At 70.2% G+C, this 53703-nt stretch carries 60 protein-coding genes (2 of these 60 cut by a window edge); 16 read left to right on the top strand and 44 right to left on the bottom strand.

Annotated features, from left to right (window positions below; genetic code table 11):
- On the top strand, nucleotides 1-1028 hold the 3' portion of the coding sequence (locus ACGFI7_RS32485; protein WP_393411278.1) for a cytochrome P450. 190 nt of this gene lie to the left of the window's left edge; the window shows 1028 of its 1218 coding nt (coding positions 191-1218); its start codon lies beyond the left edge, outside the window; it ends in the stop codon at nucleotides 1026-1028.
- Nucleotides 1029-1183: 155 nt separating this feature from the next.
- On the opposite strand, the gene ACGFI7_RS32480 is transcribed toward ACGFI7_RS32485, so the two are convergent.
- Nucleotides 1184-1573, bottom strand: coding sequence for a hypothetical protein (locus ACGFI7_RS32480; protein ID WP_393411276.1), 390 nt, complete (start codon nucleotides 1571-1573; stop codon nucleotides 1184-1186).
- A gap of 148 nt (nucleotides 1574-1721) precedes the next feature.
- Between ACGFI7_RS32480 and ACGFI7_RS32475 the strand changes: the two genes are divergently transcribed.
- Complete coding sequence (locus tag ACGFI7_RS32475) at nucleotides 1722-2852, top strand: sensor histidine kinase (RefSeq protein WP_393411274.1); 1131 nt, start codon at nucleotides 1722-1724, stop codon at nucleotides 2850-2852.
- Nucleotides 2849-3505: a response regulator gene (locus ACGFI7_RS32470; protein WP_393411272.1), complete on the top strand. Its 657-nt coding sequence runs from the start codon at nucleotides 2849-2851 to the stop codon at nucleotides 3503-3505. Before ACGFI7_RS32475 ends, ACGFI7_RS32470 begins: the two co-directional genes overlap by 4 nt.
- Here the strand turns inward: ACGFI7_RS32470 and ACGFI7_RS32465 are convergent.
- Nucleotides 3495-4145: a DUF2306 domain-containing protein gene (locus ACGFI7_RS32465; RefSeq protein WP_393411270.1), complete on the bottom strand. Its 651-nt coding sequence runs from the start codon at nucleotides 4143-4145 to the stop codon at nucleotides 3495-3497. The genes ACGFI7_RS32470 and ACGFI7_RS32465 overlap by 11 nt on opposite strands.
- A 161-nt stretch (nucleotides 4146-4306) precedes the next feature.
- Between ACGFI7_RS32465 and ACGFI7_RS32460 the strand changes: the two genes are divergently transcribed.
- Together ACGFI7_RS32460 and ACGFI7_RS32455 are read left to right on the top strand one after the other, a co-directional pair.
- Nucleotides 4307-5293 carry an NAD(P)-dependent alcohol dehydrogenase gene (locus tag ACGFI7_RS32460; protein ID WP_393411268.1) on the top strand — a complete coding sequence of 329 codons (987 nt, stop codon included), beginning with the start codon at nucleotides 4307-4309 and terminating at the stop codon, nucleotides 5291-5293.
- 65 nt (nucleotides 5294-5358) lie between these two features.
- Nucleotides 5359-6114 carry an SAM-dependent methyltransferase gene (locus ACGFI7_RS32455; protein ID WP_393411266.1) on the top strand — a complete coding sequence of 252 codons (756 nt, stop codon included), beginning with the start codon at nucleotides 5359-5361 and terminating at the stop codon, nucleotides 6112-6114.
- Here ACGFI7_RS32455 and ACGFI7_RS32450 read toward each other — a convergent pair.
- From ACGFI7_RS32450 to ACGFI7_RS32440, 3 genes are all read right to left on the bottom strand, one after another.
- The gene (locus tag ACGFI7_RS32450) at nucleotides 6099-6446 is read right to left on the bottom strand and encodes a VOC family protein (RefSeq protein WP_393411264.1); all 348 of its coding nucleotides are present in this window, start codon (nucleotides 6444-6446) and stop codon (nucleotides 6099-6101) included. The two genes, ACGFI7_RS32455 and ACGFI7_RS32450, sit on opposite strands and share 16 nt — an antisense overlap.
- A gap of 45 nt (nucleotides 6447-6491) precedes the next feature.
- Entirely contained in the window at nucleotides 6492-7514 is a 1023-nt protein-coding gene (locus ACGFI7_RS32445; RefSeq protein WP_393411262.1) for a saccharopine dehydrogenase family protein, read from the bottom strand.
- 112 nt (nucleotides 7515-7626) lie between these two features.
- Nucleotides 7627-8538, bottom strand: a complete 912-nt coding sequence (locus ACGFI7_RS32440; RefSeq protein WP_393411260.1) for a LysR family transcriptional regulator — start codon at nucleotides 8536-8538, stop codon at nucleotides 7627-7629.
- Nucleotides 8539-8635: 97 nt separating this feature from the next.
- On the opposite strand from ACGFI7_RS32440, the gene ACGFI7_RS32435 reads away from it, so the two are divergent.
- Complete coding sequence (locus tag ACGFI7_RS32435; RefSeq protein WP_393411258.1) at nucleotides 8636-9448, top strand: oxaloacetate decarboxylase; 813 nt, start codon at nucleotides 8636-8638, stop codon at nucleotides 9446-9448.
- Here ACGFI7_RS32435 and ACGFI7_RS32430 read toward each other — a convergent pair whose 3' ends face one another.
- The 4 genes from ACGFI7_RS32430 to ACGFI7_RS32415 form a co-directional block, all read right to left on the bottom strand.
- The gene (locus tag ACGFI7_RS32430; protein WP_393411256.1) at nucleotides 9449-9949 is read right to left on the bottom strand and encodes a carboxymuconolactone decarboxylase family protein; all 501 of its coding nucleotides are present in this window, start codon (nucleotides 9947-9949) and stop codon (nucleotides 9449-9451) included. It lies immediately after the preceding gene.
- A 77-nt stretch (nucleotides 9950-10026) separates the two neighbouring features.
- On the bottom strand, nucleotides 10027-10953 hold the full coding sequence (gene sigJ, locus ACGFI7_RS32425) for an RNA polymerase sigma factor SigJ (RefSeq protein ID WP_393411254.1): 927 nt from the start codon (nucleotides 10951-10953) through the stop codon (nucleotides 10027-10029).
- Nucleotides 10954-11110: 157 nt separating this feature from the next.
- Nucleotides 11111-11611: a hypothetical protein gene (locus ACGFI7_RS32420; protein ID WP_393411252.1), complete on the bottom strand. Its 501-nt coding sequence runs from the start codon at nucleotides 11609-11611 to the stop codon at nucleotides 11111-11113.
- A gap of 518 nt (nucleotides 11612-12129) precedes the next feature.
- Nucleotides 12130-12471, bottom strand: coding sequence for a winged helix-turn-helix transcriptional regulator (locus ACGFI7_RS32415; RefSeq protein ID WP_393411250.1), 342 nt, complete (start codon nucleotides 12469-12471; stop codon nucleotides 12130-12132).
- Nucleotides 12472-12663: 192 nt separating this feature from the next.
- Here ACGFI7_RS32415 and ACGFI7_RS32410 point away from each other — a divergent pair, with 192 nt between their 5' ends.
- A complete protein-coding gene (locus ACGFI7_RS32410; RefSeq protein WP_393411248.1) occupies nucleotides 12664-13368 on the top strand; it encodes an SDR family NAD(P)-dependent oxidoreductase in 705 nt (234 codons plus the stop codon).
- A gap of 162 nt (nucleotides 13369-13530) precedes the next feature.
- Nucleotides 13531-13968 carry a transposase gene (locus tag ACGFI7_RS32405; protein WP_393411246.1) on the top strand — a complete coding sequence of 146 codons (438 nt, stop codon included), beginning with the start codon at nucleotides 13531-13533 and terminating at the stop codon, nucleotides 13966-13968.
- Between the two features lie 761 nt (nucleotides 13969-14729).
- On the opposite strand, the gene ACGFI7_RS32400 is transcribed toward ACGFI7_RS32405, so the two are convergent.
- On the bottom strand, nucleotides 14730-15827 hold the full coding sequence (locus tag ACGFI7_RS32400; RefSeq protein ID WP_393411244.1) for a helix-turn-helix domain-containing protein: 1098 nt from the start codon (nucleotides 15825-15827) through the stop codon (nucleotides 14730-14732).
- 353 nt (nucleotides 15828-16180) lie between these two features.
- On the opposite strand from ACGFI7_RS32400, the gene ACGFI7_RS32395 reads away from it, so the two are divergent.
- Nucleotides 16181-16609 (top strand): hypothetical protein, encoded by a 429-nt coding sequence (locus ACGFI7_RS32395; protein WP_393411242.1) that lies wholly within the window; start codon nucleotides 16181-16183, stop codon nucleotides 16607-16609.
- Between the two features lie 52 nt (nucleotides 16610-16661).
- On the opposite strand, the gene ACGFI7_RS32390 is transcribed toward ACGFI7_RS32395, so the two are convergent.
- Genes ACGFI7_RS32390 through ACGFI7_RS32380 form a run of 3 tightly spaced genes read right to left on the bottom strand, consistent with a single transcriptional unit; the run spans nucleotide 16662 to nucleotide 18761 of the window.
- Entirely contained in the window at nucleotides 16662-16934 is a 273-nt protein-coding gene (locus ACGFI7_RS32390; protein ID WP_393411240.1) for a hypothetical protein, read from the bottom strand.
- Nucleotides 16935-16989: 55 nt separating this feature from the next.
- Entirely contained in the window at nucleotides 16990-17886 is an 897-nt protein-coding gene (locus ACGFI7_RS32385) for an aldo/keto reductase (protein WP_393411238.1), read from the bottom strand.
- Entirely contained in the window at nucleotides 17877-18761 is an 885-nt protein-coding gene (locus tag ACGFI7_RS32380; RefSeq protein WP_393411236.1) for an NAD-dependent epimerase/dehydratase family protein, read from the bottom strand. Before ACGFI7_RS32380 ends, ACGFI7_RS32385 begins: the two co-directional genes overlap by 10 nt.
- 71 nt (nucleotides 18762-18832) lie before the next feature.
- Here ACGFI7_RS32380 and ACGFI7_RS32375 point away from each other — a divergent pair, with 71 nt between their 5' ends.
- Nucleotides 18833-19804, top strand: coding sequence for a LysR family transcriptional regulator (locus tag ACGFI7_RS32375; protein WP_393411234.1), 972 nt, complete (start codon nucleotides 18833-18835; stop codon nucleotides 19802-19804).
- A gap of 5 nt (nucleotides 19805-19809) precedes the next feature.
- Here the strand turns inward: ACGFI7_RS32375 and ACGFI7_RS32370 are convergent, their stop codons facing one another.
- Both ACGFI7_RS32370 and ACGFI7_RS32365 read right to left on the bottom strand, forming a co-directional pair.
- Nucleotides 19810-20226 (bottom strand): type II toxin-antitoxin system VapC family toxin, encoded by a 417-nt coding sequence (locus ACGFI7_RS32370; RefSeq protein ID WP_393411232.1) that lies wholly within the window; start codon nucleotides 20224-20226, stop codon nucleotides 19810-19812.
- The gene (locus ACGFI7_RS32365; RefSeq protein WP_393411230.1) at nucleotides 20202-20366 is read right to left on the bottom strand and encodes a hypothetical protein; all 165 of its coding nucleotides are present in this window, start codon (nucleotides 20364-20366) and stop codon (nucleotides 20202-20204) included. Before ACGFI7_RS32365 ends, ACGFI7_RS32370 begins: the two co-directional genes overlap by 25 nt.
- A 100-nt stretch (nucleotides 20367-20466) precedes the next feature.
- On the opposite strand from ACGFI7_RS32365, the gene rarD reads away from it, so the two are divergent.
- Nucleotides 20467-21387: an EamA family transporter RarD gene (gene rarD / locus ACGFI7_RS32360; RefSeq protein ID WP_393411228.1), complete on the top strand. Its 921-nt coding sequence runs from the start codon at nucleotides 20467-20469 to the stop codon at nucleotides 21385-21387.
- Here the strand turns inward: rarD and ACGFI7_RS32355 are convergent.
- The 17 genes from ACGFI7_RS32355 to ACGFI7_RS32275 all read right to left on the bottom strand — a co-directional run bounded on the left by ACGFI7_RS32355 (nucleotide 21355) and on the right by ACGFI7_RS32275 (nucleotide 39826).
- Nucleotides 21355-22344 (bottom strand): polyprenyl synthetase family protein, encoded by a 990-nt coding sequence (locus tag ACGFI7_RS32355; protein ID WP_393411226.1) that lies wholly within the window; start codon nucleotides 22342-22344, stop codon nucleotides 21355-21357. The two genes, rarD and ACGFI7_RS32355, sit on opposite strands and share 33 nt — an antisense overlap.
- Before the next feature lie 11 nt (nucleotides 22345-22355).
- A complete protein-coding gene (gene nuoN / locus ACGFI7_RS32350; protein ID WP_393411224.1) occupies nucleotides 22356-23942 on the bottom strand; it encodes an NADH-quinone oxidoreductase subunit NuoN in 1587 nt (528 codons plus the stop codon).
- The gene (locus ACGFI7_RS32345; protein WP_393411222.1) at nucleotides 23939-25504 is read right to left on the bottom strand and encodes an NADH-quinone oxidoreductase subunit M; all 1566 of its coding nucleotides are present in this window, start codon (nucleotides 25502-25504) and stop codon (nucleotides 23939-23941) included. The genes nuoN and ACGFI7_RS32345 overlap by 4 nt, the downstream gene beginning before the upstream one ends.
- A complete protein-coding gene (gene nuoL / locus ACGFI7_RS32340; RefSeq protein WP_393411405.1) occupies nucleotides 25504-27345 on the bottom strand; it encodes an NADH-quinone oxidoreductase subunit L in 1842 nt (613 codons plus the stop codon). The genes ACGFI7_RS32345 and nuoL overlap by 1 nt, the downstream gene beginning before the upstream one ends.
- A gap of 70 nt (nucleotides 27346-27415) precedes the next feature.
- A complete protein-coding gene (nuoK, locus tag ACGFI7_RS32335) occupies nucleotides 27416-27712 on the bottom strand; it encodes an NADH-quinone oxidoreductase subunit NuoK (RefSeq protein ID WP_393411220.1) in 297 nt (98 codons plus the stop codon).
- The gene (locus tag ACGFI7_RS32330) at nucleotides 27709-28467 is read right to left on the bottom strand and encodes an NADH-quinone oxidoreductase subunit J (protein ID WP_393411218.1); all 759 of its coding nucleotides are present in this window, start codon (nucleotides 28465-28467) and stop codon (nucleotides 27709-27711) included. Before ACGFI7_RS32330 ends, nuoK begins: the two co-directional genes overlap by 4 nt.
- Nucleotides 28460-28975, bottom strand: a complete 516-nt coding sequence (gene nuoI / locus ACGFI7_RS32325; protein WP_393411217.1) for an NADH-quinone oxidoreductase subunit NuoI — start codon at nucleotides 28973-28975, stop codon at nucleotides 28460-28462. The genes ACGFI7_RS32330 and nuoI overlap by 8 nt, the downstream gene beginning before the upstream one ends.
- Nucleotides 28962-30278 carry an NADH-quinone oxidoreductase subunit NuoH gene (gene nuoH / locus ACGFI7_RS32320; RefSeq protein WP_393411216.1) on the bottom strand — a complete coding sequence of 439 codons (1317 nt, stop codon included), beginning with the start codon at nucleotides 30276-30278 and terminating at the stop codon, nucleotides 28962-28964. Before nuoH ends, nuoI begins: the two co-directional genes overlap by 14 nt.
- On the bottom strand, nucleotides 30275-32659 hold the full coding sequence (locus tag ACGFI7_RS32315) for an NADH-quinone oxidoreductase subunit G (protein ID WP_393411215.1): 2385 nt from the start codon (nucleotides 32657-32659) through the stop codon (nucleotides 30275-30277). The genes nuoH and ACGFI7_RS32315 overlap by 4 nt, the downstream gene beginning before the upstream one ends.
- Nucleotides 32656-33945: an NADH-quinone oxidoreductase subunit NuoF gene (nuoF, locus tag ACGFI7_RS32310; protein ID WP_393411213.1), complete on the bottom strand. Its 1290-nt coding sequence runs from the start codon at nucleotides 33943-33945 to the stop codon at nucleotides 32656-32658. The genes ACGFI7_RS32315 and nuoF overlap by 4 nt, the downstream gene beginning before the upstream one ends.
- Nucleotides 33942-34598: an NADH-quinone oxidoreductase subunit NuoE gene (nuoE, locus tag ACGFI7_RS32305; protein ID WP_393411211.1), complete on the bottom strand. Its 657-nt coding sequence runs from the start codon at nucleotides 34596-34598 to the stop codon at nucleotides 33942-33944. Before nuoE ends, nuoF begins: the two co-directional genes overlap by 4 nt.
- Entirely contained in the window at nucleotides 34595-35920 is a 1326-nt protein-coding gene (locus ACGFI7_RS32300; RefSeq protein WP_393411209.1) for an NADH-quinone oxidoreductase subunit D, read from the bottom strand. The genes nuoE and ACGFI7_RS32300 overlap by 4 nt, the downstream gene beginning before the upstream one ends.
- Before the next feature lie 46 nt (nucleotides 35921-35966).
- A complete protein-coding gene (locus tag ACGFI7_RS32295) occupies nucleotides 35967-36671 on the bottom strand; it encodes an NADH-quinone oxidoreductase subunit C (protein ID WP_393411207.1) in 705 nt (234 codons plus the stop codon).
- Complete coding sequence (locus ACGFI7_RS32290) at nucleotides 36668-37219, bottom strand: NuoB/complex I 20 kDa subunit family protein (RefSeq protein ID WP_393411205.1); 552 nt, start codon at nucleotides 37217-37219, stop codon at nucleotides 36668-36670. Before ACGFI7_RS32290 ends, ACGFI7_RS32295 begins: the two co-directional genes overlap by 4 nt.
- Before the next feature lies 1 nt (nucleotide 37220).
- Nucleotides 37221-37616 (bottom strand): NADH-quinone oxidoreductase subunit A, encoded by a 396-nt coding sequence (locus ACGFI7_RS32285; RefSeq protein ID WP_148036370.1) that lies wholly within the window; start codon nucleotides 37614-37616, stop codon nucleotides 37221-37223.
- A 76-nt stretch (nucleotides 37617-37692) separates the two neighbouring features.
- Nucleotides 37693-38949, bottom strand: a complete 1257-nt coding sequence (locus ACGFI7_RS32280) for a geranylgeranyl reductase family protein (protein WP_393411203.1) — start codon at nucleotides 38947-38949, stop codon at nucleotides 37693-37695.
- 148 nt (nucleotides 38950-39097) lie between these two features.
- The gene (locus ACGFI7_RS32275) at nucleotides 39098-39826 is read right to left on the bottom strand and encodes a demethylmenaquinone methyltransferase (RefSeq protein WP_393411201.1); all 729 of its coding nucleotides are present in this window, start codon (nucleotides 39824-39826) and stop codon (nucleotides 39098-39100) included.
- Between the two features lie 78 nt (nucleotides 39827-39904).
- Here ACGFI7_RS32275 and ACGFI7_RS32270 point away from each other — a divergent pair, with 78 nt between their 5' ends.
- A complete protein-coding gene (locus ACGFI7_RS32270; protein ID WP_393411199.1) occupies nucleotides 39905-41110 on the top strand; it encodes a hypothetical protein in 1206 nt (401 codons plus the stop codon).
- Here the strand turns inward: ACGFI7_RS32270 and ACGFI7_RS32265 are convergent.
- Nucleotides 41107-41325: a DUF4229 domain-containing protein gene (locus ACGFI7_RS32265; protein ID WP_393411197.1), complete on the bottom strand. Its 219-nt coding sequence runs from the start codon at nucleotides 41323-41325 to the stop codon at nucleotides 41107-41109. The two genes, ACGFI7_RS32270 and ACGFI7_RS32265, sit on opposite strands and share 4 nt — an antisense overlap.
- Before the next feature lie 257 nt (nucleotides 41326-41582).
- On the opposite strand from ACGFI7_RS32265, the gene ACGFI7_RS32260 reads away from it, so the two are divergent.
- Nucleotides 41583-41804, top strand: a complete 222-nt coding sequence (locus tag ACGFI7_RS32260) for a BldC family transcriptional regulator (RefSeq protein WP_026214226.1) — start codon at nucleotides 41583-41585, stop codon at nucleotides 41802-41804.
- Nucleotides 41805-42000: 196 nt separating this feature from the next.
- Here the strand turns inward: ACGFI7_RS32260 and ACGFI7_RS32255 are convergent, their stop codons facing one another.
- Together ACGFI7_RS32255 and ACGFI7_RS32250 are read right to left on the bottom strand one after the other, a co-directional pair.
- Nucleotides 42001-42258, bottom strand: coding sequence for a hypothetical protein (locus ACGFI7_RS32255; RefSeq protein WP_393411195.1), 258 nt, complete (start codon nucleotides 42256-42258; stop codon nucleotides 42001-42003).
- A 10-nt stretch (nucleotides 42259-42268) separates the two neighbouring features.
- Nucleotides 42269-43300, bottom strand: a complete 1032-nt coding sequence (locus tag ACGFI7_RS32250) for a hypothetical protein (RefSeq protein ID WP_393411193.1) — start codon at nucleotides 43298-43300, stop codon at nucleotides 42269-42271.
- A gap of 100 nt (nucleotides 43301-43400) precedes the next feature.
- Between ACGFI7_RS32250 and ACGFI7_RS32245 the strand changes: the two genes are divergently transcribed.
- Entirely contained in the window at nucleotides 43401-43715 is a 315-nt protein-coding gene (locus ACGFI7_RS32245) for a PLD nuclease N-terminal domain-containing protein (protein WP_393411191.1), read from the top strand.
- A 215-nt stretch (nucleotides 43716-43930) separates the two neighbouring features.
- Here ACGFI7_RS32245 and ccsB read toward each other — a convergent pair whose 3' ends face one another.
- The 5 genes from ccsB to ACGFI7_RS32220 are packed head-to-tail and all read right to left on the bottom strand — an operon-like array spanning nucleotide 43931 to nucleotide 48453.
- Nucleotides 43931-44929, bottom strand: coding sequence for a c-type cytochrome biogenesis protein CcsB (ccsB, locus tag ACGFI7_RS32240; RefSeq protein ID WP_393411189.1), 999 nt, complete (start codon nucleotides 44927-44929; stop codon nucleotides 43931-43933).
- Nucleotides 44919-46475 carry a cytochrome c biogenesis protein ResB gene (locus ACGFI7_RS32235; RefSeq protein ID WP_393411187.1) on the bottom strand — a complete coding sequence of 519 codons (1557 nt, stop codon included), beginning with the start codon at nucleotides 46473-46475 and terminating at the stop codon, nucleotides 44919-44921. Before ACGFI7_RS32235 ends, ccsB begins: the two co-directional genes overlap by 11 nt.
- Nucleotides 46475-47197, bottom strand: a complete 723-nt coding sequence (locus ACGFI7_RS32230) for a cytochrome c biogenesis CcdA family protein (RefSeq protein WP_393411185.1) — start codon at nucleotides 47195-47197, stop codon at nucleotides 46475-46477. The genes ACGFI7_RS32235 and ACGFI7_RS32230 overlap by 1 nt, the downstream gene beginning before the upstream one ends.
- Nucleotides 47190-47756 (bottom strand): TlpA family protein disulfide reductase, encoded by a 567-nt coding sequence (locus ACGFI7_RS32225; RefSeq protein WP_393411183.1) that lies wholly within the window; start codon nucleotides 47754-47756, stop codon nucleotides 47190-47192. Before ACGFI7_RS32225 ends, ACGFI7_RS32230 begins: the two co-directional genes overlap by 8 nt.
- Before the next feature lie 55 nt (nucleotides 47757-47811).
- Nucleotides 47812-48453: a histidine phosphatase family protein gene (locus tag ACGFI7_RS32220; RefSeq protein ID WP_393411181.1), complete on the bottom strand. Its 642-nt coding sequence runs from the start codon at nucleotides 48451-48453 to the stop codon at nucleotides 47812-47814.
- A 90-nt stretch (nucleotides 48454-48543) separates the two neighbouring features.
- Here ACGFI7_RS32220 and ACGFI7_RS32215 point away from each other — a divergent pair, with 90 nt between their 5' ends.
- Nucleotides 48544-49404, top strand: coding sequence for an EamA family transporter (locus ACGFI7_RS32215; protein ID WP_393411179.1), 861 nt, complete (start codon nucleotides 48544-48546; stop codon nucleotides 49402-49404).
- On the opposite strand, the gene ACGFI7_RS32210 is transcribed toward ACGFI7_RS32215, so the two are convergent.
- A complete protein-coding gene (locus ACGFI7_RS32210) occupies nucleotides 49397-50317 on the bottom strand; it encodes a LysR substrate-binding domain-containing protein (RefSeq protein ID WP_393411177.1) in 921 nt (306 codons plus the stop codon). The two genes, ACGFI7_RS32215 and ACGFI7_RS32210, sit on opposite strands and share 8 nt — an antisense overlap.
- Before the next feature lie 207 nt (nucleotides 50318-50524).
- Here ACGFI7_RS32210 and ACGFI7_RS32205 point away from each other — a divergent pair, with 207 nt between their 5' ends.
- Complete coding sequence (locus ACGFI7_RS32205; protein WP_393411175.1) at nucleotides 50525-51433, top strand: EamA family transporter; 909 nt, start codon at nucleotides 50525-50527, stop codon at nucleotides 51431-51433.
- 25 nt (nucleotides 51434-51458) lie between these two features.
- Here the strand turns inward: ACGFI7_RS32205 and hemL are convergent, their stop codons facing one another.
- The 3 genes from hemL to hemB form a co-directional block, all read right to left on the bottom strand.
- Nucleotides 51459-52748, bottom strand: coding sequence for a glutamate-1-semialdehyde 2,1-aminomutase (gene hemL / locus ACGFI7_RS32200; RefSeq protein ID WP_393411173.1), 1290 nt, complete (start codon nucleotides 52746-52748; stop codon nucleotides 51459-51461).
- 9 nt (nucleotides 52749-52757) lie between these two features.
- Complete coding sequence (locus ACGFI7_RS32195) at nucleotides 52758-53387, bottom strand: bifunctional DNA primase/polymerase (protein WP_393411171.1); 630 nt, start codon at nucleotides 53385-53387, stop codon at nucleotides 52758-52760.
- A gap of 127 nt (nucleotides 53388-53514) precedes the next feature.
- Nucleotides 53515-53703, bottom strand: the final stretch of a protein-coding gene (gene hemB / locus ACGFI7_RS32190) for a porphobilinogen synthase (RefSeq protein ID WP_393411169.1). It continues 795 nt past the right edge of the window; the window shows 189 of its 984 coding nt (coding positions 796-984); the start codon falls outside the window, past its right edge; it ends in the stop codon at nucleotides 53515-53517.

The raw sequence follows: 53703 nt of genomic DNA, 5'->3' as shown, positions 1-53703 counted from the left end.
AGCCGCGGCTGTTCGCCCGCGACCCGCGCCGCTGGAACCAGCACGAACTGGTGCCGCACGACTGGCCGTCCCGCCCGCACGTCGTCCACCAGCCGTCGGTGGTGTTCACCGAGGGTGAGGAGCGGCGGCGGCGCGCCGGCGCCATCGGCGACGCGCTGGACGAGATCGACCGCATCGAGCTGACCCAGCTCTGCGAGAAGGTCTCCGACCTGGCCATCGACGCGTTCTCCGGCGACGGCGCGGCCGACCTGGTGCCCCAGTTCGCGCACCGGATCCCGGCCCAGGTCATCGCCCGCCTGTTCGGGCTGCCGGAGCCGGACGTGGGCACCCTGCTCCGCGCCATCTTCCAGGCCATGAACGACCCGGCCAACCGTGACGAGGCGGAGCTGCGGGTCGGTGAGGTCATGGGCCGCCTGGTCGCCGGCAAGCGCATCCGGCCCGGCCACGACCTCGCCACCCGCCTGGTGAAGCACGAGGCCGGGCTCACCGACCCGGAGGCCGTCTACGACATGCTGTCGTTGCTGATCGCCGCGCAGGACAACTGCGCCGGCTGGATCGGCAACACGATGCGGCTGATGCTCGTGGACGACCACTTCCAGATGGACCTGCAGGGCGGCCGGAGCAGCGTCGCGGAGGCGCTCAACCAGGTGCTGTGGATGGACCCGCCGGCCCAGAACCTGCCCTCGCGCTTCGCCGCGCAGGACTGCGAGCTGGCCGGCCACCGCATCCGCCGCGGTGACATGATCGTGATGAGCCTGGTCGCCGCCAACGCCGACCCGCAGGTGCAGCGGGGCCACACCACGGCCAACCGGGCGCACATGGCCTTCGGCCACGGCGAGTACGGCTGCCCGTTCCCCGCCCCGGAGCTGGCCGAGATCATCTCCAAGACGGCGGTCGAGGTCCTGCTGGACCGGCTGCCCGACATCCGACTGGCCGTGCCTCCGGAGGAGCTGCGCTGGCGGCGCAACATTTGGAACCGCATGCTGGAGGCGCTCCCCGTCGCCTTCACCCCGGCCCTGGGCAGGTGAGCCGGTCGATGTCCCCGCTCGACGCCTATCCCGGGCACGCCTGCGCGGTCCGGCTGTACGCCCTGGAGTCGCTGCCGGTCGCCTTCACCCCGGTGGGCCGCCCCGGCCACTGAGCCCGGCCGCTGGACCCGGTAGTGGAGGGGCGGTTCCGGGTTCTAGGCGACGCCCCATCGCCTGGGCGAGCACGGGTCGACGCCGGTGCGGGAGACGCACACCTGGATGGCGATGTCCCGGCCCTCCCGGTAGTTGACCTTCTTGATCCAGCGGGTGCCGCACGACTTGTTCCAGTACGTCTTCGTCCCTGCGCCGTTCCACACCTTGATGTAGACGGCGTGGCGGTCGCTGCACCGGGTGTCCCACAGCTGGAGGTCGTCGCCCCGGTGGTGGAACGCGCCGTAGACGCCGCCCGTCCGCGCGCTGACGTTCCGGCCCGCGGCCGACTCGGCGGCGGCCGGGGTGGCCGGGGTGGCCGCGGCGAGCAGCGGGATCACGCCCGCCGCCAGGACGGCCGCGCACCTCGCCGCCTTCGTGCTCATCCTCGACATGTCGTTCTCCTCTCGTGTACAAGCCCGTGCGAGTTCTTCCGTACGAGACAGCCTGGTCAGTGCCGGGCGGCCGGTCGTTGGCGGAGAGCGCCCATCTCTTGCTCCCGCGCGCATCCCTTCGGGGCGGGCGCTCTCGTACGATGACCATGTGGTCGGCCTCATCCGCTCGGTGTGGAATGAGCCCCCTGCTCCCGGCCCGCCCGCGCGGGTGTGGCGAGACTGGGCGCTCGTGGCGGTGCTCGTCCCGGTCGCGGTGCTCGAAGGGGTCCTGCGGCCCGATCTTCCGTGGCGGGCCGTGTCGGTGCTGGTCACCGTCGCGCTGGTCCCCACCCTGCTGTGGCGGCGGACCAGCCCGCTGCCGATGATCATGATCTCGTTCGGGGTCACCGCCCTGGCCACGCTGTTGACGGCAGGGCAGTTCGTAGAGACGAACACGCTGGCCTACCAGCTGATCGTGGTGTACGCGCTGTTCCGGTGGGGGTCAGGCCGGGCGGTCGTGCTCGGGCTGGCGATCATGCTCGGCTCGATCGGTCTGGCGCTGGCCACCGGCCGCCTGCCGCCCGCCGAGGCGAGCGGCGGGCTCACCGTGCTGCTCGCGGCCCTGGCCCTCGGCGCGGCCTTCCGGTTCCGGGCCGGGGCGCGGGCGCGCGAGCTCGAACAGGTCAAGTCGCTCGAACGCGAGCGGCTGGCCCGCGACCTGCACGACACCGTCGCGCACCACATCTCGGCCATGGCCATCCGGGCGCAGGCGGGCCTGGCCACGTCCGGCACCCGACCGGAGGCGGCGGCCGAGGCGCTGCGGGTGATCGAGGCCGAGGCGGCGCGCGCGCTGGACGAGATGCGGGCCATGGTCCGCGTCCTGCGCCATGACGAACAGGCTGACCCGGAGCCCGGCCGGGGCATCGCCGACCTCCGGCGGCTGGCGGAGCGGAGCCCGTCCGGCCCGCCCGTCGACGTGGAGATCTCCGGCGACCTCGACGGGCTCTCCCCTTCGGTGGGCACCACGATCTACCGCCTCGCCCAGGAGTCGGTCACCAACGCCCGCCGGCACGCCCGGCACGCCACCCGCATCGAGGTCCGCGTCGCCGCCGACGACACGTCGGTGCGCCTGCGGGTGAGCGACGACGGGCAGGGACGCCAGAACCCCACGCCCGGCTACGGGCTCATCGGCATGGCCGAACGCGCCGGCCTGCTGGGCGGCACCTGCGTGGCCGGCCCGGAGCACGGCAGGGGCTGGACCGTGACGGCCGTGCTGCCGCGGACGGGGGTGGCGACGTGAGCGTCCGGGTGCTGGTCGCCGACGATCAGGAGATCGTCCGTACCGGGCTGGTCATGATCCTCGACGCCCAGCCGGACATCGAGGTCGTCGGCGAGGCGGCCGACGGGCGGCGGGCCGTCGAGCTGGCCAGGCGGCTGCGGCCGGACGTGTGCCTGTTCGACATCCGCATGCCGGGGCTCGACGGGATCGAGGCCACCCGCACCCTGGCCGGTCCGGACGTCGCCGACCCGCTCGCGGTCGTCGTCATCACCACGTTCGACCTCGACGAGTACGTCTACGCTGCGCTGCGGGCGGGCGCCCGGGGTTTCCTGCTGAAGAACGCCGGCGCCCAGCTGCTCTCCCAGGCGGTGCACGCCGCGGCCGGCGGCGACGCGCTGATCGCCCCCAGCATCACCGCCCGGCTGCTCGACACCTTCGCGCGCAGCGGCCCCGCCGCGCCGCCGGCCCGCCCGGTCGAGGCGCTCACCGAGCGGGAGGAGGAGATCCTGGTGACGGTGGCGCGCGGGCGGACCAACGGGGAGATCGCCGACGAGTTCCACATCTCGCTCAGCACGGTCAAGTCCCACATCGCCAGCCTGATGGCCAAGCTCGGCGCCCGGAACCGCGTCGAGATCGCCATGTGGGCGTACGAGACCAACCGGGTCAGGAGCTGAACCGGACCGGCCGCTTCCAGATGACCCACTCCGCGACCAGCAGGTTGATCACCCAGGCGGCGCCGAGGAGCAGCGCCCTGGCGAGCTCGTCGGGCGGGCCGGCCACCAGGTGGTGGAGCGCCTGGGTCAGCGCCTGGGTGCCCGCGCCCAGGCCGATGGCGTAGCCGCGGATCATCCAGGCGCGGTGCGCGGTGAAGTCCCGCCGCCGGATCGCGGCCAGGCCGAGCCCGATGGAGACGGCCATGGCGGTGCCGAACCCGAGACGGAAGGCCGCGAGCAGCGGCCCGTCGTGCTCGGGGAGCGCGTAGAAGACGGTCATCCACAGCCCGGAGAACGCCGCGACGAGCCCGCTCGGGGCCAGCAGCCGCCCGGCGATCCGGTGCCAGCCGGGCTTCCTGCGGCGCAGCCGGGGCACGAACTGGAAGGCCCCGAGCACGGTGTAGACGGTCACGCCGGCGATGTGCAGCACGATCGGCAGGGGCGAGGCGAAGAACCGCGCGTTGTCCGCTGTGACCGCCGCGCCGCCGGTCAGCTCGGCCATGCGGATGCCGCCGGCGAGCACGGGGATGAGGCTGAGCCCTATGAGCGCGGCCACGGTCCGTCCGGCCCGGTCCCGCCGCGTCGCGATCCTGTCTGTCATGCCTCCGATCGTGACGGCGAAGCCGGTGCCGGCTCATCAGCGGAAAGGTCCGTTCTGAGCTGGCCGATCGTCCGTCAATCAGGCGTACTTTCGGCTGATGACCGCTTTGAACAGGATTTTTACGCTGATGGCACGATCTCGACCTTCCCGAGGAGAAGACCATGAAGGCGTTCGTCCTGCGCTCCTACGGCTCACCCGACGCGCTCGAGCTCACCACCGTCGACCGGCCCGTGCCGGGCCCCGGCGACGTGCTGGTCCGGGTGCGCGCCGTCTCCGTCCAGCCGGCCGACTGGCACCTCATGAGAGGCCAGCCGTACCTCGCGCGGCTGATTCCCGGCCCGCTCGGGCTGCGCCGGCCGAAGGTCACCGTGCTCGGCGCCGACCTCGCGGGCGAGGTCGAGGCGGTCGGTGCGGGGGTGACCGGGTTCAGTCCCGGCGACCCGGTGTACGCGATGCCCGAGCAGGGCGGCTTCGCCGAGTACGCCCTCGTCCCCGCGGCGGAGCTGGCGCCGAAGCCGGAGAACCTGACGTTCGAGGAGGCCGCGGCGGTGCCCCTGGCGGCCAACACGGCCCTGATCGCGCTGCGCGACCAGGCCCGGGTCCAGCCGGGCCACCGGGTGCTCGTCATCGGCGCCTCCGGCGGGGTGGGCACGTTCGCCGTGCAGCTCGCCAAGGCGTTCGGCGCGCACGTCACCGGCGTCTGCGGCCCGCGCAACGTGGAGATGGTCCGGTCGATCGGCGCCGACGAGGTCGTCAACTACGCCAAGGAGGACTTCACCCGGCAGGACAGCCGGTACGACGTCATCGTGGACAACGCCGGCAGCCACTCGGCGCTGGCGTGCAGGCGGGTGATGACCCGCAAGGGCGTCTACGTCGTCATCGGCGGCAAGGCCGGGCGCTGGGTGCAGCCCATGGGCCACTTCCTGGGGGCGCCCGCGCTGTCACCGTTCGTGTCGCAGAAGATGACGGCGGTCGACGTGATCGGCTGCACCGAGAACCGGCGCAATCTGCTGCAACTCACCGAGCTCATCGAGTCCGGCAAGGTCATCCCGGTGATCGACCGGGTCTACCCCTTCGCCGAGATCCCCGCGGCGCTCAGGTACTCGGAGGCGGGACACGCCGCCGGGAAGATCGTCGCCACGGTCTGAGCGTCCGCTCTCGGCAGGCCCCGAAACGGCTGGTGCGCCCGTGCGCGATAGGACAGATTTGTCCCATGGAACGCCAGCTCATCAGCCACCTCGCCCACAGGGACCACCCCATCGCCGCGCCCGTCTCCGGCGCGCACGTGACCCGGCTGCTGCGCCGGGCCCGGCTGCCGGAAAGCGCGAGGATCCTCGACCTCGGCTGCGGCGAGGCGGCGTGGACGCTGCGTGCGCTGGCGCTCTACGAGGACGCCACCGCCGACGGGGTCGACATCTCGGCCGACGGGCTCAAGGCGGCCGAGGAACGCGCGGACGCCCAGGGCGTCTGGGAGCGCATCCGGCTGCACGGACGACCGGCCGCCGACTTCCCGGTGGCCGAACAGTACGACCTGGTGCTCTGCGTCGGCGCCACGCACGCGTTCGGCGGGCTCGTCCCCACCGCCGAACACGTCCGGCGCTACCTCAAGCCGAACGGGCTGGCGCTCATCGGCGAGGGATTCTGGGAACGCGAGCCGACGCCGGAGGCCCTGGCCCGGCTCGGCTCCCGGCCGGACGAGTTCCACGACCTGCCGGGCACGGTCGCCGCGGCCGAATCCGCCGGATTCGACACCGTCTACGCGTACACCAGCGACCTGTCCGAATGGGACGACTACGAGTGGTCCTGGACGGGCACGCTGCTGCGCTGGGCCAACGAGCACCCCGGCCCGGACGCCGACGCCGCCCGCGCGGCCGCCCGGGAGCACCGCGACGCGTGGCTGCACGGCTACCGGGGCGTCCTCGGCTTCGTCACCCTCCTGCTCCAGCACAACGGTCAGCCCTCCCAGTAGACCTCCACCACGTAGCCGTCGGGATCCCGGCACTTGAAGCTCTCCAGCCCGGGCTCCGACCACCGCTCGACGATCGGGACCCCGGCCGCCTCCAGGAGGGCCAGCCGCCCGGCGACGTCGGGGGTGGTGAAGCCGAAGTGCGCGAAGTCGGGCAGCGGGCGCGGATCGGGGTCGTGGTGGAGCGCGAGGTCGAACCCGTCGCGATCCCGGATGATCAGTGTGCCGTCGTCGTACTCGCTCGCCGGGCCGGCGTCGAACCCGAAGCAGGTCTCGTAGAACCTGCGGGAGCGCTCGATGTCGCGTACGGCGAGGGCCAGATGGTTCAGCCGCATGGCCCCCGACGGTAACCGGCGGGCGGCCACGTCGTCGACGCCTTTTTACGCGTCCTTCTCCAGGGTGTACGACAGGTGCGCGGACAGCGCGCCGAGGAAGTCGGCCGCGTCGAAGATCTCCCCGGCCGAGGCCACGCCCGTGGTCCTGGTCCGGCCGGTGAGGACGCGGTGGACCGCTTCCACCGCGAGCGGCGCGGTGACGGCGTAGATGTCCTGCCCGCGCGCCACGGCCCGCCGCCGTTCCTGACCTGACCGTACGAGGACGTCGACGAGGAAGGTCTGCCCGGACCGCCCGCGCTCGTCGGCCGCGACCGGCGCCGGGGTGTCCGGGGACGCCAGGTCCCTGGCCGCCTCGACCGTCATGTACGTGGTCACCTCGGGGATGTCCAGGTGGCTCGGGATCGTCACGACGTCGGCCATGGTGAACTCGCCGATCACGTCCCGGTCGCCCAGCGGGCCGGGGAAGGACCACCGCAGGGTGGGCAGGTCGTCGCCGTGGTACTCCAGCCGCCCCTGGGTGAACCGGACGCGCCGGCCGTCCCTGCGCCGCCCGGAGACCTGGCCCGCGAGGCGCGTCCCGGCGGTCGGGTGCCAGTTGCTCAGGCCGTAGGCGACGTGCGCCTCGTCGGCCGCCGTCCAGTCGCCCATCGCGGCGCTCGCCAGCAGGTCGCCCAGGCCGCCGTAGAAGGCCATCGCCGGGACGATCACGGCCCCGGCCGCGCGGGCCCGGTCGGCGAACCGCGCGAACGTGTCGGCGTTGGCCTCGATCTCGGCCGCCACGTCCACGTACGGGATGCCGGCCCGCAGCGCCGCTTCGATCACCGGCGCGGCGGTCGTGGCGAACGGTCCCGCGCAGTTGATCACGGCCGACGCCCCGGCGAGTGCCCGGTCCAGCGCCTCCGCGTCGTCCACCGACGCCGCCCGCACCTCCAGCTCCGGGTGGTCCAGCGCCTTCAGCTTGCCCTCGTCACGGCCGGACAGGATCGGGACGAACCCCCGCTCCAGCAGCTCCGCCACCACGAACCGCCCGGTGTGCCCGTAGGCCCCGTAGACCACCACCGCGTTCATCAGCTCTCCCGTACGTCAAAGTGGATGCTTCGCAGGGAACATTCTGGTCGCGACGACCGGGAGGCACGAGCGTCCGGAACGCCATCATCCATACAGTTTCGGACACCTCCCGCTACTCCCGCAGTTCAGGCGTGTGCTCGCGGAGCACCTCCAGGAACGCCTCCGTGAGCGCCCCGCGATGCCCGCGCCCGCGGCGGACGGCGACGACCGGCAGCCGCGCGTCCACGCCGTCGATCTCGACCGCGCGCAGGCTGCCGATGCGCAGTTCCTCCCGCACGCTGCCGGGAGGCATGAGCGCGACCCCGAGCCCGGCCTGCACCAGCCGCTTCTGCGCCGTCAAGCTGTCGATCCTGGTCACCGGGGCGCCCGCGGGCAGGAGCCGGTCGAGCAGGTGGCCGAACGAGTCGGGCTGACCCCGTTCCGGCGAGAACCCGAGCCACCGCTCGCCGCGCAACGCTCCCAGGTCGGGCAGCCGCTCGGCGGTGATCGGATGCGCGGCCGGGACGACCACCACCAGCCGCTCCGCGCCGAGGGGGATCGACTCCAGGCGCCTGTCTGCGTCCGGGAAGTAACGCAGGCCGAGAGACGCCTCCCCGGTGCGGACGAGTGCGCTGACCTGGCGGCTCGTCGCGGTGGTCAGCTCGACGAAGACGTCGCCGAACCGCGACTCGAACGCGCGCAGCGCGTCCACGATGTGGGAGTCGGCCAGGGTGCCGACGAGGGCCAGCCCGAAGGTCCTGGTCTCGCCCGGCCGCGCGACCTCCTCCCGTACGGCTCGCTCGGCGTCGCGGACCGTGGCGAGCACGGTCTCCGCGTACGGCAGCAGGGCCCGGCCCGCGGCCGTCAGCCGCACCCGGCGCCCGGTCCGCTCGTACAGGGACGCCCCCAGCGACCGCTCCAGCTCCCGGATGCGGCGGCTGACGGCCGGCTGGGACAGGTTGAGCACCCTGGACGCCTCGGTGAACCCGCCGTTCTCGGCGACCGCCACAAAGGCGACGACCTCGTCCATCGTCATCACATTCATCAGTTTTCCTGATGAATCGCATTGCATCTATGCATTTGCCGACAGGTATGACGATGGCGCAGAGTGAGGGGCGTCATTCCACCACCGAGGGGGCACCATGAACGATCAGTCGGCCCGCGCGCTCCGCTTCCGTGAGCTGCACGAGCGGCCCGAGCCGCTGCTGCTGCCCAACCCCTGGGACGCCGGCACCGCCCGGCTGCTGGCCTCGCTCGGCTTCGAAGCCCTGGCCACGACCAGTTTCGGGGTGGCCAACCAGCTCGGCCGCAAGGGGGTGGACCGGCAGGACGTCCTCGACAACGTCCGCGCCATCAGCGAGGCCACTCCCCTGCCCGTCAACGCCGACCTGGAGAACGGCTTCGCCGACGACCCCGCCGAGGCGGCCAAGATGATCGCGGACGCCTGCGCGGCCGGCGCGGTCGGGGGCTCCATCGAGGACGCCACCGGCGACCCCGCCGCGCCGATCTACGACTTCGAGCTCGCCGTCGAGCGCGTGCGGGCGGCGGTCGAGGCGGCCCGCGCCCTGCCCGTCCCCTTCGTGCTGACGGCGCGGGCCGAGAACCTGCTGTGGGAGGCCGGCGACCTCGACGACACGATCCGGCGGCTGCAGGCGTTCGAGGCGGCGGGCGCGGACGTCCTGTACGCCCCCGGCCTGCGCACGCTCGACCAGATGCGCGCGGTCGTGTCGTCGGTCGGCAGGCCGGTCAACGTGGTGATGGGCTTCGCCGATCCCACGATCACGCTGGACCGGCTGGCCGAGGCCGGCGTCCGCCGGGTCAGCATCGGCGGCGCGCTCTCCCGCGTCGCGCTCGGCTCGTTCATCGACGCGGCCAGGGAGATGCGCGACGGGCGGTTCGGCTTCGTCACGCGGATGGCGTCCGCCGACGAGCTCCACGCCGCCTTCGGCCCCTGATCACTCCACGTTGTAGTTCTCCCCCAGCGCCCTGCCGGGGATCGGCTTGGCGATGAGCGCGACGGGGATGAAGAAGCAGATCTGGCCGATCGCCAGGATGAGCGTCCAGAGCGCCTTGTCGTCGTAGTGGGCGGACGCCGCCGCGTACAGCTCGTCGGGGACCCGCTCCCCGGCGGGGTTCGGGGTGAGGACGGCCTCCACCAGCTCCAGCGCGACCCGCTCGGCGCCGGTGAAGTACGGGGCGTCCCGCCAGGACGCCACCGCGGTGATCCGCTCCTCCGCCACCCCGGCCGCGCGGAGCCCATCCGCCTGCCGGACCGTGTGGTACGTGCTGCCGACGAGCTGCCCGGCCCGGAGCTGCACCAGGCCGATCGTGGTCTGCGGGATCGCCCCGTTTCCGACGGCCTTGATCATCGCCCCGGCGAGCGCGCCCACCTCCTCGGGGAAGAACCGGTTGGGGTCGGGCAGCCGCGACCGGAGGTTGTCCTGCTGTGTCGTCATGACGAAGTGCTCCCATCTCGATCTCCGAGCGCCTCGTTACCGCGCTCGAAGATCCGACGAAACACCCGCCCGGAATGTCAGGTCCGCGTCGGTCGCTCCGGATCCGTCGTCCACGGCCGGAGCTTGTCGGGATTGCGTACGCCCCAGACCCGCGTGATCCGGTCGCCCACGACCTCGAACGCCATCACCGACACGGTCACGCCGTCCTGCTGGACCGCCAGCCCGGGCAGGCCGTTGACCGGGCGCTCAAGGATCGTCATGCCGGGCGCCGCGGCGGCGATCTCCACGAGGTGACGGGCGATCAGCTCGCCGCCCACCACCGGGCTGAGCACCGCACTGACCAGCCCGCCGCCGTCGCTGACCGCCGTGGCCCCGGGGTCGAGGAGGCCGACCAGGGCCTGGATGTCCTGGGCCTCCCAGGCCTGCTTGAAGTCCCTGACGACGCGGGCCTGGCGGGCGGCCGGAGCCACGGGAGCCTGCGCCGCGCGCACCCGCCTCCGGGCCGACGAGGCGAGCTGACGGCAGGCCGCCGGGGTCCGCCCGAGGATCTCGGCCACCTCGGCGAAGGGATACCGGAAGACGTCATGCAGGATGAACGCCACCCGCTCCGCCGGCGTCATCGACTCCAGCACCACGAGAAAGGCCATGTTGACCGACTCGTCGAGCGTGACCCGATCGGCCGGATCACCGCCCGCCCGCCCGGCGATCCACTCCGTACGCCCCGGCAGCGGCTCCGGGACCCACTCCCCCACATAGCGCTCCCGCCGGACCCGCGCCGAACCCAGCAGGTCCAGGCAGATGCGCCCGGCCACCCTGGTCAGCCAGGCGCCGGGAGACTCGATCGCCTCGTGCTGCTCCCGCGACATCGCGTACCAGCGGACATACGTCTCCTGTACGACGTCCTCGGCCTCGGTCAGCGACCCGAGGAGCCGGTACGCCAGATTGATCAGCTGGCTCCGCTCTCTCATGATCACGCTCAGGCTCGGGTCGGACGGGGTGGTCATGGCGTCATCGACTCCTCCACGCGGTTGCCCTCACCGGTCCGACGAAACAGCCCAGCGAACTGTGACCCGGCGGTCAGACGTCGCCGGACCCGTCGGCTGCGGGCGACCCGGAGCCCGTACGAACCCCTCCGACCTGACGGTCCCCTCCGAACCGCGATCAACGCCGGCAACATTCGCCGTCGTGCGTCACCCACTCCTCGGTGTCCCGATGGCAATCCAGCCCCACAGCCGCGAACAGGTCGCCATACCCGGCCTCGGAGCGCACGCCGAGCCTCGCCAGCGCAGCGTTGACCGGCCAAGCATGTGCAGGGCCCGTAAGGCTTTCATCCAGGTACGGCCCCATCACCCGACGGCCCGCCTCCCACACGGCAGCGGCCTGACTGCCCACCCCGCCGAACAGGTCCACCTCGACGTAGGCCACCGCACCGCCTCGCGACCACCTGCCGAAGAGACTCTCCCCCTGAGCGGGAAACTTCCAGAAGACGTCACCCAGCTGCCTCTCGCCATCGCGCTCACTGACGGCGTCGAAGAGCTCGTCCGTCAGGGGCAGCATGCCGACACCACACCTCAGGACCACCGCCCTGGCCGCGGCGAACGGCTCAGCCAACGAGCGCAGCACCACCTGCCCACCGAGAACCGCCTCCAGCCGATATCCCACGACGGCCGAGCGTAGCCCTCATGGAGAACTTCAACCGGCTCGAAGGGCAGCGACCGCTTCGACGAGTCCCGCCGCCTCCAAAGCGTCGAGCACATCGTCAACGGTCTCCGGCGGGCTGGTCCGCGAGTCCGCGATCTGCTGCACACAGTCCGGAGTTCATCAGGCAGCGGAGCCTGCCGAGCTTCTCCGCAGGAATATGAGCAGGTCACGCAGGGTGTTGCCGTACAACACATTCGCGTCGTAGACCACCATGCTCGGGGTACCGCATGAGGTAGTCCTTGATACGCCGTACAGCACGACCGGCCACCTCGGCGTCGATGCTCCCCGGATGAACTCGCTTGGCCTGCACGTCCGCCATGACGTCACCCCCTCTTCGCAGTATCCGCACGCAAGCACAATTGCTAGCGGGATACAGAGCGGACAGCCATCAAGGAGGCCGAGCTGACCGCATGACCGACGCCGGCATCCGGTTTTCGGAGGTCTGCACTCATCCGTCGCTGACGCACCCCGGTCGACGGTCAAGGCTGTGTTCGGGGCGGATGGGTGGCGTCGTAGTGGCGTCGGTTGCTGTTGATTTTCTCTCGGTGTGTGGTGGCCCATTCGGCGAGCGCGGCGACGGAGTCCAGGAGTGTCGCGCCGAGTGGGGTGAGCGCGTAGTCGACGCGCGGGGGGACGCTGGGGTGCACGGTCCGGGTGAGGAGGCCGTCGCGCTCGAGTTGCCGCAGGGTCAGGGTGAGCATGCGCTGCGAGATCCCCTGCACGGCGCGGTGCAGTTCGCTGAAGCGCAGGGTTCGGTCGCGGAGTTGCCCGATGACCAGGATGCTCCACTTGTCACCGATCAGGGCGAGGATCCGCAGCACCTGCCGGCATATCTCGTCTGGTGACTCAGGTGGCGTGATGTCGCGGGCAGGCGGGGTGCTCCTGGCAGGCGTCAAGGGTTACCTCCATGTGCGTCACCGACATCAATGTGCCGTCTTGCCACCGTACGAGTAGTGACAAATCATGCTGTTGCGAACAAAGAGTAACTCCGAAGTCGTCGGAAGGACGTTGTGGTGGCGAAGACGCTCGTAGTCGTCGGTGCCGGCCCGGGGCTGGGGATGGGCGTGGCCCGGGCATTCGGCAGGCACGGCTTCCAGGTGGGGCTGATCGCCCGGACCAAGGACACTCTGGACGGCTTGGTGGGTGATCTGGCCAGGCTGGGCATCACCGCCGCGGCCTTTCCCGCCGATATCCGGGATCGCGACGCGTTGACCGATGCTCTCACCAGGGTCGAGGAGACACTGGGACCGGTCGATGTCCTGGAGTACAGCCCCAGCCCGACGGGGCCGATCACCCACGCCGCGCAGACCACGGTGACATCCGCCGCCGCCCAGTTCGAACTGCATGTGCTGGGCGCGGTGGCGGCCGTGGGACAGGTGCTCCCGCAGATGCGCGCCCGGGGCATGGGGACGCTGCTGCTGACGACCGGCGTGTCCGCCAGGATTGCCGCGCCCTTCCTGGCCAACGTGGGTCTGGCCATGGCCGGCTTGCGCAACTGGGCGCACACGCTGCACGCCGAACTCCGCCCCCAGGGGATTCACGCGGCGACGGTGACGATCGCCTCCGGCGTCATCCCGGGTGACGAGGTGGCCGACCCCGATGCCATCGGCGCCCGCTATTACAACCTGTACCAGCAACCGGACCGGGTGGAAGAGGTCATCGGTGACCTTGATGCGTTCCGCGCCCTGGTCGCCCAGTGGACCGGCACAAACGGCTGACGGCGGTGGCGAGGACCCAGGCGGCTGCACACCTCGGCGCGCTTACCGGGTCATCAGGCTGTCGCCCGGTCGGACTAGATGCTTGAGCTGTCTGGGCCTGCCAGGAGCTGTAATCACAGGGTTTCGCTGCGCTACGAAGCGTGATCCTGATAGGTCTGCGGCATGACGCGTGGAGACCTCACGGACGAGCAATGGTCCTTGATCGAGCCGCACCTGCCGCTGGGTGAGCGCATCTCGGTCCCGGACCTGCGGCAGCAGTTCGACGCGGTGCTGTGGCGCTTTCGTACCAGCGCCCCATGGGAGGATCTGCCTGCCGAGTACGGACCATGGCCCATGGCCTACGACCGGTACCGATGGTGGGCGGCTGCGGGCGTGTTCGCGGAGTTGGCGCACGCGTTGCTCCCGGAGACAACGGACATCAAGACCTCCCACACGTCCCCTGCCGGCGCGATTCTGGGCGGCGAGCTGGCCCGGGCGCTGAAAGTGGCAGCCGACGAGGAAAAGGGCCTCCAGCAACTGGGCAGCTTCCCCGCGATCATCGGACAGACGAGGAGCACGGGAACCACGGCCGACGGCTACGACGCCACAGGTTCGGGTTGACGGCGGCCTGGCTGAAGCTCACGGGACCAGCAAGGTGCTGGCCCACGTCCTATGAGGGCAGTACGGGTTCTGGACCGAGGAGGGTGCCCACATCTACCTCCACGACACCGATTTCACACACCTACGAGCCCGGCCCAGCCCGCCCGCCACAGGGCGGCACGGGAGACGCCGTAGGTGTTCTCCAAGGTCACCGAGCCGATGGCGTAGACCTGGCCCGTACCAGGTCGCCGGGCCAGGGAGCCTGGCTTGCCGTGTACCCCGTCGGGGCGGGCACCCCCACCCCGGCGGCACGAACAGCGGCCGTAGCAGCGCCACCCGCGTGCGCAACACCCGCACCGAATGCCGCCAGCCGATACTTCCAGGACAATCAGCTACAACCGGTGCGACGGACGTACGAACCGAGAGTCGAACCGGTACACGGCAGTCGCATTCCCGTCTCGCTCAGAGCATCCACGATGCTGCCGGCAGCCACTTCGGTGAGCTTCCCGTCCCGGATCGCACACGCGAGAAGCCATACCGTGCCGTGCACCTCCAGACCATGGGCTCTTCCTACAGGCACGGCTCGTCGATCGTCGGTGACGGCGATCCCCCCGGAGAGTTCAGCGGCGGAGAACACGCTGGCCTCTCCCAGGTCACGCTCCGAAGATCCGATGCGTTGTATCCACTTGGCAAAGCACTTGATCTCTTCCAGAGAATCGAGTCTTGCCAGTCCGTCAGGCACATCGCGTCGAACACCAGAATGGATCCTGGTTCCACGCTGGTCACAGCTCGAAGTCCGCATCGTCACGCACCGGCAGGTCTGCCACCACGATCTGGCCGCGCATGAGCTCGACCGCCCGGGATTCTGTGATGAGCGACCGCTTGTAGGATTCCAGCACCGCATGCGCGAAGCTCGGAGGCACTCGAACCGTCTCCAGATCAGGTTGAGGCGTCCACCCAACCGCTTCCATCAACTCTGCGCGCGTCGGGTTTCTCTGGCGCATTTCTTTGGCAACACCGCGGTCGATCGCCTCGGCCGCCACGGCCTGCCGCACCGTCAGGGGCCAGGACGTCCTGAAGCGTGCAGCCAGGACCACCAAATCGTCCCGCTTCGCTCTCTCCCCCTGGGAAACCACGCTGCGAAACGCCGCGACCGGGAGAAGAAGTTCCGCGGCGAACGCGTCGATGATCGCTTCTCTGTCGCCACGGGAAGCATGGATGCCGATGTCCGTGGAGTACTCGTCGCCGACTATGAGATGGCCCAGTTCGTGAGCCGCAGTCGTGCGTCGGCGGCCGGGATCTCTGTGTCTGCTGACAACTGCCACACCGAGATCGTCCTCGACCAGCGACGCGCCTTCACCCGGCGCCTCGACCACCGCGACCAACTGCCCGAGCCGTTCACACACCCTCATGAGTGAATCGATGGGCTCAAGGCCGAGACCTAGACGCTCTCGCACCCACAGGGCAGCCCGACGGGCACTCGATGCGTCCCGCACCGCCTCGGGATGGCGTTCGATCTCAGGAGGATTGAACACTCCCCATTCGACAAGCTGCCGGATGTCGCCCAACCACGTGGAGAGAGCCACGTCCAGACGATGGGATTGGCGGGTGGCGTCGGTCATCGTGTCGTCGGCCAGCTCCGCACGGCGGGACACGACCAGTGGCTGTGGATCGAGGAAGTAGCTCAGGGGTACCTGGAGAACCGTCGACAGTTTGGCGAGTTCGAGCGCGTCGACACGTCGAACGCCTCGCTCGATCTTCGCGATCATCGTCCGGTCGAGCTTCAGCGCCGAGGCCAACTCCTCCTGCGACATGTCGGCTGCCAGACGGCACTCGCGCACGCGCTCACCTATGTCAAGCCACTCTCCGGGCTCCTTCATGTTGCGATAATCGCACACGTGCCGCACACGCGCGAGGTCAGGAAGCCAGCTTGTGCCCATGAGTGCGTCAAGCGATCTCCATCCCTTGAAGCACCTCAACTTCAATCGCCGATGGAGGGCTGTACAAGTGCACAGCTCTTCCCAGCCCCCGGACAGCCTCGCTGGCACCGAACCGAACGTCACCTTCGCCGCCAGGAGGCAGCACCGTCTCCCGGTTCAGTGACCTGCACCGGCCCCGGCTGACGACGGCCGGGCCGGGCCGCTCTCGGGGCGGCGGCCTGGGGTGCCGCACGTTCGGCGACTTCCCTCGCCGGAACCTGCGGGATCGTTCCGGTTCGTAGGACTATGTCCTCATGTCAGTGACCGAGTTCGCCGGCGCGTCCCAGGACAAGAATCGTGGCATCACGTCCCCTGGCGGGCTGTATGAGTTCTGGACCGAGGAGGGAGCCCACGTCTATCTCCACGACACCGACTTCAGGCGCCTGACCTACAAGCCCGGCAGGCCGCCCACGTTGGAATTGGAGTTCTTCTACCCCCCGCAGTGGACCCCACCCGAACTATCGAAGACACCCGTCGTGCTCTTCCGGTTCGAAGACGTACGACTCGTCGAATGGCACGAGGACCAGGAGGCCGCTGACCTCGTGGCCGCCTCCCCTGATGCTCCACCGGGGCAGGTCGGGCAGTTCGATTGGGACGGCACTGACATGTTCACTTTGGACACCTTGATCTTGCGCTTGCTCTTTCACGCCCAGCGAGCGGCGGTGATCGTACAAGGGGAGTAGAGCGCATGGAGCCGCGGCCGACTTGCCCCTGCTGCGCATCGAGGAGCCCGGCTCAGCCCGCACGCCACAGGACGGCACGGGAGACGCCGTAGGTGTTCTCCAGGGCCACCGAGCCGACGGCGTAGACCTGGCCCGTACCAGGTCGCCGGGCCAGGGAGTCAGGCTTGGCCGTCCGCCCGGCACCGGCGGCAGGGTCAGGCGAGGGCGTGCGCCCGCCGACGGCGGCAGGCGTGGAGGTGCGGTCGGCCGGGGTCGTATCAGCGCTGAACGCGCAACCGCCGACGGTCACCAGCAGCACGGCCAGCGCCTGACTCGCCGTTCTCATGCGTGGAGTCTCGCACGCCCCCGCAGGCACTCCAGGCCACATCTCCACGAGCCGGTCATGGTGTGACCGCCGCGCATCCTCCTCGACATGGGCCGAGCCTCACAAGCTCCTCGTCGGTGAGCGTCAGACGGGCCGCGGCGGCGGAGTCCCTGATCGACGCCGGACGGCTCGCGCCGGGGATCGGTATGACCCACGGGCCGGCCGCGAGCAGCCAGGCGAGGCACACCTGCTGCGGGCTGACGCCGCGTTCACGGGCGATCGCGTGGAAGGGGGTGTGCTCCGCCGCCTCGGCGTCCTCCCTCTCGAGCGCGCTCCGCGAGATCCCGCCGAGCGGGCTCCACGGCAGGAACGCGATCCCGAGCTCTCCGCAGAGCCGCAGCTCGGGCTCGCTTTCGCGGACCGCGGGCGAGTACCGGTTCTGTACGGAGACCAGGCGTCCATCCAGCTCCCGGTGCGCCTCGCGCATCTGCGCCACGTTCACGTTGGACACCCCGACCATCCGGATCTTGCCCTCGTCGAGGAGATCGCGCAGCACACCCACCGACTCGGCGAACGGCACCGCCGGATCGGGCTTGTGCAGTTGGTACAGCCCGATGGCGTCGACGGCCAGCCGCTTCAGCGAGGCCTCGCACGCGCTCCTGAGGTGCCGAGGATCCCCGTTCACCGTCCAGGACCCGTCGCCGGGACGGCCCCGACCGCCCTTGGTGGCGACGAGGACACCGTCGGTGTCACCGCCGTAGCTCTTCAGGGCGCGGGCGATGAGCAGCTCGTTGTGCCCGACCTCGTCCGCGTGCCACTGGTAGCAGTCCGCGGTGTCGATCAGCGTGACGTCCGCGTCCAGCGCCGCGTGGACCGTGGCGATCGCTCTGGCCTCGTCGGGCCTGCCTTCGATGGACAGCGGCATGGCGCCCAGCCCGATGGGGCTGACGGGAACGTTCCCGATCACACGCATGCCAGGACCTCCGAGATGACACGCGGCAGCCAGTCCGCGGTGTGCGAGAACGCGAAGCCCAGCCCGGTGGCGCGCCCGTTGTCCATCCCGTAGGCGCGGTCGAAGGAGAACGGCGAGGCGTCGTGGCCGGTCGTGTAGAGGGCTTGGCCGGCCCCGGCGGCGGACAGCGCGTCGCACACCTGGGTGACGTCCAGCGGCCCGTGCGAACAGGCGTTGACCGGCCCGGTGAATCCCGACTCCGCTGCCCACACGAGGAAGTCGGCGATCTCCCTGTCGTTGACGAACGACGACGGACGCGGCTCCGGGTGCACGACGACGGGAAGGCCGTCGCGCATCCGCGTCACATAGTGGTCGAGCCGCCCGGTGAAGTCCGCACCTCCCAGCACGTGCCCCGTACGTACGCTGACGAAGTCGAAAAGGGGTTCGCGGGCGAGAACGGCCTCGGCCTGACGCTTGCCTTCCCCGTAGTGCTCCTCGAGGTACTCCGAGTCGTGCCACAGCAGGTCCATCCGTACCGGCTGGGCCGCGAGATCGATCGCGTCCTCACGGACCGGTGCGCTGTCGAGCGAGGAGTAGACCTCGATCGTGGAGGTCATGACGTACCGTCGCGTCCGCCCGGCGAAGACCCGCCGCGCCACGGCCGCCTGGTGCGGCGTGTAACAGACCTGGTCGATCACCACGTCGAAGGTGCGATCCCCCAGAGCGTCGCGCAGCCCGTCCTCGTCGTCCCGGTCGGCGACGAGATGCGTCACCCCTTCCGGCGCCGGCGAGGAGCCGCGGTTGATCACCGCCACGGCCTTGCCCGCGTCGCGCAGTCGTTCCACCACTCGTCTTCCGAAGTACCGGCTGCCGCCGATGACGCACACCTTGTTCACGCGTAGCAGCCTGGCCCTCTACAGTCGTAAGCGGTAGTGGTGGTCTCCTTATCCCGTCATTAGGAAGTCTGATGATCGATGTCCAGCGTCTCCGCGTCCTGCGCGAAGTCGCGCGGCACGGCAGCTTCAACCGGGCCGCCGCCGAGCTGCGCTTCACCCCCTCGGCCGTCTCGCAGCAGATCGCCGCGCTGGAACGCAGCCTCGGCCTGGCCGTCGTCGAACGCAGCACGCGGGGTGTGACGCTCACAGAACCGGGCCGGGTGCTGGTGGAGGCGGCGGAGGCCATCGCGGCGGAGCTGACCGACGCACAGGAACGGATCACCCGGCTCTCCTGCGATCGCCCCCGCTTGACTGTGGCGACGTTCGCCAGCGGAGGACGCCGGCTGCTGCCCCCAGCGCTCTCCCGGTTCGTCGCCGGGCATCCCGAGGTGGAGCTGACCATCCTGGAGCGGGAACCGGAGGACAGCATCCCGCTCGTCCGAGAGGGACGGGCCGACCTCGCCCTGGCCTACCACCTCGACGGTCCGCCGCCCGTCCGGCCAGGCGACCGGTCCGGCCTCGACTGGACCCCGCTCGGACCCGACCCGCTCTGTGTCGTCCTGCCCCGCACTCATCCCCACGCCGACCGGCAGACCCTCCACCTGGCCGAGCTGTCCGACGAACGCTGGGTGCTCGGCTGCCTGAAGACCCTCGACCTCCTGCGGCGCTACTCCACCCTGGCCGGCTTCGAGCTCCGCATCTCCTGCAGCGCGACCGACTACGAGTTCGCCCAGTCACTCATCTCCGCGGGGGTCGGCGTCGCCCTCATCCCGGAGATCGCCGTGACAGAAGACCCCGACCTGGTCACCGTCCGCCTGGAGCCGCCCAGCCCGTCCCGCCACATCGGCGTCGCGACGCCCCGCCGCCGTGGCCCCGCGCGACCGTACGTCGAAGCCCTGCTGAATGTGCTGAGTGCCCCCGGTGCAGTCTCCCGGGAGCGTACGCCCCCGCCTTCTTCCAGCAGCCCCGGGGACGAGACCGCAGTGCCCCCGAACAGCCCTTGAGCAAGCTAGACAGCCACTACCTGCACGGCCTTCCCGCACAGTCTGTTCATGTCGTCCTTGTCAGACGTCAAGACGATGGCAGGACGCACTGAGCACAGAGCGGTGGCCGCCACCACAGCGTCGATGGCGTACTTGTGACCGTGCAGGCGGGCATCCCGAAGGAGGTCGATCGCCCGCGAGGAGATGTCCTCGGTCAACGGCTCGATTCTCAACCGGGACAGATACCACCTCAGACGGTCGTTCTTGACCCGAACGTCTTGCGCCTCGATCGGTGTCATGGCGCTGACCACGACACGAAAATCGTTGTCCTGTGCCTCCCGTACGAACGCCGTCACCCGCTGGTCAGCCTCGCACCATTTCACGAGTCCCTCGGAATCGAGGACGACGGTGCCCGCGCTCAACCGGCTTCGTGCGCGCGCCATCCGTCCTCCTCCTGGAGTTCGGGCGCCGACTTCACGTGACGGAACAGATCGGCCGCCTCGTCACGCAACACCTGCGGGATCGGCCCGGAAGCGGCCTCGTTCGCCTGCAGAGCCTCCTCCAGAAGGTCCCGCTCGATCACCTCGTGAGCGCACAGCTGGCGATCGTTAACTATCGCTACATATTTCCCTATAGAACCCCGCATTTGTGCTCAAAGGTAGTCATGCCCGAAGATGGGTTTCATGCCTGAACTACGGCGCGGTGTGCTGTTCGGTGTGGCCGCGTATGCGATGTGGGGTCTGTTCCCCCTCTACTGGCCGCTGCTCAAGCCTGCCGGGGCGGTCGAGATCCTCGCCCATCGGATGGTCTGGTCGCTCATCACCGTGGTCGTGGTGCTGGCGGTGCGCAGGCACTGGGGGTGGATCAAGGAGATCGCCCGGCAGCCGCGCAAGCTCGCCCTGCTGGGCCTGGCGGCCGTGGTCATCACGGTCAACTGGGGCACCTACATCTACGCGGTCAACACCGGGCACGTGGTGGAGAGCGCGCTGGGGTACTTCATCAACCCGCTGGTGAGCGTGCTGTTCGGGGTGGTGCTGCTGCGGGAGCGGCTGCGGCCGCTGCAGTGGACGGCGGTGGGGTTCGGCACGCTGGCGGTGATCGTGCTGACGGCCGACTACGGCCGGCCGCCGTATCTAGCGCTGGTGCTCGCCGTCTCGTTCGGCCTGTACGGGCTGATCAAGAAGCAGGCGAACGTGGGCGCGGCCGAGAGCCTGACGGTGGAGACGCTGGTGCTGATGGTGCCGGCGCTGGCCTACATCGGGTTCCTGGAGGCCGCCGGGCAGTCGACATTCGGGCACCAGGGCGTCTGGCACGTGGCGCTGCTGATCGGCGCCGGTGTGATCACGGCGGTGCCGTTGATCTTCTTCACCGCCTCCGCCATCCGGGTGCCGCTCAGCACGATCGGGCTGTTGCAGTACATCGCGCCGGTGCTGCAGTTCTTGTGCGGCGTGCTGGTCGCGCGGGAGACGATGCCGCCGAGCCGGTGGATCGGCTTCTCCATCGTGTGGCTGGCGCTCGCGATCTTCACGTACGACAGCTTGCGGGCGGCACGGGCCGCCCGCGTCGGCAGGTCAGCCAGAACGCTCGACCACGTAGTCACATAGCGTCAGGAACGCCGTCCTGGCCGGGATGTCGGGAAGGCCGTTGATGTCGGCGCGGGCGCGGTCGACCCAGGCTTCCAGGTCGGCGCGGGCCCGCTCCATCGCCGGGTGAGCTCGCAGCAGCGTCAGCGCCTCGTCCAGGTCCTCCTCGGCCACCGGGCCCGCGAGCAGCTCGGCGAGCCGGGACTCCGGGTCGCCGGACAGCACGTACAGCACCGGCAGGGTCCTGATGCCCTCGCGCAGGTCGGTGCCGGGCGTCTTGCCCGACTGCCGGGACGAGGAGGCCACGTCCAGCAGGTCGTCGCCGAGCTGCCAGGCCACCCCGATCGCCTCGCAGGCCCGGCTGAGCCGCTCCTCGACGTCGGCGGCGGCGCCGGACAGCAGCGCGCCGAACCGGCCGGCCGCCGCGATCAGCGAGCCGGTCTTGTCGGCGAGCACGTGGATGTAGTGGGCGATCGGGTCGTCGCCGGCGCGCGGCCCGACCGTCTCGCGGATCTGCCCCTGCACCAGGCGGGAGAACGTCTGCGCCTGGATCCGGATCAGCTCGGGCCCGAGGTCGGCGAGCAGGTCGGAGGCCTGGGCGAAGAGGTAGTCGCCGGTGAGGATGGCCACGGTGTTGTCCCACCGGGCGTTGGCGGACGGTGAGCCGCGGCGCACCCGGGCCTCGTCCATGACGTCGTCGTGGTAGAGCGAGCCGAGGTGGGTCAGCTCGATGACCACGGCGCCGGGCACCACGCCCGGCGCCGACGGGTCGCCGAACTGCGCGGCCAGCAGCACCATCAGTGTGCGGAAGCGCTTGCCGCCGGCCTCGATGAGGTGCTTGGACGCCTCCGTGACGAAGGCGTCCTCGCTCTCCACCGACGAGCGCAGCAGCTTCTCGACCGCGGCCAGGCCGTTGGCCACGTCCTGCGCCAGCCGCTCGTCTTCGATAGGAAGGTCAACAACGGGAGGCGCGGACATATGGTTTCCCCTTATCTAACGAAAAGGCTGGAAGCAGCCGTGTTGGCGAGCTGGAGTACGGGCTCCGGGAACAGCCCGACTCCTACCGTAACCAGCAGCGAGAACGCGATGACGGTCACGGTGCCGGTACTCGGCACCGCGATCGTCGGACCGTCGGCCGCGGGCTCGCTGAAGAACATGAGCACGATCACGCGGACGTAGAAGAACGCCGCGACGGCCGAGGCGACGACGCCGAGGACGACCAGGCCTGTCATCCAGGAGCCCAGCGAGTCGCCGGCCTCCCCGCCGCTGCCGATCGCCGCCGTGAAGATCGCGTACTTGCCCATGAACCCGCTGGTCAGCGGGATGCCGGCGAAGGCCAGCAGGAAGAAGGCGAACACCCCGGACAGGATCGGCGCCCGCTTGCCCAGGCCCGCCCAGCGGGACAGGTGGTTGGCCTCGCCGCCGGGGTCGCGCACGAGCGTGACGACGGCGAACGCGCCCACGGTCGCGACGCCGTACACCAGCAGGTAGAACAGGATCGCCTGCAGCGAGACGACGTTGCCCTGCGCGGTGTCGTACGTCGCCAGCACGCCCACCAGCAGGAAGCCGGCGTGCGCGATGGAGGAGTAGGCGAGCATGCGCTTGATGTCGGTCTGCGTGATGGCGATCACGGCGCCGACGATCATCGTCAGCGCGGCGACGGCCCACAGCACCGGACGCCAGTTCCAGTCGAGGTTGCCCAGGCCGACCCAGAACACCCGCAGCAGCGCGCCCACGGCCGCCACCAGCGTGCCGGAGGCCATGAGGGCGGTGATCGGCGTCGGCGCGCCCTGGTAGACGTCCGGCTTCCAGGCCTGGAACGGAGCAGCGCCGATCTTGAACAGCAGGCCCACGCCGAGCAGCCCGAAGCCGAGCAGCAGCAGCGGGTCGAGCAGCGCGCCCTGGGCCAGCGCCTGGTGGATCCCGGCGAAGGACACCGTGCCGGCGTAGCCGTAGAGCATGGCCGTGCCGTACAGGAAGAACGCCGAGGAGAACGCGCCGAGCAGGAAGTACTTCATCGACGCCTCCTGCGACAGCAGGCGGCGCCGGCGGGCCAGGCCGCACAGCAGGTAGAGCGGCAGCGACATGACTTCCAGGCCGACGAACATCGTCAGCAGGTCGTTCGCGGCGGGAAACATGAGCATGCCGCCCACGGCGAACAGCACCAGCGGGTAGATCTCGGTGTGCTCGTGGCCGGCCCGCTCGGCCCCTTCCTCGTCGGAGCTGCCGGGCACGGCCGCCGCCGAGGCGACGAAGTGGCCCTCGTCGTTGATCAGCAGCACGCAGACGACGGACAGGACGAGGATGACGCCCCAGATGAACAACGCGGGCCCGTCGACCGCGAGCGCGCCCATGGCGACCGGCCCCTCGGACACGTCGCCCCGCACGACCTGCACGATGACCAGCGCGAAGGCGCCGATCAGGGAGAGCAGGGTGAGCGGCACCTGGAAGGAGCGGCGCAGGTAGCGAGGCGCGAACGCCTCCACGAGGACGCCGATGATCGCCGCGCCGAACACCAGCAGCAGCGGCGCCAGCGTGCCGTACTCGATCGTCGGGAACTCGATGGTCGGGTTCACTGCCCGGCTCCCTTCTCAGCGACCCCCGGGTTGTCCACCTGGACGTTGACCAGGGTGCTGGTCACCGCGGGGTTGATCACGTCCAGCAGCGGCTTGGGGAAGAACCCGAAGCCGATGATCAGCGCGACGAGCGGAGCCAGGACCCACACCTCGCGGGCGTTCAGGTCCTTGAACGCCTTGACCGGCTCGGCGGTCGGGCCGTTGAGCGCCCGCTGGACCATCCACAGGATGTAGACGGCGGCGAGGATGACGGCCACCGCGGAGACGATCGCCGCCGCGGCCAGCGCGCCTGAGCCGAACGCCTGGCTGGAGTAAGTGCCGATCATCACCATGAACTCGCTGACGAACGACGACAGCCCCGGCAGGGAGAGCCCGGCCAGACCGGCGATCAGGAAGAAGCCGGCCAGCATCGGGGCGACCTTCTGGACGCCGCCGTAGTCGTCGATGTGCGGCGAGCCGCGCCTGGCGATGAGGAACCCGGCGGCCAGGAACAGCGCGCCGGTGGCGAAGCCGTGGTTGACCATGTAGAGAGCGGCGCCGGCCTGGGCGACCTGCGACATGGCGAACACGCCCATGACGATGAAGCCGAAGTGGGAGATCGACGTGTAGGCGATGAGCCGCTTCATGTCGCTCTGCCCGATGGCCACGATCGCGCCGTAGATGATGCTGATGACCGCGAGCACGATGATCGGCGTGGTGAACGCCTTGGCCGCGTCGGGGAACAGCTCCAGGCAGAAGCGGAGCATGCCGAACGTGCCGACCTTGTCGAGCACGCCGACGAGCAGCACCGCGGCCCCGGCGGGCGCCTGCGCGGCGGCGTCGGGCAGCCAGGTGTGCACCGGCCAGAGCGGCGCCTTGATCGCGAAGGCGATGAAGAACCCGGCGAACAGCCACTTCTGCGTGGCCGGGTCCTGGATGGCCCCGACGAGTTCGGGGAACATGAACGTCCCCTTGCCCGCGACCACGTACAGCCCGATGACCGCGACCAGCATGAGCAGGCCGCCGAAGAGCGAGTACAGCAGGAACTTGACGGCCGCGTAGGACCGCTGGGCGCCGCCGTACGACCCGATCATGAAGTACATCGGGATCAGCATGGCTTCGAAGAAGACGTAGAACAGGAAGACGTCGGTCGCCGCGAAGACGCCGATCATCATCGCCTCGAGCACGAGCAGCAGCGAGAAGTACGTCTTCACCGAGCGCTTGGGCGCGACCACGGTGCCGTCGGCGGCCTTGACCCCGTCGGCGTCGTGCCAGGACGCCAGCACCACGATCGGCACCAGCACCGCCGACAGCGCGATCAGCACCAGCGCGATGCCGTCGACGCCGACGCCGAAGTGCACCCCGAAGCTCGGGATCCAGTCGTACGTGGCCGCGAACTTGAACCGGTCACCGGCGGCGCTCGGGAACTGGAACGCCATCACCAGCGTCAGGGCCAGCACCACCAGCGAGACCAGCAGCGTGACCTGCTTGGCCAGAGTGGTGCTGCCCTTCGGGAGCAGGGCCACCACGATGGCGCCCAGCACGGGCACCACCATGAGTATTGGGAGCCAGAGTGACGACATCAGATGTTCCCAACGAGGAGCAGGGCGCCGGTCAGGATGGCGGCGCCGAACAGGATGGACAGCGCGTAGGTTCTGGCGAAGCCCGTCTGGAGCCTGCGCAGGCGCCCTGAGCTGCCGCCGATGCCCGCGGCCAGCCCGTTGACCACGCCGTCGATGCCGCGGTTGTCGAAGAACACCGCGAGGCGGGTCAGCCACTGGCCGGGCCGCATGATCAGCGACTCGTTGAGCGCGTCACCGTACAGGTCACGCCGGGCGAACGTGGTGAGGAACGAGCCGCGCGGCTGCACGGCCGGCACCTCGGCGCGCCCGTACTTGAACCAGGCGATGGCCGCACCGATCGCGACCAGCACCAGCGTGGCGAGGCCGGGGACGCTGAACGGGTGGAACCCCGGCAGGTCGGCGGGACGTCCGACAGCGGGGGCCAGCCACAGCATGAGCGTGTTGCTCAGCACCAGGTAGCCGCCCAGGAAGATCGACCCGATCGACAGGACGATCAGCGGGATCGTCATGACCTGCGGCGACTCGTGCGGGTGAGCGTCCTTCTCCCAGCGCTTCTCACCGAAGAAGGTCATGAAGACCATCCGCGACATGTAGAAGCCGGTGATGCCGGCGCCCAGGACCGCCAGCCAGCCCAGGATCGGCTGGTGGTGGATCGCGGTCTCGATGATGCCGTCCTTGGTGAAGTAGCCGGACAGCAGCGGGAACCCGATGATCGCCAGATAGCCGATGAAGAACGTGGCGAAGGTGAGCGGCATGTACTTGCGGAGCCCGCCGTACTTGCGCATGTTCACCTCGTCGTTCATGCCGTGCATGACCGAGCCGGCGCCGAGGAACAGGTTGGCCTTGAAGAAGCCGTGCGTGATCAGGTGGCCGATGGCGAAGGCGTAGCCCGCCGGGCCGAGGCCCGCGCCCAGCATCATGTAGCCGATCTGCGACATCGTGGACCCGGCCAGGCCCTTCTTGATGTCGTCCTTGGCGCACCCGATGATCGCACCGGCGAGCAGCGTGGCCGCGCCGACGATGGCGACGGCGAGCGCGGCGCCCGACCCCTCGGGGAAGAAGAACGCGCCGGAGCGGACCACCAGGTAGACGCCGGCGGTGACCATGGTCGCCGCGTGGATCAGGGCCGAGACCGGGGTCGGGCCCTCCATGGCGTCCAGGAGCCACGACTGCAGCGGCAGCTGGGCGGACTTGCCGCACGCGCCGAGCAGCAGGAGCAGGCCGATGGCCAGCGTGGTGCCGTTCTGCACGTCCGCCGCGGCGCCCAGCTCGGCGAAGGTGAGGCTGCCGAACGTGGTCCAGATGATGAACATGCCGACCAGCAGGCCGAAGTCACCGACCCGGTTGACCACGAACGCCTTCTTGGCCGCGACCGCCGCCGACGGCTTGAACTGCCAGAACCCGATCAGCAGGTAGGAGGCGAGACCGACGCCCTCCCAGCCGATGAACAGGCCCACGTAGTTGTCGGCCAGCACCAGCAGGAGCATGGCCGAGACGAACAGGTTCAGGTAGGCGAAGAACCTGCGCCGGTCGGAGTCGTGCGACATGTAGCCGATCGAGTAGATGTGGATCAGCGATCCGACACCGGTGATCAGCAGCGCGAACGCGATCGACAGGGGGTCGATGAGCAGCCCCATGTCCACCATGCCCGGGATGAACTCCCACAGGTGCACCGCCTGGCGGCGCTGCGCCTCGGGAAGCCCGAGCAGTTCGACGAACGCCAGCACCGCCACGACGAACGAGGCGAGGGACATGGCCACGCCCAGCAGATGGCCCCACCGGTCGGTGCGGCGGCCGAGCACCAGCAGGATGGTCGCCCCCAGCAACGGGAAGGCGATCATCAGCCAGGACAGCCCGATCACGCCACCGGTGGTGTGCTGGATGATCTCAACGGGATCCACCAGTCACCTCTTAGTACTTCAGCAGGTTGGCGTCGTCGACGGACGCGGACCTGCGGGTTCGGAAGATCGTCACGATGATGGCCAGGCCGACCACGACCTCGGCCGCGGCCACCACCATCACGAAGAACGCGACGATCTGGCCTTCCAGGTTGCCGACTTGCCTGGCGAAGGTGACGAACGCGAGGTTGCAGGCGTTGAGCATGAGCTCGACGCACATGAACACCACGATCGCGTTGCGCCGGACCAGCACGCCGATCGCGCCGATGGCGAACAGCAGGCCGGACAGGATGAGGTATTGCGTGGTCACTCGGACTCCTCCTCGGCCCGTGCCCGGATGGCCTCGGCGAACTTCGGATCCTTGGGCAACCGGTCCTGCTCGACGTCGTAGCGCGCGATGTAGGGGTTGACCGACTCCTCGGAGACCGTCCCGTCGGGCAGCAGCGCCGGCATGTCGACCGCGTTGTTCCTGGCGTACGTGCCGGGACCGGGCAGCGGCGTCGGCCGGTCGCCGAGGAAGCGCGCGCGGGACAGGTCCTTCTGCGTCGCCTTCTTGGTGATCCGCTCGCGGTGCGCCAGCACCATCGCGGCGAGCGCGGCGGTGATGAGCAGCGCCGAGGTGATCTCGAACGCGAACACGTACTTGGTGAACAGCAGCAGCGCGATCGAGCGGATGTAACCGCCTGACGCGGTGGCGGCGGCGAGCCCCTCCTGCGTGGAGAAGGCCGCGTTGCCGACGGCCAGCACGATCAGCGCGGCGAAGCCGATGCCGGCCACGGCCGCCCAGAACCGCTGCCCGCGCAGCGTCTCGACCAGCGAGTCCGAGCTGTCGACGCCCACCAGCATGAGGGTGAACAGGAACAGCATCATGACGGCGCCGGTGTAGACGATGATCTGCACCGCGGCCAGGAACGGCGCTTCCTGCACCGCGTACAGGACCGCCAGGCAGAGCATCACGGTGCCGAGCATCAGCGCCGAGTAGACGGCCTTCCTGTTGAAGACCATGCCGAGCGCTGCGCCGACGGACACGACGGCGAGCACCCAGAACGTGATGGTCTCACCCATTGGTCCGTCCCAGCCGGTAGTAGTCCTCTTCGGTCTCGCCGAGACGCATCGGGTGCGGTGGCTGCTCCATGCCCTGCGTGAGCGGGGCCAGGAGCATCTCCTTGGTGAAGATCAGCGCCTCACGGCTGCTGTCGGCGAGCTCGTACTCGTTGGTCATCGTGAGCGCCCGGGTGGGACACGCCTCGATGCACAGTCCGCACAGGATGCAGCGCAGATAGTTGATCTGGTACGTGCGCCCGTAACGCTCGCCCGGAGAATAGCGCTCCGCCTCGGTGTTGTCCGCGCCTTCGACGTAGATCGCGTCGGCCGGACACGCCCAGGCGCACAGCTCGCACCCCACGCACTTCTCCAGGCCGTCGGGCCAGCGGTTGAGCTGGTGACGACCGTGGAAGCGAGGAGCCGTCGGCTTCTTGACCTCCGGGTAGTTGGTCGTGACGGGCTTCTTGAACATCGTGTGGAAGGTGACCCCGAAGCCCTTGACGGGGTTCAGCCAATCAGTTAGTCCCACTGGGAATCTCCTTGTGCTGCGCCCCGTGGTAGTGCGGCAGGTCGAGCGGCGGCACAGGGAAGCCACCGGCTGCCGGCTCCTTGGACAGCGTCTCGAACTCGGCGTCGACCTCCGCCTTCGCGGCTTCCCTGCGGCGCTGGTTGACGGTGTCGAACCGCATCCAGATCGCCAGCGCGCCGATCACGATGATGGCGCCGAGGCCGGCGGAGACGTACAGGTCGCCGGGGAAGGTGCCGTTGTTGACGAAGATCACGTTGCGCACGGCGGCGACGAGCAGGATCCACGCCAGGTTGACCGGGATCAGCACCTTCCAGCCCAGCGACATCAGCTGGTCGTAGCGGACGCGCGGCAGCGAGGCCCGCACCCACACGATGAAGCAGAACGTGAGCACGAACTTGATGAGGAACCACAGCACCGGCCACCAGCCCGCGTTGGCGCCCTCCCACAGCGAGATGGGGAACGGCGCCCGCCAGCCGCCGAGGAACAGCGTCACGGCGATGCCGGAGGCGGTGAAGGTGTGGACGTACTCGCCCATCATGATCAGCGCGAACTTCAGCGACGAGGAGTACTCCGTCTGGAAGCCGCCGACCAGCTCGCCCTCGCCCTCGGGCAGGTCGAACGGGATGCGCGCCGCCTCGCCGAACATGCAGACCACGTAGATCAGGAACGACGGGATGAGCAGCACGGCGTACCACGTCTGCTGCTGCGCCGCGACGATCTCCGAGGTGGACAGCGTGCCGGCGAACAGGAAGATGGCCACGAACGACAGGCCCATCGCGATCTCGTACGAGACCACCTGGGCCGCCGAGCGCAGACCGCCCAGCAGCGCGTACGGCGAGCGCGAGGACCAGCCGGCGAGCACCACGCCGTAGACCGACACGGCGCCCATGGCGAGCATGAACAGCACCGCCACCGGCAGGTCGACCAGCTGCAGCGGCGTCTGCACGCCGAACAGGTTGACCATCGGCCCGAACGGGATGATGGAGAAGGCCAGGAAGGCCGGCACCACCATGATGATCGGGGCCAGCAGGTAGAGCACCTTGTCCACGGTCCGTGGGAACAGGTCCTCCTTCAGCCCCATCTTCAGGCCGTCGGCGACGGACTGCAGGATGCCGAACTTGCCCGCCCGGTTGGGGCCGTAGCGGTGCTGCATCCGGGAGATCAGCTTCCGCTCGAACCAGACGCCGAGCAGGATGCCGACCATGATGAAGGCGAAGAGCATCACGGCCTTGATGATGATGATCCAGAGCGGGTCCTTGCCGAAGTCGGCAAGGGTCGGATCGGCCGCGAGAACGTGGGTCATGAGGCGCTCCCGATCGTGACGATGTCGCCGGCCACCGCGCCCAGGTCGCGGGTGACCGAGCAGCCGCCCGAGTTCGACGGCACCCAGACCACGCGGTCCGGCAGGTCGGCGATGCGGACGGGCAGCGTGACGGCGTTGGGCCCGCGGCCCCCGACGACGACCTTGTCACCGTCGGCGACGCCGATCTCCGCCGCCGTGCTCTCCGAGACCAGCGCCTCGGCCGCGCGGGCGGTGCCCGCGAGGTACGGCTCGCCGTCCTGGAGGCGGCCGTCGTCGAGCAGCAGGTGCCAGGTCGCCAGCAGGGCCTCGCCCGCGGCGGGCGCGGGCGTGGCGCGGGTGGCGACCGACGGGGCGGCGACGCGGGCGCCGCGCCACGCGCCGATGGACGACAGCTCGCGGCGCGCGGCCTGCGCGTCGGGCAGCCCGAGGTGGACGTCCATCCGGTCGGCCAGGCTGCCGATGACGCCCAGGTCGCCGCGGAGGCCGGGCACCTGGATCGGCGCGCCGAACGAGCGGCCCCTGCCTTCCCAGTTGACGAACGTGCCGCCCTTCTCCTGGACGGTGGCCACCGGCAGCACCACGTCGGCCCGGTCGGTGACCGCGCTGGCGCGGGTCTCCAGGCTGACGATGAACGGCATCCGCTCCAGCGCCTCCAGCGCCAGCGCCGGGTCGGGCAGGTCGTACGGGTCGACCCCGGCCACGACCAGGGCGTCGAGCTCGCCTTCCAGGGCGGCGGCGAGGATGCCCGCGGTGTCGAGGCCCGGCGCGGCGGGCAGCGAGGCGACGCCCCACGCGCGGGCGACCTCGGCCCTGGCGGCGTCGTCCTCGACCGGCCGGCCGATCGGCAGCAGGTTGGGCAGCGCGCCCGCCTCCAGGGCGCCGCGCTCACCGGCCCGGCGCGGGATCCAGGCGACCCTGACACCGGAGGAGGCCAGCCGCACCAGCGCCGACAGGGCGCCGGGCACCGTGGCGAGCCGCTCGCCGGCCAGCACGATCGTGCCCTCGGCCAGCGTGCCGGCCAGGTCGCCGAGCGCGTCGGCCTCGCCGCCGGGTGCGGTGCGGACGAGCGTGCCGCCGAGCTTGGCCAGGCCCGTGGACAGGAACGGGGCGATCGAGGTGACCTGCAGCCCGCGCTTGCGCCAGGCCTTGCGCAGCCGCAGGAAGACGATCGGCGACTCCTCCTCGGGCTCGAATCCGGCGAGCACCACGGCGGGAGCGCTCTCCAGGTCGGCGTAGGAGATCTCGATGCCCGTGCCGGCGACCGCGTGCGCGAGGAAGCGGGCCTCCTCGGCGGAGTGCGGCCGGGCGCGGAAGTCGATGTCGTTGCTGTCGAGCGCGATGCGGGCGAACTTGGCGTAGGCGTAGGCGTCCTCGACCGTGAGCCGGCCGCCGATCAGCACGCCCGCCTTGCCGCGGGCGGCCGCCAGGCCCTGCGCGGCCAGGCTCAGCGCCTCCGGCCACGAGGCGGGCACGAGCACGCCCTCCTCGTCGCGGACCAGCGGCGTCTTGAGCCGGTCGGGCTGGGTGGCGTAGGTGAACGCCCAGCGGCCCTTGTCGCAGTTCCACTCCTCGTTGACCTGCGGGTCGTTGCCGGCCAGGCGGCGGGTGACCCGGCCGCGCCGGTGGTCGGTGCGCTGGGCGCAGCCGGAGGCGCAGTGCTCGCACGCGCTCGGCGTGGACACCAGGTCGAACGGGCGGGCCCGGAACCGGTAGGCGGCGCCGGTCAGCGCGCCCACCGGGCAGATCTGCACCGTGTTGCCGGAGAAGTAGGACTGGAACGGCTCGCCGTCGGCGACGCCGATCTGCTCCTTGGCGCCCCGCTCGAAGAAGTCGATGAACGGGTCGCCGGCGATCTGGTCGGAGAAGCGGATGCAGCGCGCGCACTGCACGCAGCGCTCACGGTCGAGCAGCACCTGCGTCGACAGGGGCAGCGGCTTGGGGAAGGTGCGCTTCTGCTCCTGGAAGCGCGACTCGCCCTGGCCGTTGGACATGGCCTGGTTCTGCAGCGGGCACTCGCCGCCCTTGTCGCACGTCGGGCAGTCGAGCGGGTGGTTGATGAGCAGGAACTCCATCGCCCCGCGCTGCGCCTTCTCGGCCACCGCCGAGGTCAGCTGGGTCTGCACGACCATGCCCTCGGCGACCTCGATCGCGCAGGACGGCTGCGGCTTGGGGAAGCCGCGGCCGTTGCCGGCGTCGGGGATGTCGACCAGGCACTGGCGGCAGTTGGCCGCCGGGTCGAGCAGCGGGTGGTCGCAGAACCTGGGGATCTGGATGCCCAGCAGCTCGGCCGCCCGGATGATCAGCGTGCCCTTGGGGACGCTGATCTGGAACCCGTCGATCGTGCAGGTCACCAGGTTCGTCTCTACAGCGGTTGTGGTCACCGGTCACCCCACACAGTGGACTTCTTCGGGTCGAACGGGCAGCCGCCGACCTCGAAGTGCTTGAGGTACTCCTCGCGGAAGTACTTCACAGACGAGTGGATCGGGCTGGTCGCGCCGTCGCCCAGGGCGCAGAAGGAGCGGCCGAGGATGTTGTCCGCGATGTCGGTGATCGTGGACAGGTCCTCCTCCGTGCCCTGGCCGGCTTCCAGGCGCTTGAGCACCTGCTTGAGCCAGTAGGTGCCCTCACGGCACGGCGTGCACTTGCCGCACGACTCGTGCGCGTAGAACTCGGTCCAGCGCAGCACGGTGCGGACCACGCAGGTGGTCTCGTCGAAGATCTGCAGCGCGCGGGTGCCGAGCATGGAGCCCTTCGCGCCGACGGCCTCGAAGTCGAGCGGGACGTCGAGGTGCTCGTCGGTGAAGATCGGCGTGGACGAGCCGCCTGGGGTCCAGAACTTGATCCGGTGTCCCTCGCGGACGCCGCCCGCCATGTCGAGCAGCTCGCGCAGCGTGATGCCGAGCGGCGCCTCGTACTGGCCGGGCCGCGTGACGTGGCCGCTCAGCGAGAAGATGCCGAAGCCCTTGGACTTCTCGGTGCCCATCGAGGCGAACCAGTCGGCGCCGTTGGCGACGATGCTGGGAACACTCGCCACAGACTCCACGTTGTTCACAACAGTCGGCGAGGCGTACAGGCCCGCCACGGCCGGGAACGGAGGCTTGAGCCGCGGTTGACCCCTGAAGCCTTCCAGCGAGTCGAGCAGCGCGGTCTCCTCGCCGCAGATGTAGGCCCCGGCCCCGCTGTGGACGACGAGCTCCAGGTCGTAGCCGGAGCCGAAGATGTCGGTGCCGAGATAGCCCTTCTCGTACGCCTCGCGCACGGCCGCGTGCAGCCGCCGGATGACGTGCAGCACCTCGCCCCGCACGTAGATGAAGGCGTGGTTGGCCCGGATCGCGTACGAGGTGATGATCACACCCTCGACGAGCGCGTGCGGGTTGGCCATCATGAGCGGGATGTCCTTGCAGGTGCCCGGCTCCGACTCGTCGGCGTTGACGACGAGATAGTGCGGCTTGCCGTCGCCCTGCGGGATGAACCCCCACTTCATGCCGGTGGGGAAGCCCGCGCCGCCGCGACCGCGCAGGCCGGAGTCCTTGACGGCCTGGATGACCGCGTCGGGGTCCATGCCCAGCGCCTTCTTCGCCGCGTCGTACGGGCCGTAGCCGTCGATGGTGAAGGAGTCGGGCCTGTCCCAGCTCGCGGTCAGGACCGGAGTAAGAGTCGTGCTCATGCCTCGGGGGCCTTCCATCCGTTGGCCTTGGCGACCTTGAGCCCTTCGAGCGACGCGCCCGCGGCCGAGGGGCCTTCGGGGGCCAGGTCGTCGGGCAGCCCGGCCAGCACGCGGGAGGCCTCCTTGAACGAGCACAGCCGCTTCGGGCCGCGCGTGGGCCGCACGTCCTTGCCGTCGCGCAGGTCGTCGACGAGCTGCTTGGCCGACTCGGGAGTCTGGTTGTCGAAGAACTCCCAGTTGACCATCATGACCGGGGCGAAGTCGCAGGCCGCGTTGCACTCCAGGCGCTCCAGGGAGACCTTCCCGTCAGGGGTGGTCTCCTCGTGGCCGACGCCGGTGTGCTCCGAGAGCTGCTCCCAGATCTCGTCGCCGCCCATGACGGCGCAGAGCGCGTTGATGCACACGCCGACGTGGTATTCGCCGGCCGGCTTGCGCTTGTACATCGTGTAGAACGTCGACACGCCGACGACCTCGGCCTTGCTCACGCCGAGCATCTCCGCGCAGAACTCGTGACCGTCGTCGGAGACGTAGCCGTCTTCGGACTGCACGAGGTGGAGCAGCGGCAGCAGGGCCGAGCGCGCCTTCGGGTAGCGGCCGATGATCTCCTTGGCGTCCCGCTCCAGACGCTCCCGGACTTCCGGTGCGTAGCTCACCGGTCCACACCTCCCATGACGGGGTCGATAGATGCCACCGCGGCGATCACGTCGGCGACCTGCCCGCCTTCCGCCATGGCGGGGACGGCCTGCAGGTTGTTGAAGGACGGCTCCCGGAAGTGGACGCGGTAGGGGCGGGTGCCGCCGTCGCTGACGACGACCGCGCCGAGCTCGCCCTTGGGCGACTCGATCGGCGCGTACGCCTGCCCGGCCGGCACCCGGAAGCCCTCGGTCACCAGCTTGAAGTGGTGGATGAGGGCCTCCATGGAGCTGCCCATGATGTGCGCGATGTGGTCGGGGGAGTTGCCGAACCCGTCGGGCCCGAGCGCGAGCTGCGCCGGCCAGCCGATCTTCTTGTCCTCGATCATCACCGGGTCGCCCTTGAGCGGACCGGCGATGCGGTCCAGGGCCTGCTCGATGATCTTGAGGGACTCCTCCATCTCCTTCATGCGGACGAGGTAACGCGAGTAGACGTCACAGCCCCGCTCGACGGCGATGTCGAACTCGTAGTTCTCGTAGCCGCAGTAGGGCTGCGACTTGCGCAGGTCCCACGGCAGGCCCGCGGCCCGCAGGATCGGCCCGGTCACGCCGAGCGCCATGCAGCCGGTCACGTCGAGGTAGGCGACGTCGCGCGTACGGCGGACGTAGACCGGGTTCTCGTCGAGGAGCTTGCGGATGTCCTTGATCCGCTTGGGCATCTCCTTGAGGAACTCGCCGACCTTGTCGACCGCGCCCGCGGGCAGGTCGACGCTGACGCCGCCGGGCCGCACGTAGGCGTGGTTCATGCGCAGGCCGGTGATGTACTCGAACAGGTCCATGACCATTTCGCGGTCACGGTAGCCGAACAGGAACGGCGTGGTGGCGCCCAGCTCCATGCCGAACGTGCCCATCGCGACCAGGTGCGACGAGATGCGGTTGAGCTCCATCATCATCACGCGGATCGCCTGGGCCCGGTCGGGCACCCGGTCCTCGATGCCGAGCAGCTTCTCCACGCTCAGGCAGTAGGCCGTCTCGTTGAACAGCGGCGAGAGGTAGTCCATGCGAGTGACGAACGTGGTCCCCTGGGTCCACGTGCGGTACTCCATGTTCTTCTCGATGCCGGTGTGGAGGTAGCCGATGACGGTGCGCGCCTCGGTGACCGTCTCGCCGTCGAGGGTCAGGACCAGCCGGAGCACGCCGTGCGTGGACGGGTGCTGCGGGCCCATGTTGACGACCAGGCGCTCGTCGTCGCTCTCGCGGACGCCGGTGACGACGTCGTCCCAGTCGCCGCCGGTGACGGTGTAGACCTTGCCTTCTGTCGCCTCGTCGTAGGCGGTGCTCATGAGTGATCCTCCCTGCGGTCGTCAACGCGTTGCTCGATGAACTCGCTCACGCGTATGACCTCCTGTGATCCGGCGAGGGGATCGTCGCGCCGCGGTATTCGACCGGGATGCCGCCCAGCGGGTAGTCCTTGCGCTGCGGGTGGCCGTCCCAGTCGTCGGGCATCATGATCCGGGTCAGCGCGGGGTGACCGTCGTAGACGATGCCGAAGAAGTCGTACGCCTCGCGCTCGTGCCAGTCGTTGGTCGGATAGACGCCCACCGTCGACGGGATGTGCGGGTCGGCGTCGGGGCAGCTCGTCTCAAGACGCACCCGGCGGTTGTGGGTCAGCGAGCACAGGTGGATGAGCGAGTGCAGCTCCTCCCCCTCCAGCTGCGGGTAGTGCACGCCGGAGACGCCGAGCGACAGCTCGAAGCGGAGCGCCGGGTCGTCGCGGAGCTTCTGGCAGACCTCGACCAGCCGCTCCCGCTTGACGTGCAGGGTCAGCTCGCCGCGGTCGACGACCACGCGCTCGATGGCGTCGTCCATGTCGAGGGCGTCGACGATCTCGTCGAAGTAGCCGCCGTACGGTCGCGGCGTGGACAGCTGCGGCTGGCGGCGGACGACCAGCCCGCCGAAGCCGGAGGTGTCGCCGGAGTCGTGCGTCCCGAACATGCCGCGCCGGACGACCGGAGCCTCGATCGGCTGCGGCGCCTGTGCCTCTTCGGGCACCTTCGCGTCGGGGACCTCGGGAAGGTTGTCGGGCGAGGTCACTTGGCCGCCCCCTGGTCGATCAGCGGCAGCGTACGCAGCGCCCGCAGTTCGAGCTCCTCGATCTGCTTGGCGCGGTGCGCGCCGAACTTCATGTTCTGGATCTTGTCGTGCAGCTTGACGATCGCGTCGATGAGCATCTCCGGCCGCGGCGGGCAGCCGGGCAGGTAGATGTCGACCGGCACGACGTGGTCGACGCCCTGGACGATCGCGTAGTTGTTGAACATGCCGCCGCTGGAGGCGCACACGCCCATCGCGATGACCCACTTGGGCTCGGCCATCTGGTCGTAGATCTGGCGCAGCACCGGCGCCATCTTCTGCGACACCCGGCCGGCGACGATCATCAGGTCGGCCTGCCGGGGAGACGCCGAAGCGCGCTCCATGCCGAAGCGCGCGAGGTCGTAGTGGGAGGCGCCGGTGGCCATCAGCTCGATGGCGCAACAGGCGAGACCGAACGTGGCCGGCCACACCGAGTTCTTGCGGGCCCAGCCGGCGGCCTGCTCGACCGTGCTGAGGATGAATCCGCTGGGGAGTTTCTCTTCGAGTCCCATGTCAGTCCCACTCCAGACCCTTGCGGCGCCATACGTACGCGTAGGCGACCAGGACGGTGACGATGAACAGCAGCATCTCCACGAGCGCGAACACGCCCAGCCCGGAGGCGATCACCTGTCCGGCGTCGTTGGTGAGCGGCGCGAAGGAGACCGCCCACGGATAGAGGAAGATGATCTCGATGTCGAAGACGATGAAGAGCATCGCCGTGACCATGTATTTCAGCGGGAACCGTCCGCCACCGACCGGCTGGGGCGTCGGCTCGATCCCGCATTCGTACGCGTCGAGCTTGGCGCGGTTCCAGCGCTTGGGACCGGTGAAGGGGGCGATGGCGACCGAGAAGATCGCGAAGCCCCCCGCGAGAACGGCGAGCACCAGGATGGGCACGTAAAGGTCCATCGCTACGCCTCCTCTTGCGCCGCCGCGCGCACCGGCGCGTGGCGAGATCTATGGATTTGCCGGGTGAGTGTGGGAATCATGCTCGTGGCGCGACCTTCGAGAGTGCGTTGATGATCTTGTCTGACGCATCGCCTCGCCGGTCGGTGAGATTACCAAGGAGTTTGAGCGCGAAGCGCATCAGCCTGGGGTGGGGAAGTCCGTGCCTGGTGCCGAAGCTCATCACACCCGGCTTCCCGATCGCCTCGACGAACAACCTGCCCAAGGTGAAGTAGCCGCCGTAGGCGTCCTTCAGCAGGCGCGGATAGTCGCGCAGCAGGCGTTCGCGCTGCGCGGGGGTGGTGCGGGGGGCGAGCGCCCTGGCGATGACCTCGGCGGCTATCTCGCCGGTCTCCATCGCGTAGGCGATGCCCTCGCCGTTGAACGGGTTGATCGAGCCGCCGGAGTCGCCGACCAGGACGAGACCGCGGGTGTAGAGAGGCTGCCGGTTGAAGGCCATGGGCAGCGCGGCGCCGCGGATCGGGGCCCGCATGTTTTCCTCGGTGAAGCCCCACTCGGCGGGCATCGACCGGCACCACCGCTTGAGCAGGTCGCGGTAGTCGATGTTGCCGAAGTGGGAGCTCGTGTTGAGCAGGCCGAGCCCGACGTTGGCGGTGCCGTCGCCGACGCCGAACACCCAGCCGTAGCCGGGCAGCAGCGTCTCCTCGTCCCACAGCTCCAGCCAGGTCTCGAGGTAGTCGTCGTCGTGGCGGGGGCTCTCGAAGTAGGTGCGCACCGCCACGCCCATCGGGCGGTCCTCGCGCTTGTGGAGCCCCATGCCGAGGGCCAGGCGGGTGCTGTTGCCGTCGGCGGCCACCACCAGGCGGGCGCGGTGGGTGGCGCCGTCCTTGGTGGTCACGCCGACGACGTGGCCGCTGCGGTCGTCGAGCACCGGGCCGGTGACGGTGACGCCCTCCATCAGGCGCGCGCCGGCCTTCACCGCGTGGGCGGCGACGATCTCGTCGAAGTCCTTGCGGGTGCGGACGAGCCCGAAGTCGGGGAAGCGCTCCAGCTTGGGCCAGTCGAGCTCGAACCGCAGGCCGCCGCCGACCACGCGCAGGCCCTTGTTGCGGACCCAGCCGGGGCCGTCGACGTCGACGCCCATGTTGAGGAGCTGCTTGACGGCGCGCGGGGTCAGGCCGTCGCCGCAGACCTTCTCCCTCGGGAACCGGGTCTTCTCCAGCACCAGCACGTCGAGCCCGGCGCGCGCGAGATAGAAGGCGGTCGCGGAACCGGCGGGACCGGCGCCGACGACGATGACGTCGGCGTCAGCCTTGCGGGCTGCGGGCACGGTCACGGGCCTGGTCCTGTCCTACAAACGGGGTGTTTTCCGAGGTGGTCCTTTGTGAACCTCTTCACAAACTTTCCGGCCCGTCAGTCTAACCCTTTTCCAGGACAAAGTGGCAGCCGGGGGGCCTTCATGCCCCAGTAGATCACGCCCGTGCTCACACTTTCGAGACGGGCGGTTTGAAGCCCCGGTGCATGGCCACGATGCCGCAGGCCAGGTTGCGCCAAGCGACGCGCTGCCAGCCGGCATCTTGAATCGTACGCGCCAGGGTCCGCTGGTCGGGCCAGTCCCTGATCGACTCCGCGAGATACTCATAGGAGTCGTCGTTGGAGCCGAAGAGCCGGGCCACCTTCGGCAGCATCCGCATCACATATTCGCGATAGCCCAGGTCCAGCACGGGCACCGTGACGTGGGAGAACTCCATGATCACCAGCCGCCCGCCGGGCCTGGTCACCCGGAGCATCTCGCGCAGCGCCTGCCCGGTGTCATGAACGTTGCGCAGCGCCACCGAGATCGTCACCACGTCGAACACGTCGTCCGCGAACGGGAGCCGCAGCGCGTCGCCCGCGACGAACGGGATGCCCGCGCCCGTCAGCGCGTTGCCGCCGCGCCGGCGCACCCCCACCTGGAGCATGCCGAGCGAGAAGTCGGAGGCGATCGCCCGCGCGCCCAGCGCGGTGAAGGTCTCGGTCGACGTGCCGGTGCCGGCGCCGAGGTCGAGCACGAGCTCGCCGGGGCCGGCGTCGACGGCGCGGGCCACGGCCTTACGCCACAGCCGCACCTGCCCGAGGGAGATCAGGTCGTTGACCAGGTCGTAACGCCGGGCCGTGCGGTCGAACATCGCGGCGACCTCGTCCGGCTTCTTGTCAAGCTGAGCGCGCGTCATGACTGCAAGCCTACGGCCAACCAGACAATTGACGGAAAGTAGCCACGTCGCTACTTTCCGTCTGCTAAGAATGGGCGAATGCTTGCCCGAGTCGCCCTGGCGGCGATCATCGCAGCGGCCCCCACCGCGCATCCCGGCGTGGTCTCGGCCGACCCCCTCGACACCACCCCGCACGTCCTCGACGGCATCGTCAACGCCATCACCGTGGTCGGCGGCACCGTCGTCGTCGGCGGCTCCTTCAGCCAGGTCGCCGACGCGTCCAGGACCGTGCGGTTCGAGCGCGCCAACCTGTTCGCCTACGACCTGAAGACCGGCCGCGTGCTGACCCGCTTCGCGCCCGACATCGGCGGAACGGTCCACAGCCTGGCGCCCGGCTCCGACGGCACCGTCTACGTCGGCGGCGACTTCACCGTGGTCGGCTCCTCCCCCGCCCGCGCCCTGACCCGGCTCGCGCTGGCCGACGGCCGGCCGGTGCGCTCGTTCTCCCCGCAGGTGTTCGGCGGCGCGGTCACCACGCTCGCCCGCAGCGGCTCCCACCTGTACGCGGGCGGCGACTTCACCCGGCCGCGCACCGCCCTGGCCAGGCTGGACGCCACCACCGGCGCGGCCGACGACGGCTTCCGCGTCGTCCCAGGCAAGCCGCTCACCCGGAAGGTCAAGGTGCACGCGCTGGCCGTGTCCGGCAGCCGGCTCGTGGTCGACGGCAGCTTCACCACCCTCGACGGGCACTCGCGCCCGCAGCTCGGCGTGGTGGACGTGAGCCGCCCCGTCGCCGCGGTCGCGCCCTGGCGCACCGGCGTGTACGCGGACCCGTGCATGGACGTGTTCCCGTCGTACGTGCGCGGCCTGGACATCTCACCGGACGGCCGCTACTTCGTGGTGGTGACCACCGGCGGCCCGCGCCGCGGCATGTGCGACAGCGCGGCCCGGTTCGAGATGGGCGCGCGGGGCGAGAACGTCAAGCCCACCTGGGTCAACAAGACCGGGGGCGACTCGCTCTACTCGGTCTCGGTCACCGGCGCGGCCGTGTACGTCGGCGGCCACCAGCGCTGGCTGAACAATCCGCGGGGCCGCGACTCGGCGGGCCCTGGGGCGGTGCCGCGCGAGGGCATCGCGGCCATTCATCCCCGTACGGGAATGGCCCTCAGTTGGAATCCGGGCCGGGAGCGGGGCATCGGCGTGAAGGCGTTTTTCGCACACAGCCGAGGACTACTTGTCGGTAGCGACACAACGAGACTCGGGCGGGAGTACCATGCCCGGATTGGCATGTTCCCTCTGCCCTAGTCGTCCTGCGGCTTGGGACGGTCCAGCCTGTCACTGAGACGGGCGCTCACCGCGTCACGTTGCTTGGACAGCAAGACGAAGCTGGCGAATCCGCTGACCACGAACGCACCCCCGATCAAGAACAGGGGGTGCTGGAGCCCGGTCAGCCACAACACGCCGAGGGCAATGACGAACAGGCCGATCCGCGACGCGGTGTAAACGAGAACGGGATGCACGAGGTCGAGATTACTCGGCCGCCGGCACCGCTCGCTCTTCGCATCGGGCGCGAGCGCTGCTACTGTTCCCAGTTAGGGTGTTTCGTAAAGAAACACCCACGAGAGCCCCAAAGAGGCTCTATCATATAACAATCGGGCAGTCAGCTGATAACAACCCGTGATCTTTGCAGAAAACCACGGATAAATCAGGCTTCGCTCGACACACTGGTTACCTGTCCGCCCGCTGGCAGGAAGCGGGATGCGAGGGGGAGAGATTGGTGGAGAGTAGCAGCGAGCGTCTGCTGACCCCTGGAGAGGTTGCCGCCCTCTTCCGGGTAGACCCAAAGACGGTTACGCGCTGGGCTGCGGCAGGCCGCATCAGCAGTATCCGCACCCCCGGAGGGCACCGGCGCTTCCGCGAGTCGGAAGTGCACGCCCTTCTCCGAGGCGAGGACGTTCTAACGGCCGACAGGCCGGCAGGTGAGTCCCCGCGCGTCTGACGTGCCGTCTGGTCGGTGATCCTGCGAGCCAGGATCACCGAGACGGGATGTCGGTCCGCGTGCTCACTGGTCCAACCCGCGGCGAGCACGGTGAAAGGCGCCAACCGCCGATCGTGGCTGGCGCCTGCCAGGCCGCCACGTCACCGCCCCGTGGTGCTCCGACGAGCCCTCCTGCCCTCTCTCCCCACCTCCGGGCTCACACCTCGTCCTGGTCCGCCGCGAACTGGTCGGCTTTGTAGGCCAGGAACTCCCGCTCCAGCGCGTCGTTCTCCTCCGCCCAGCGGCGCCGGCGCTCGGCCGCCTCCTCCTCGGTCACCGACTCGGACAGCCACCGGCTGTAGTCGGGGTCGTCCGGCCCGACCTCTACGTAGGCGTTGCCGATCAGGCGCCCGTCCTCACTGGCCAGGCTCCGCGGCACCCTCAGGGTGCCGTCAGTGAGCCGGATGACGTACATGGCCTACCACCTAGATTCCGTAGCGCCTGTTGAAGAACAGCATGACGTCGAGCGCCATCCGCGTGTTGCCGCCGAGCATGTCGACCAGGGCCGGACGCTGACGGGCGGCGATCGCGGCGAAGGCGTCGGCGAAGAACTCCTTGCGGCCCAGGCCGCCGCCCTGCCGGTGGAACGAGGACACCAGCAGCGGCTCCACCCGCTCGAACAGCGCCACGAAGGCCGGCGAGTCCGACACCCACTCGCCGAACGCCGAGTCGATGTCGTCGATGGCGTGCCCCACCTCGTGCATCATCACGTCGGGCGTGGGCGACGGCCGGTCGCCCACCACGATCTTGCGCTCACCGTACGCGCCGGCGCAGATGTCCCAGGAGGCGCGGCCCGAGGGCAGCGGCGCGCCGCGCAGGTAGCCCATGTCGTCCAGGTCGGGGACACCGCCGGGGCCGACGTAGATGCCCTCCAGACCGGCGGCCAGCTTCTCCTTGAGCCGGTCGGGCAGCCTGGCCAGGCTCTCCACGGCCCGCACCGCCTCGGGGGGCGGCGGGCCATGACGGACGTCCCACTGGCGGTGCAGGATGCGTTCCAGCTTGCCGCAGTGGCGCAGCCCGTCGCCCATCGGCGGCAGATCGGGGCGGTTGGGCTGCGCCCGGGGTAAGGCGTCAGGGAGCTCGAAGTCGTGCCAGGTGTACCTCGGCTCCTCGACGACCGCCGCCGACAGCCGCTCGCGCCCTTCCCAGCGCCGCGGCCTGTCCTTCTCACGAGCCTTGTCACGAGCCTTGTCACGAGCCGTCTCACGAGCCTTGTCGCGCACCTTGTCACGGTCCTTCTCCGGGCGTCGGAACCGGCTCGTCTCCTCGGGACCGCGGCCGGTGTCGGCCGTCCCGCGCGCCCCGGCGTCCGCGTCTCGGGACCTGCGCCTGCGGCGGTCGGCCCAGAACGACCTCTCGGCCTCGGGAGGAGCGTCGGTACGCCGCGAGAAGAGATAGGAGCCCCGCCGCCACCATCGGCCCCGCCGATGGCGTCCCCTGTCACTGGAAATGGCCATCGCACCTCTCGCCGGCCGGTGAGAATCGGGTTCCACGGTACGACGCAGATCTTCCTTAGTCACCTGGAATGGGGCACAAGGTGGCACGATCGGTCTGGAGATGGCTTACAGTTCGGGCATGGCAGGTGTTCTAATCGGCCTGGCTCTTCTGGCCTTCTGGCTGTTCTCGTTGTTCGACGTCATCACGACCCCCGAGGAAGAGGTCCGGCAATCCCCCAAAGCCGTCTGGTTGATCATTGTCACCGCAGTCCCCATCGTCGGCGGCGTTTTCTGGATGATGCGCGGCCGTCCCAAGGCGGTCGTCACGGCGGATCCGATCATCACCGGCGGCGGTGCGGCGCCCAAGGGCCCGGACGACGACCCTGACTTCCTCAAGGAACTGGAGCGCCGCATGCGCGGCGAATCGGACGCCTGAAACTCCGCCCGAAACCCCTCCAGCTCTTTCTTTACCCAACTTTTCCACCACCCGGGGCCGCCCGCCACCACCCCCCAGGCGCCCTGGGTTTCTTCATGCCCGGGATCGGGACCGGTCCAAGGGCCGCACCCCTACACACACGTGCTCCCCGCGCACACGCACGGGGAGCACGTCCATCAGGCCCGGTCAGCCTCAGGTCGCGGGGAGCGGGTCCGTCAGATGTCGGCGTAGCTGTGGAGGCCGGACATGAAGATGTTGACCCCGAACAGGTTGAACATCAGGCACCCGAGGGCGACGAGCTGGACGATCGTCGCCCGCTTCCCGCGCCAGCCCGCCGTGACGCGGGCGTGCAGGTAGGCCGCGTAGGCGATCCAGGTGATGAACGACCAGACCTCCTTGGGGTCCCAGCCCCAGTAGCGGCCCCACGCCTGGTCGGCCCAGAGCGCGCCCGCGATGACGGCGAACGTCCACAGCGGGAACGCCACCACGATGGCCTTGTGGGCCACCTTCTCCAGGTCGGCCTTGGCCGGCAGCCGCGACAGCCCGTCGCCGCGGAGCAGATAGAGCGCACCCGAGGCGCCGGCCAGCACGAACATGCCGCTGGCCAGGATCGCGGCCGTGACGTGGATGGCGATCCAGTAGGAGTTGAGCGCCGGCACCACCGGCCCCGCGGCCGTGTAGAACTTGATCACCGCCAGCCCGAGCCCCAGCGCGGCCGAGACCATCACGAAGGCGCCGAGGAAGCGGACGTTCTGCCGGACGTGGGCGATCAGGAACGCGGTCACGGCGGCGAAGCAGATCGCCACCACGAACTCGTACATGTTGCCCCACGGCCACCGGTCCACCGCCAGGCCGCGGGTGATGATGGCGGCCAGGTTGGCGGCCCAGCCGAGCCAGGCGAGCCCCAGGCCGATCGTGCCCGCGGTGCGGGCCCAGGCGGGCGGCTCGGGCCCTTCGGCCGAATCCTCGGCCACACCGTCGCGGCCTTCCGCGTCGAGCCCGTTCGCGAGCGTCTCGGAGTCGTCGCCCACCGCCAGGTCGGCGGGCGCGCCGGCGCCCACCGGGACGCGGGCGCCGGTCCGAGCCTTGCGGATGTCGCGGCGGGCCTTGCCGAACGCGAGCTCGACGGCGAACCCGATCATGGCGACCAGATAGAGCAGGACGGCGGCGACCACGAACAGGTCGCTCAGCTCTGCCAATGACTCAGCGGACATCCTTGTCTCCTGCCAGTTGCTTCACGATGTCGTCGAACTCCTCGGCGAACCCCGCCGCGGAGCCCTCGGTCCGGGTGAGCCCGCCCACCTCGGCCGTGCCGTCCTTGACCCGCACCCAGACCCGTCGCCGGCGGATGATGAGCGAGAACACGATGGCGATGGTGGCCGTGGCCGCCGACAGCAGAGCCGGGAGCCGGCCGGGGTCGTAGGCGATCTGGAGCGTGATCCACTCCTTGACCCCGGTGAACTCCAGCTTGCCCGCCCCGCCGGGCAGCTCCAGCGACTTGCCCACGGCCAGCGGGGCGCCCGCGGCCTCGCCCATCACCAGAGGGTGCAGCTTGTCCATGATCTCGGGCGGCGCGAGCTCGTACACCGACTGCGGCCGGCCCGAGCGCAGCCCCAGGTCGCCGCTGAAGGCACCGAGGACCTGCACCTCGGGGACCACGGCGCCGGGGAAGGACGAGACGTGGCCGCCGCCCTGGAGCGGCTGGCTGGTCGGCAGGAACCGCAGCAGGAACCCGAGCTGCGACGGCTGGGCGTCGGGCACCTTGACCACGCAGCCGGAGGTCAGCGTGGGCTTGTCCTCGATGAGGCAGGGCACGGGACCCTCGAAGGCGACCTGCCCCTTGCCGTCGGTGACCCGGAAGATCGGGGCGTAGCCGTGGCCGATGAGGTAGGTCTGGGTGCCGTTGATCTGGAGCGGCTCGTTGACCTTCAGCTCGTAGTCGCGGACGGGCGCGCCGGGCGCGTCGGTGACCTTGAGATGGGCGGAGTAGTCGAGCTCCTGGCCCGAGTTGTCGCCGCCGACCTGGTAGGTGGCCTGGAAGTCGCTCAGCTCGAACGAGAACGGCTCCAGCGACTCGGCGTTGACCTGTGGCCCCGGCAGATAGCGGTCGTAGGCGGCGACGGTGTTGGCGAACCCGTCGCCCTCCACCACGAGCACGTTGCCGCGGTAGCCGTACACCGAGCCGATGCCGACGGCCACCAGCAGGCCGAGCAGCGCGATGTGGAAGAGCAGGTTGCCGGTCTCGCGCAGGTAGCCCTTCTCGGCCGCCACCCAGCCGTCGCCGGCGCGTACGCGGAAGCGCAGCTTGCGCAGCCGCCTGGCGGCCTCCTCGACGGTCAGGTCGCCGTCGAAGGCGGCGTGGTGCGGCAGCCGGGACAGGTTGCGCGGCGCGGCCGGCGGCTTGCGGCGCAGCTCGCGCAGGTAGGTGGCGGTGCGCGGGATGATACAGCCGATCAGCGAGGTGAACAGCAGCAGGTAGATGGCCGCGAACCAGGTCGAGCTGAAGACGTCGAAGAGCTGGAACCGGTCGTACCACTCGGCCAGGCCGGGTTCGTTCTGGTAGATCAGCGCGACCTTGTCGGGCTCGACGCCGCGCTGCGGGAGCAGCGAGCCGGGGATGCTGGCCAGCGCGAACAGGAACAGCAGGATGAGCGCCGTCTTCATCGAGGTGAGCGTGCGCCACCCCCACCGCAGCCAGCCCGCAGGACCGAGCCCCTGCTGCCGGGGCTCGCGCTCCTGCTCCAGCTCGGAGACCGTCATCAGATCACCGGCCTGAAGCTGCCGATCAGCCCTTGCATGGTGGCGATCATCTCTCCCCACAGGCCGGTCACCAGGGCCAGGCCGACGGCGACCATCATGCCGCCGCCGATCCTGGTGATCAGCCGGGAATGCTTGCGGATGGCGCGGAAGGTGCGCAGCGCCTTGCTGTAGGCCAGGGCGGCGACGACGAACGGCAGCCCGAGCCCCAGCGCGTAGGCGACGGCCAGCAGCGCGCCGCGCGAGGCGCTGCCCTCGTTGAGCCCGAGCGTGAGGACCACGGCCAGGGTGGGCCCGATGCACGGCGTCCAGCCGAGCCCGAACACCACGCCGAGCAGCGGCGCCCCGGCCAGCCCCGCGGCGGGCGCCTTGTGGATCCGCACGTCGCGCATCAGCCACGGGAACGCGCCCAGGAACGCCAGCCCGAGCAGGATCGTCAGCACGCCGAGCACCCGCGTGATGACGTCGGCGTTGACCAACAGGGCCTGTCCGAGCTGCCCGAACAGCGCGCCGCTGAGCACGAACACGGCCGCGAACCCGGCCACGAAGAGCGTGGTGCCGAGCACCAGCCGCCCCCGCTTGGGGTCGTCGCTCATGCCCGTCACGTACGAGAGATAGCCGGGGACCAGCGGCAGCACGCACGGCGACAGGAAGGACACCAGCCCCGCCAGCACCGCGATCGGCACGGCCAGCAGCAGGGAACCGGAGGCCACGATGTCATTCATCGCGCACCTTGGTCACGGCGTTCTTCAGGTCGGTGTAGCGGACCGCGCCGAGCGCCCGCGCGGCGATCCTGCCCTGCTTGTCGATGATGAGCGTGGACGGGATGGCCGCGGGCGGGACCGTGCCCTGGAAGGCCAGCGCGACCTTGCCCGGCTGGTCGTAGATGCTCGGGTAGCCGGTGCCCTCGGTGCGTTCGAAGGCCAGCGCGTCGGCCTTGCGGTCCTTGAAGTCGACGCCGATGAACTCCACGCCGCCGGCCTTGGTCTCGGCGGCGACTTCCTTGAGCACGGGCGCCTCGGCCCGGCAGGGCGCGCACCAGGAGGCCCAGAAGTTGAGCACGACGACCTTGCCCTTGTGCGCGGCCAGCGACGCGGTGCCGCCGTCGAGGGTCGGGCCCTCGATCGCGGGCGCGGGCTTGCGCTCCGCGGCCTCGAACACCTGCATCGTTCCGTCGCCCGCGACGAATCGCGTGTCGCCCGCCTGCGGCTGCCCGCTCTGGCTGCCGGCGCACCCTGTCACGAGAGCGGCGAGAAGGAGCAGGGAGATGGACTTCGCGCGCACGGGAGGAAGATCTCCTTGTACTACAACCGGTAGAGCCGCCACTCTACCCGCGTGGTCAGGCGCCCGGGACGCTGGGGCCCCGCTCCAGCGAGCCGGCGGGCTCGCTGTAGCCGACGCTGACGAGCCGGTCGCCCTCGAACGTGAACGTGGTCAGGCTCGCCAGGCCGCACTGCCTGCGCCGGGGGTCGTGCCAGAGCCTGCGGCGGCCCTCCGCGGCCATCCGGACCGCCCAGATGGGCAGCTGGTGGCTGACCATGACGACCTCGTGGCCGCGCGCGGCCTCCCTGGCGTCGTCGATGGCCGCCCGCATGCGCGCGACGATCACCGGATAGGGCTCGCCCCAGGAGGGGCGCATCGGGTTCCAGAAGTAGCGGTAGTTGCGCGGGCTGCGCAGGATCTGCAGCCCCTGCCCGACGGCCCGGCCTTCGAGCAGGTTGCCGGCCTCCAGCAGCCGCTCGTCGATGCGCACCTCGAGCTCGTGGGCGGCCGCGACGGGCGCCGCCGTCTCGCGGGCGCGCTCCAGCGGCGAGCTGTAGACGGCCACGATGTCGCGGCCCGACACGGCCTTGGCGACGGTCTTGGCCATCAGCTCGCCCGTCTCGGACAGGTGATAGCCCGGCAGCCTGCCGTAGAGGATGCCGCCGGGGTTGTGCACCTCACCGTGGCGCAGCAGATGAACGACGGTGGTTTCAGCCATGGTGGCCTCAGCTTATCCGCTCGACGGCACCTGATCGCCAGAGCCGATCGGCCGGGAGTAGAGTCGGGGCCTCCGGAGGGAGTTGCCCGATTGGACCCGTTGGCGCTGGGGCTCGTCCTGGTCGCGGCCGTGGCGCACGCGTCGTGGAACCTCCTGAGCAAGAAGGCGGCCCACGTCGACAGCCTGGTGTTCGTCTGGCTGGTGGCGGCGGCGGGCGCGGTGGTCTGGAGCCCGTTGTTCGTGGGGTTCCTGGTGGTGGCGCGCCCCCGGCTCGACTGGACGGGCCTGGCGGTGATCGGCGTCAGCACCGCGATCCACCTGGGCTACTTCGTGCTGCTGCAGCGCGGGTACGGCAGCGGCGACCTGTCGCTGGTCTACCCGGTGGCGCGCGGCACCGGGCCCATGCTGGCGAGCCTGGTGGCGGTGGTGTTCCTGGGCGAGCGGCCGACGGCGGTGGGGATCGCCGGGATCGTCCTGGTGGGCGCCGGGGTGCTCCTGATGAGCGGGGGCATCGGCGGGTCCGGCCTGAAAGGGCTGGCGTTCGGGCTGGCCACCGGGGTGTTCATCGCCACCTACACGGTCTGGGACTCGCGGGTGGTGAGCGCCTTCGCGGTGGCGCCGCTCCTGCTGAACTATCTGGGCGAGGTGGGGCGCACGATCGTGCTGGCCCCGTTCGTGCTGCGCGGGCGGCGTCGGGCGCTGGCCGCGGCCGCCTGGCGGGCGCACCGGCGCACGATCGTGGCGGCCGCGGTGCTGGTCTTCGTGTCCTACCTGCTGGTGCTGGTGGCGTTCACCAGGGCGCCGATGAGCCTGGTCGCGCCGGCGCGCGAGATCAGCGTGCTGATCGCGGTGGTGCTGGGCGGGCGGCTGCTGGCCGAGGACGGGCTGCGCCACCGGCTGCTGGCCGCGGGCGTGATCGTCGGCGGCGTGGTGGCCATCGCGCTCAGCTGACCGCCCAGCCGTTCTCCTCGCCGCTGCTCACCCGTACGAGAGCCTCGACCGTGGCCCGGATGGCGGGGCGGCGGGCCGCGTCGCTGCGCCAGAGCGCGTAGATGCGGCGGGTCTGCCGGGGCAGCAGCGGGACCAGCCGGACGCCCTCGGGCACCGGGTCGCGGCCCAGGCGCGGCACGATCGCGCAGCCGAGCCCGGCGGCGACCAGCGCGAGCTGGGTCGGGTACTCGTCGGCCATGGCCATGATCTCCGGCTCCAGCTCGGCGCTGCGCAGCGTGAACACCAGCCAGTCGTGGCAGATCGTGCCGGGCGACGAGCTGATCCACCGCTCGCCGCAGAGCGCGGACAGCTCGACCTCCTTGCTCGCGGCCAGCGGGTGGGCGGCGGGGAGCGCCACGTCGGCGATGTCGTCGAGCAGGGTCTTCCTGGACAGGCCGTCGGGGATGGGCATCGGCCGGTTGAGCCAGTCCTGCACGATCACCAGGTCGAGCTCTCCCCTGGCGACCTCGCGGATCACCCGTTCGGGCTCGCGCTCGTACATCTGCACCGACAGGTCGGGGTGGCGGCGCCCGAGCTCGGCGAGCGCCCTCGGCATCAGGCCGCGGGCGGCGGTCGGGAACGCGCCCACGTTGAGCCGGCCGACGACCTCGCCGCGCAGCGCCTCGAAGTCGGCCTCGGCTGTCTGGACCAGGGCGAGGATGCGTTCGGCGTGCTCGGCGAGCAGGCCGGCGGCGTCGGTCAGCCGCACCCCGCGCCCGTTGCGCTCGACCAGCCGGGCGCCGGTCTCCCGCTCCAGTTTGGCGATCTGCTGCGACACCGCCGACGGGGTCACCATCAGCGCGTCGGCCGCGGCTCCGACGGAGCCGTACACGTGCACCGCGTGGAGGGCCTTGAGCCGGTTCAGATCCAACATGTAAGCGAGTCTAAAGCGTTGACCCAAGAAAGTCTCGCTTGTCCTTCATTCTGAAGCGTTGGAAAATAGTTGCATGAGAATCCTTAAGCAGAAGAAGCTCCCGTCCCAGTCCACCCCGTACCTGAAGACCCTCGCCGAGCAAGCTCGCGAGCTGCGCACCCGTACCCGCAAGGCCGCCTGAGCGCCCCCGCGCCCGGCACGGTCGCCGTGAACACCCTCCGCCCCGTCCACCTGGCGCTCGCCATCGGGCTGGCCTTCGTCTGGGGCGTCAACTTCGTCGTCATGCAGGTGGGGCTGGAACACTTCCCGCCCCTCCTGTACGCCGGTCTGCGGTTCGCGCTGGCGGCCTTCCCCGCCCTGCTCCTCGTCGGACGTCCGGCGGTGCCCTGGCGGTGGATCGCCGCCGTCGCCGCCACCCTCGGCGCGGGCCAGTTCGGCCTGCTGCTGGTGGGCATGCGGGCCGGCATGCCCGCCGGGCTGACCTCGCTGGTCCTGCAGATGCAGGTGCTGTTCACGATCCTCTTCGCGGTGACGCTGCTCCGCGAGCGCCTCACCGCGCGCCGCGTGACGGGCCTGGCCGTCGCCTTCGGCGGCCTGGCCCTCGTCGCGCTCGACTTCGGCGGATCCGGCCCCATCGGCGCCTTCGCCCTCTGCGTCGCCGCCGCCGCTGCCTGGGGCCTCGGCAACGTCGCCCAGCGCAAGGCCGCCCCGCCTGACGCGCTGCGCTTCATGGTCTGGGTCAGCGCCCTGTCGTCCCCGCCGCTGCTGCTCCTGTCGCTCTGGCTGGAGGGCGTGCCGGCCCTGACGACCGCCCCGCTGGAAGGCTGGCTGTCCCTCCTGTACGTGGCCTTCGTCTCGACCCTCGGCGGCTTCGGCGTCTGGGGCTTCCTCCTGCGCCGCTACGACGCCTCCACAGTCGCCCCTTACACGCTCCTGGTGCCGGTCTTCGGCATGAGCACCGCCGCCCTCTTCACCGGCGAGCCCTTCACCTGGCTCCGCGTCATCGCGGCCGTCCTCATCGTCACCGGCGTCCTGTACGCCGGCACCCGGCCTCGCCCCCGCCCCGAGCCCACTCCACCCCACCCGGCCCCGGAGCCCACCCCGGCGAACCAGTGACCCGAGCCCGGCGGGGGCTCTTGGGTCAGAGGACTGCGGCGGCGGCCTTGGCGGCGGTGGGGAGGGCGTCCGCGACGCGGGCCAGCGCGTCGTCGCCGTGCGCGGCCGACAGGAACCACGCCTCGTACGCCGACGGCGGAAGATAGACCCCCTGGTCCAGCATCGCGTGGAAGAACGCCTTGTAGGCGGCGACGTTCTGCGTCTGGGCGTCGGCGAAGCCCGTCACCGGCCGGTCGGTGAAGAAGATGGAGAACAGGCTGCCCGCCGTCTGCAGCCGGTGCGGCACCCCGGCGGCGGTGAGCGCCGAGGTGGCGGCCTGGGCGACGGCGTCGGCGGCGGCGTCGACCTTGGCGTAGGCGGCGTCGTCGAGCGCGCGCAGGGTGGCCAGGCCGGCGGCGCAGGCCAGCGGGTTGCCCGACAGGGTGCCCGCCTGGTAGACGGGGCCCTCGGGAGCCAGGTGAGCCATGACGTCGGCGCGCCCGCCGAAGGCCGCGGCCGGCAGCCCGCCGCCCATGACCTTGCCGAACGTCATCAGGTCGGCGTCGACCGGGTCGAGCCCGTACCAGCCGGAGGGCGAGACGCGGAAGCCCGTCAGCACCTCGTCGATGACGAGCAGCGCCCCGTGGCGGGTGCACAGCTCGCGCAGACGGGCGTTGAAGCCGTCGAGCGGCGGCACGATGCCCATGTTGGCCGGGCACGCCTCGGTGATGACGCAGGCGATCTCCGCCGCCTCGAAGGCCTGCTCGACCAGGTCGATCGCGTTGTACGGCAGCACGATCGTGTCGGCGGCCGAGGCGCCGGTCACGCCGGGCGTGTCGGGCAGCCCGAAGGTCGCCACCCCGGACCCGGCCGAGGCCAGCAGGGCGTCGACGTGGCCGTGGTAGCACCCGGAGAACTTGATCACCTTCGACCGGCCGGTGAACCCGCGGGCCAGCCGCACCGCGCTCATCGTCGCCTCGGTGCCGGAGCTGACCAGCCGCACCTTCTCCACCGGCGTCACCCGGCGCACGATCTCCTCGGCGAGCTCCACCTCTCCAGGGGTCGCGGTGCCGTACGAGAAGCCGTGCGCGGCGGCGTCGGCCACCGCCTCCACGACCGCGGGATGCCGGTGTCCGAGGATCATCGGGCCCCACGAGCACACCAGGTCGACGTAGCGGTTGCCGTCGGCGTCGGTGATGTAGGGACCCTGGCCGGAGACCATGAAGCGCGGTGTGCCGCCGACCGCGCCGAACGCGCGGACCGGCGAGTTCACCCCTCCCGGCACGACGGCGCTGGCGCGGGCGAACAGGTCCTCGGAGTTCTGTGTACGGCTCACCCGAACAGGTTAGTCGGCGAGCCACTCCAGGACGCGGAGCGGGTCGGGGAGCGGGCGGCCGTCAGGGGGCCGCAGCCAGGAGACGGGCTGGCCGGTGGTGAGCGTGGACGGCGGGGCGAGGACGTAGCTGTCGCGGCAGTGCCAACGCAGGCCGGGGGTGTCCTCGATGGCGGCCGGGTCGCAGTCGAGGTGACAGGACCACCATTCGTCCTCGTCCTCGGGATTGCCCCGGGTGGCGACATAGAACAAGACCCGATCGCCGTTGGCGGCGACCGGGCCTGATGGGGTGTCGGCGGCGTCGATCCGGGTGAGGGCGGAGAGGCCGACGGAGAGAGGTACGTCGAACACGTCGAAGACGCGGCCGGTGGGCAGGATGACGTTGGCCTCGGGCTCGTACTGCCACCAGCGGGTGAGCTGCGCGGCGTCGGTCGTGGCCTGGATGTTCCAGGCGGGCGAGAGCGGGTGCGCGCCCGGGTCGGGACACCCGACGCGGTCACAGGAACAGGCGCGGGGGCCGTTGCGCAGCGGATGCGCGCCGGGCACGGAGGGCCAGCCCAGGGCCGCGTAGCCGAGGACGGCGTCCAGCCGGGTATGCCGCGGCCGTTTCCTGGTACGGCGAGCCAGAGGTACCCCCACCATGGTGTCTCCCGTCGATCCCCGTGCCGCAGGCAGCCCCGTCTCCTGGCCTGGCGCACACGCGGGACACACCAGCACGTCTTATGGCACTCTAACGCACACGCCTCAGCAGTTGACCGGAACCCCTCGGTTAGAGGCGGCGCGCCACCTCGGTCGCCCAGTAGGTGAGGATCAGGTCGGCCCCGGCCCGCTTGATCGACGCCAGGGATTCCATGATCATGCGCTCGCGGTCGACCCAGCCGTTGGCGGCGGCGGCCTCGATCATCGCGTACTCGCCGCTCACCTGGTAGGCGGCGACGGGCACGTCCACCTCGTCGCG

The sequence above is a fragment of the Nonomuraea sp. NPDC048826 genome (assembly GCF_043198225.1).
Lineage (GTDB): Bacteria > Actinomycetota > Actinomycetes > Streptosporangiales > Streptosporangiaceae > Nonomuraea.
This window is presented reverse-complemented; position numbering and strand designations above follow the sequence as displayed.

What these genes read in the sequence shown, in the direction of transcription:
- ACGFI7_RS32480 (WP_393411276.1), bottom strand. Translation starts at nt 1,573, where the DNA reads ATGTCGAGGATGAGCACGAAGGCGGCGAGGTGCGCGGCCGTCCTGGCG.
- ACGFI7_RS32465 (WP_393411270.1), bottom strand. Translation starts at nt 4,145, where the DNA reads ATGACAGACAGGATCGCGACGCGGCGGGACCGGGCCGGACGGACCGTG.
- ACGFI7_RS32460 (WP_393411268.1), top strand. Translation starts at nt 4,307, where the DNA reads ATGAAGGCGTTCGTCCTGCGCTCCTACGGCTCACCCGACGCGCTCGAG.
- ACGFI7_RS32455 (WP_393411266.1), top strand. Translation starts at nt 5,359, where the DNA reads ATGGAACGCCAGCTCATCAGCCACCTCGCCCACAGGGACCACCCCATC.
- ACGFI7_RS32450 (WP_393411264.1), bottom strand. Translation starts at nt 6,446, where the DNA reads ATGCGGCTGAACCATCTGGCCCTCGCCGTACGCGACATCGAGCGCTCC.
- ACGFI7_RS32445 (WP_393411262.1), bottom strand. Translation starts at nt 7,514, where the DNA reads ATGAACGCGGTGGTGGTCTACGGGGCCTACGGGCACACCGGGCGGTTC.
- ACGFI7_RS32440 (WP_393411260.1), bottom strand. Translation starts at nt 8,538, where the DNA reads ATGAATGTGATGACGATGGACGAGGTCGTCGCCTTTGTGGCGGTCGCC.
- ACGFI7_RS32435 (WP_393411258.1), top strand. Translation starts at nt 8,636, where the DNA reads ATGAACGATCAGTCGGCCCGCGCGCTCCGCTTCCGTGAGCTGCACGAG.
- ACGFI7_RS32430 (WP_393411256.1), bottom strand. Translation starts at nt 9,949, where the DNA reads ATGACGACACAGCAGGACAACCTCCGGTCGCGGCTGCCCGACCCCAAC.
- sigJ (WP_393411254.1), bottom strand. Translation starts at nt 10,953, where the DNA reads ATGACCACCCCGTCCGACCCGAGCCTGAGCGTGATCATGAGAGAGCGG.
- ACGFI7_RS32405 (WP_393411246.1), top strand. Translation starts at nt 13,531, where the DNA reads ATGACGCGTGGAGACCTCACGGACGAGCAATGGTCCTTGATCGAGCCG.
- ACGFI7_RS32400 (WP_393411244.1), bottom strand. Translation starts at nt 15,827, where the DNA reads ATGAAGGAGCCCGGAGAGTGGCTTGACATAGGTGAGCGCGTGCGCGAG.
- ACGFI7_RS32395 (WP_393411242.1), top strand. Translation starts at nt 16,181, where the DNA reads ATGTCAGTGACCGAGTTCGCCGGCGCGTCCCAGGACAAGAATCGTGGC.
- ACGFI7_RS32390 (WP_393411240.1), bottom strand. Translation starts at nt 16,934, where the DNA reads ATGAGAACGGCGAGTCAGGCGCTGGCCGTGCTGCTGGTGACCGTCGGC.
- ACGFI7_RS32385 (WP_393411238.1), bottom strand. Translation starts at nt 17,886, where the DNA reads ATGCGTGTGATCGGGAACGTTCCCGTCAGCCCCATCGGGCTGGGCGCC.
- ACGFI7_RS32375 (WP_393411234.1), top strand. Translation starts at nt 18,833, where the DNA reads ATGATCGATGTCCAGCGTCTCCGCGTCCTGCGCGAAGTCGCGCGGCAC.
- ACGFI7_RS32370 (WP_393411232.1), bottom strand. Translation starts at nt 20,226, where the DNA reads ATGGCGCGCGCACGAAGCCGGTTGAGCGCGGGCACCGTCGTCCTCGAT.
- rarD (WP_393411228.1), top strand. Translation starts at nt 20,467, where the DNA reads ATGCCTGAACTACGGCGCGGTGTGCTGTTCGGTGTGGCCGCGTATGCG.
- ACGFI7_RS32355 (WP_393411226.1), bottom strand. Translation starts at nt 22,344, where the DNA reads ATGTCCGCGCCTCCCGTTGTTGACCTTCCTATCGAAGACGAGCGGCTG.
- ACGFI7_RS32345 (WP_393411222.1), bottom strand. Translation starts at nt 25,504, where the DNA reads ATGTCGTCACTCTGGCTCCCAATACTCATGGTGGTGCCCGTGCTGGGC.
- nuoL (WP_393411405.1), bottom strand. Translation starts at nt 27,345, where the DNA reads ATGATCGCCTTCCCGTTGCTGGGGGCGACCATCCTGCTGGTGCTCGGC.
- ACGFI7_RS32330 (WP_393411218.1), bottom strand. Translation starts at nt 28,467, where the DNA reads ATGGGTGAGACCATCACGTTCTGGGTGCTCGCCGTCGTGTCCGTCGGC.
- nuoH (WP_393411216.1), bottom strand. Translation starts at nt 30,278, where the DNA reads ATGACCCACGTTCTCGCGGCCGATCCGACCCTTGCCGACTTCGGCAAG.
- nuoF (WP_393411213.1), bottom strand. Translation starts at nt 33,945, where the DNA reads ATGAGCACGACTCTTACTCCGGTCCTGACCGCGAGCTGGGACAGGCCC.
- ACGFI7_RS32300 (WP_393411209.1), bottom strand. Translation starts at nt 35,920, where the DNA reads ATGAGCACCGCCTACGACGAGGCGACAGAAGGCAAGGTCTACACCGTC.
- ACGFI7_RS32290 (WP_393411205.1), bottom strand. Translation starts at nt 37,219, where the DNA reads ATGGGACTCGAAGAGAAACTCCCCAGCGGATTCATCCTCAGCACGGTC.
- ACGFI7_RS32285 (WP_148036370.1), bottom strand. Translation starts at nt 37,616, where the DNA reads ATGGACCTTTACGTGCCCATCCTGGTGCTCGCCGTTCTCGCGGGGGGC.
- ACGFI7_RS32275 (WP_393411201.1), bottom strand. Translation starts at nt 39,826, where the DNA reads ATGACGCGCGCTCAGCTTGACAAGAAGCCGGACGAGGTCGCCGCGATG.
- ACGFI7_RS32270 (WP_393411199.1), top strand. Translation starts at nt 39,905, where the DNA reads ATGCTTGCCCGAGTCGCCCTGGCGGCGATCATCGCAGCGGCCCCCACC.
- ACGFI7_RS32255 (WP_393411195.1), bottom strand. Translation starts at nt 42,258, where the DNA reads ATGTACGTCATCCGGCTCACTGACGGCACCCTGAGGGTGCCGCGGAGC.
- ACGFI7_RS32250 (WP_393411193.1), bottom strand. Translation starts at nt 43,300, where the DNA reads ATGGCCATTTCCAGTGACAGGGGACGCCATCGGCGGGGCCGATGGTGG.
- ACGFI7_RS32245 (WP_393411191.1), top strand. Translation starts at nt 43,401, where the DNA reads ATGGCTTACAGTTCGGGCATGGCAGGTGTTCTAATCGGCCTGGCTCTT.
- ccsB (WP_393411189.1), bottom strand. Translation starts at nt 44,929, where the DNA reads ATGTCCGCTGAGTCATTGGCAGAGCTGAGCGACCTGTTCGTGGTCGCC.
- ACGFI7_RS32235 (WP_393411187.1), bottom strand. Translation starts at nt 46,475, where the DNA reads ATGACGGTCTCCGAGCTGGAGCAGGAGCGCGAGCCCCGGCAGCAGGGG.
- ACGFI7_RS32230 (WP_393411185.1), bottom strand. Translation starts at nt 47,197, where the DNA reads ATGAATGACATCGTGGCCTCCGGTTCCCTGCTGCTGGCCGTGCCGATC.
- ACGFI7_RS32220 (WP_393411181.1), bottom strand. Translation starts at nt 48,453, where the DNA reads ATGGCTGAAACCACCGTCGTTCATCTGCTGCGCCACGGTGAGGTGCAC.
- ACGFI7_RS32210 (WP_393411177.1), bottom strand. Translation starts at nt 50,317, where the DNA reads ATGTTGGATCTGAACCGGCTCAAGGCCCTCCACGCGGTGCACGTGTAC.
- ACGFI7_RS32195 (WP_393411171.1), bottom strand. Translation starts at nt 53,387, where the DNA reads ATGGTGGGGGTACCTCTGGCTCGCCGTACCAGGAAACGGCCGCGGCAT.